We start from the raw sequence: 57671 nt of genomic DNA on the forward strand, positions 1-57671 counted from the left end.
CAAGGAGGAGATCTTCGAGCTCTACGTGAACAAGATCTTCCTCGGCAACCGCGCCTACGGCATTGCGGCGGCGGCGGAGGTTTACTACGACAAGACGCTGGACGAGCTCACCCTGGCCCAGAAGGCGATGATTGCCGGCCTGCCCAAGGCGCCTTCCTCGTTCAACCCCCTGGTCAACCCCGAGCGCTCGCTGATCCGTCGCAACTGGATTCTCTATCGCATGCGCCATCTCGGCAATATCGACCAGGCGACTTACGAAGCCGCCGTACAGGAACCGGTCACCGCACGCCGCCATGTCGCCCAGGTCGACGTGGATGCCGACTACGTCTCCGAGATGGCGCGGCAGTATGCCATCGAGCGCTTCGGCGATGCCGCCTATACCGGCGGTTACCGTATCCACACCACCCTGGACAGCGAGCTGCAGCCCCATGCACGCAATGCGCTGGCCAACGGCCTGATCGATTACGACACCCGCCACGGCTGGCGCGGTCCGGAAGAGACCGACATCCCACCCAGCCTTGCCGAGGCCCAGGCGCGTACCGAACGTCGCGGCCTGGAAGAGGAGTTGTCCGAATCACCTGAAGTGCTGGAAACCGCCCGACAGGCCGCCGAGCGCAGCCAGACGGAGGTGGAAGGGGTAGATGGCGATGTCAGCAACTGGCTGAGGGTGCTGGAACGCACGCCCGGGTTCGGCCCCCTGCAGCCCGCCATCGTGGTGTCGAGCGAAGGCCGACAGATGCAGGTCATGACCCGTGGCGGCGAGCTGCATACCATGGAATGGGACGGCCTGAACTGGGCGCGCGCCTATCGCAGCCCGCGGGCACGCGGCCCGGAACCCGGCTCGGCTTCCGAGATCGCCAATACCGGCGACCTTGTCCGAATCCTGCGGCGGGGCGACGACAGCCTGCGCCTCTCCCAGCGGCCCGATGCAGAAGGCTCGATCGTCGTGATGGAACCCGACACCGGCGCCATCCTGGCCCTGCAGGGCGGCTTCAGCTTCAATGCCAGCAAGTTCAACCGCGCCGTGCAGGCCCAGCGGCAGTCCGGTTCCATCTTCAAGCCCTTCGTCTTCCTCGCCGCCCTGGATACCGGCCTCATGACCGCCTCCAGCGTGGTCAACGACGCTCCCGTGGTGATGCATGACGGCAGTAGCCTGTGGCGTCCGGTCAACGCCAGCGGCGACTTCCTCGGCCCGACCCGACTGCGTGTCGCCCTGGCCCGCTCGCGCAACCTGGTCACCATTCGAATCCTGCAAACCCTGGGGCTGGATGCCACCATCGAGTACCTGGAAGGCTTCGGCTTCGCTTCCAGCCGACTTCCGCGTGGGCTTTCCCTCGCATTGGGCAGCGCCGACCTGACACCGCTGGAAATGACCAACGCCTATGCGGTTCTGGCCAATGGCGGGTACCAGGTCTCGCCCTGGTTCATCGAGCGCGTCACCCGTGGCAACGACGATGAACTCATCGAGGAAGCGAGACCGAACATCGTCTGTCGTGATTGCAGCGAAGGTCAGACCGAAGTGGAGATCGACGGCAGGGTCTATGGTGTTGCCCCTCAGGTCGCCGACCCCACAGCGGTCTATATCCTGCGCGACATGCTGCGTGACGTGATCGAAAGCGGCACCGCCCGCTCTGCCCTGTCGCTGAACCGCACCGACGTGGTCGGCAAGACCGGCACCACCAACGGCTTCCGTGACGGCTGGTTTGCCGGTTACAACAGCGACATGGTCTCCACCGTCTGGATCGGCAAGGACAACAACGAGACCATTGCCGAATATGGTGGCGTCGTCGCCCTGCCGATCTGGATCGACTTCATGCAAAACGCGCTGGAAGGCCGTCCCGAAGCCAAACCCGACACGCCGGCGCAGCTGGTGCGCGCCCGGGTCGATGACCGCACCGGAAGGCGCCTGGCCGATGGCCAGTCTGGCGGCATCAGCGAGATATTCCACCCCGACTACCTGCCGGACATGGAGCCACGTCGCATCGAGCAGGAGGTCGAGCAAAGCAGCGGCTCCCAGGGCACCGGTAGCTACGAAGCGATCTTCTAGATGCCATCATGCTGGCGGCAAGGATGCCGCCCCTGCGTCTTGCCAACCGTGTCCACCGCACCTGCGCGGCCCAGCCACTCGGCAACACAGGTCAGTTTACCTATGCAACATGTTACAACGCCATTGTGGCTCGCCATCGGCCTGCTGCTGCCAGCAACAGGCCAGGCAGCCAGCGTCTTCTATGCTCCCCCACCCCCTGGCGAAGATGCACCAACCTTCAGCGGAGAAGCCGAGCTTGGCTATACCCACCTGTCCGGCAACACTGACAGTCAGACGCTCATTGGCAAGAGCCGCCTGACCTGGCTGACCGGGAACTGGACACATACCGTGCGCGGCGAGGTACGGAACGTGACCCGCGAAGGCGATACCAGCGCCGAGCAATACCTGCTATCGGGGCGTGAGCGCTACGACTTCAGCGGATCGCACTACCTGTTTGGCTTCGCACGCTGGGAAAAGGATCGCTTCAGTGGTTATGAGCAGCAGTCCACTGCCATTGGCGGCTACGGGCGAGACGTCATCGACACCGAGCGCCACCGCCTATCGCTCGAAACGGGGCCGGGTTACCGCCATGACCGCATCGATGACGAAGAGAACCAGGGGCTGGGAGTGATCTATGGCGCACTTGACTACCACTGGACGCTTTCTCGTTTCGCCAGCCTCCGCCAGGAGATGTCGGTCGAGGCCACCGACGAGAATACGACCGCGCGCTCCCTCTCCTCGGTCACTGCCCGCCTGAACTCTCGCCTGTCGATGCGATTCTCCTATGAGATACGGCACAACTCCGACCCGCCCATGGCTGCGGATTCCCACACCGACCGCACCACCAACGTGACCCTGCTTTACACCTGGTAAGCTGCCTCCTGGCCGATACGGGAAGTGGAGCTGCCCTCATGAACGGGCCATGAGCCTCCCCGTAACGCATCGCGCCGGCCCAAGGGCCGGCGCGGTCATCCAGGCTCAGCCGTTTTTGGTCAACCGCCGTAGACATCATCCACGGTCTTCAGCGGATAGTGGGCGGGATAGGGGCGCCGTGCCACGCCTGAGTCCACCGCCGCCTGGGCCACCGCGGACGTGACCCGCTCCAGCAGGCGCACGTCCACCGGCGTGGGAATGATGTACTCAGGGCCGAATTCCATGTGATCACGCTCATAGGCATCCAGTACCGCCTGAGGCACCGGCTCGCGAGCCAGGTCCTTCAGGGCATGCACGGCCGCCACTTTCATCTCTTCGCTGATGCGCGTCGCCCGGACGTCCAGCGCCCCACGGAAGATGAACGGGAAACCCAGCACGTTGTTGACCTGGTTGGGGTAGTCCGAACGTCCCGTCGCCATGATGACGTCCGGGCGAGTCTCCCGCGCCAGCTCGGGGTTGATCTCGGGATCCGGATTGGTACAGGCAAACACCACCGGATTCGGCGCCATCTTGCGAATATGATCGGCCGTCATCAGGTTCGGGCCGGAAAGGCCGATGAAGACATCCGCGCCATCGATGGCATCGTCCAGAGTACGCTTGTCCGTTTCCACGGCGAACATTGCCTTGTAGGGATTGAGGCCTTCGCGCCCGGCATGGATCACACCACGACGATCGAGCATCACCAGGTTCTCGGAACGGGCGCCACATGAGACCAACAGCTTCATGCAGGCAATGGCTGCCGCACCGGCACCCAGGCAGACGATCCTGGCCTCTTCCAGCCGCTTGCCGGCAATCTCCAGAGCGTTGAGCATCCCGGCAGCCGTCACGATGGCGGTACCATGTTGATCGTCGTGGAAGACGGGAATGCTGCATTGCTCGATCAGAGCCTGCTCGATCTCGAAGCACTCCGGGGCCTTGATGTCCTCGAGGTTGATGCCGCCCCAGGTATCGGCAATACGTGCCACGGTGTCGATGAAGGCCTGCGGGCTCTCTGCATTCACCTCGATGTCCACCGCATTGATGCCGGCGAAACACTTGAACAGTACGCCCTTGCCTTCCATGACCGGCTTGCTGGCCAGCGGGCCCAGATTGCCCAGGCCAAGAATGGCACTGCCATCGGAAATGACGGCCACCAGATTGCCCTTGCCGGTATAGCGATAGGCGTTTTCCGGATCACGGGCGATTTCGCGAACCGGCTCGGCAACGCCCGGGCTGTAGGCAAGAGAGAGATCACGAGCGGTAGCAGTGGGCTTGGTCAGTTCCACCGAGAGCTTTCCGGGGATGGGCTTGGCGTGATAGTCCAGCGCTGCCTGCTTCTTCGCGTCTGTCATGCTGAAATCCGGTATCAATGTGAAAAGAAGAACCAGCGTATAGAAAAACCTTCCATTTCTCAATGCCGGACCGGTTCACGCATTTTCAGCACCTGTTCATGAACAATCACAGCCATTTGCTGTAACTTATGCCTATGGCGCCAGCCATAAGCGATTACTTATGGCTGGCCATGGGCAAAAAGAAACCCGCGCGATGGCGGGCTTCCCTGTTGGCCGAAGCCACAAGCGTAGGGCGGGTATCAACCACGCTTGACGGCAGCACCGAACCGCTTGTTGAAGCGTTCGACGCGACCACCAGTGGTCGCCTGCTTCTGCTTGCCGGTGTAGAACGGGTGGCACTGGGAGCAGACATCCAGTGACAGGTCGTGGCCGGCCGTGGAACCGACTTCGAAGGTCGCGCCACAGGAACAGCTGGCACTGACCATCTTGTAATCCGGGTGGATACCTTGTTTCATCTTGAGCCTCACGAATCGGTATGCCGCCACCTGATCCATTGCCAGGCACCGCATACGGGTTATCTGTCGTCGTTCATGCTAACCGGTTGCCGCCAAGACACGCCAGGCGCCACAGCGGCGGAACATTCTACCAGAGCCGACGCCGGAGGCCAATTGCCCGACTCATCTCGCTCTCCTCCCCCCCGGGTGCTGCGCGTGGCCGTTCCCACACCGCTGCGACGCCTGTTCGATTATCGCCCATGTCGCGAGGCACCTCCCGGTGGCTGGCAGCCTGGAATCCGTGTCCGGGTGCCTTTCGGTCGCCGCCAGATGGTCGCTATCGTCATGGAGTGCCGAGACGACAGCGACCTTGCCCTGGCCGACCTGAAACCCGTGGATGCCTGGCTGGATGCCGCTCCGCTGCCGGAAGACTGGTTCTGGCTGTGCCGCTTTACGGCACGCTACTACCAGCATCCACTGGGCGACACCCTGCACCAGGCCTTGCCCGTGCTGCTGCGCCAGGGCCGTTCACTGGCAGGCCGGATCAGGGAGCAGTGGCTGGTCACGCCCAGTGGACAGGCCGTCGATGCCGCGCGCCTGAAGCGAGCCCCTCGCCAGGCCGAGTTACTGACGATGCTGCGCCAGCACCCCCATGGCCTGCCGACCCAGGCGGTCCTGGCCCAGTCTTTCACCCGCGAACAGCTACAGTCACTGGTCGGCAAGGGCCTGGTCGAGCGGCAAGAGGCGCCGCTGACCGCTGCCGGCCTGCCTGCCTCGGGGAACCTGTTGGCCGAACCGGCGCTACCGCTGAACCGGGAGCAGGCGGCGGCCCTCGCCGCGATCCACGAGCGTCTGGACGCCTTCCATCCCTGCCTGCTCCATGGGGTCACCGGCAGCGGCAAGACCGAAGTCTACCTGCAACTGATCGAGGCCGTTGTCGACCGGGGCCGCCAGGCACTGCTGCTGGTGCCTGAAATCGGCCTCACCCCCCAGACCCTGGCCCGCTTTCGCCAACGTTTCAGGGTACCGGTAGTCGCGCTGCACTCCGGACTCACCGACAATGAGCGGCTGGATGCCTGGGAGGCGGTTGCCAGCGGGCGAGCCCCCATCGTCATCGGTACCCGTTCGGCGATCTTCACCCCGCTGGCCCGGCCCGGGGTGATCATCGTCGACGAGGAGCACGATGGCTCCTTCAAGCAGCACGAGGGATTGCGCTACCACGCTCGGGATCTGGCCGTGGCCAGGGCTCACCACCACGGCATTCCCCTGGTACTGGGCAGTGCCACGCCTTCGCTTGAGAGCCTGCATCACGCCAGCCGTGGCGACTACCGCCACCTGAGGCTGACCCGGCGTGCCAGCCGGCACGCCCCGGCACGGCTGGAGCTGGTCGACCTGCGTGGCCGGCCTCGCCAGGGCGGACTGATCCCGCCGGTCATCGAGGCGATCCGCGAGACCCTGGATGCCGGCCACCAGGTACTGGTCTTCATCAATCGGCGTGGCTTCGCCCCGACGCTGGCCTGCCACGCCTGCGGCTGGCTCGCCGACTGCGATCACTGTGACGCACGCATGACCCTGCACCGCCAGCCACCCATGCTGGCCTGTCACCATTGCGACAAACGCCGCCCGGTGCCGGATGCCTGCCCGGCGTGCGGCAGTGCCGACCTTCGCCCACTGGGCAGCGGCACCGAGCGCACCGAGGAAACCCTGGCGGCCCTGTTTCCCCAGGTGCCGGTACATCGCATCGACCGGGACAGCACACGCCGGCGCGATGCCTTCGAAACGGTACTCAACGATGTCCGCCGGGGAGGGCCCTGCCTGCTGGTGGGGACACAGATGCTGGCCAAGGGACATCACCTGCCCCATGTGACGCTGGTCGTGGTGGTCAATGCCGACTCCGGGCTCTACGCCAGCGATTTTCGCGCCCTGGAGCATAGCGCCCAGTTGCTGGTACAGGTCGCCGGACGCGCCGGACGGTCATCCCATCCGGGCCGCGTGCTGGTCCAGACGCTGCATGACGACGACCCGCACCTGCGCCTGCTGGCACAGCAAGGCTACGACGCCCTGGCCGAGCATTTACTGGCCGAGCGCCGCGCCGCGGGACTGCCCCCGTTTCGTTTTCTCGCCCTGCTGCGCCTGGAAAGCCCCCGGGAGGAGGCGGCCCTCGCCCTGGCTGCCGGTGCCGCCTCAGCGCTACGAGAGTGGTTGAAGGAGCGCGAACTGCGTGTAGACTGCCTGGGCCCGGTGCCGGCTCCCATGGAGAGACGCCAGAACCGCTACCATCTGCAGTTGATGCTGGCCAGCGACCGCCGCAGTCAGCTGCATGAAGCCTGCTCGCGTCTCACTACCTGGATGGAGGCGACACCCGGGGCCCGGCGGGCCCGCTGGTCGCTGGATATCGACCCCCAGACGCTCGGCTGAACGTCCCGGCCTTTAAAGCCGGGTCACAATTGCCGATAATGGGCGATCATGCCCCGAATCGGGCGAGTTTCATGCCTGCGTCCGCCCGCGAGTCGCACTGTCATCCTTAACCCGATGCGGGCCCGGCGCTACAGGACACCAAGGTTTCATGAAAGACACCATCATCACTCTGCTCGAAGGCGCCCTCGATACTCTCAAGCAACAGGGCATGCTGCCTGTCGACACGACACCCGTCATCAAGGTCGATCCCACCCGGGACAAGGCCCACGGCGACTACGCCACCAACCTGGCCCTGATGCTGGCCAAACCGGCCGGCAGAAAACCCCGCGAGCTGGCCGAGGCACTCGTCGCGGCACTGCCCGAAAGCGATGCCGTGCAGCAGGTCGAGATCGCCGGGCCCGGCTTCATCAACTTCTTCGCCTCTACCGATGCGGCCGCCCGGATCGTGCGCCAGGTACTCGACGCCGGTGACACCTTCGGCCGCAGCCTGAAGGGCAAGGGGCGGAAGGTGCAGGTGGAGTTCGTCTCCGCCAACCCCACCGGACCGCTGCACGTCGGCCACGGCCGCGGTGCGGCCATCGGCGACTGCATCGCCCGGCTGCTCGAAGCCACCGGCCATGACGTCACCCGGGAGTTCTACTACAACGATGCCGGCGCCCAGATCGGTAACCTGGCGCTCTCGGTGCAGGCCCGGGCCAAGGGTATCGAGCCTGACAGTGGCGCCTGGCCCGCCGACGGCTACCGGGGCGACTACATCATCGAAGTGGCCAAGGATTACCTGGCCGGCGAGACGGTTCACGCCGATGACCGTCACGTCACCGCCAAGGCGGACCCCGACGACCTGGATGCGATCCGCGATTTCGCCGTCGCCTGGCTGCGCCGCGAGCAGGACCTCGACCTCAAGGCCTTCGGCGTATCGTTCGACGTCTACTTCCTCGAGTCCTCGCTCTACCAAGAAGGCAAGGTCGAGGAAGCGATGCAGCGCCTGATCGCCAACGGCCATACCTATGAAGAGAATGGCGCCCTGTGGCTGCGCACCACCAGCTTCGGTGACGACAAGGATCGGGTGATGCGCAAGTCGGACGGCAGCTATACCTATTTCCTGCCCGACGTGGCCTACCACCTGAACAAGTGGCAGCGCGGCTTCGCCACGGTGATCAACGAGCAGGGCGCAGACCACCACTCCACCGTGACCCGGGTACGGGCCGGCCTGCAGGCACTGGAGGCGGGTATTCCCAAGGGATGGCCCGACTACGTGCTGCATCAGATGGTGATGGTGACCCGCTCGGGCGTCGAGGTGAAGCTTTCCAAGCGCGCCGGCAGCTACGTCACGGTGCGCGACCTGATCGACGAAGTGGGCCGCGATGCGACCCGTTTCTTCCTGGCGGCTCGCCGGGCGGATTCCCAGTTGACTTTCGATATCGACCTGGCCCGTTCGCAGTCCAACGACAACCCGGTCTACTACGTGCAGTATGCCCATGCCCGGATCTGCAGCGTGCTGCGCAAGGCCGAGGCCGAGTCCCTGCACTTCGACCACGACCTGGCCATGGTCAGCCTGGCACAGCTGAAGGCGGAACAGGAAAAGGCCGTCATGAACCGGCTGGCGCGCTTCCCCGACGTCGTCGATCACGCCGCGGTGTCCCGTGAGCCCCAGCAGGTCGCCCAATATCTGCTGGACCTGGCCGCCGAGTTCCACTCCTGCTACAACGCTGTCAAGGTAATGGTCGAGGACGACGAACTGCGTAACGCCCGTTTGGCCCTGGGCCTGGCCACTCGTCAGGTATTGCGCAACGGCCTCGATCTCATGGGTGTCAGCGCTCCGGAGGAGATGTAAGCCATGGCCGCCCGTCGTTCCCCACCGAAGAAGCGTGGCGCCACGTCCAGCCGGCGCGCTCCACGCCGCCGCGAAGGCTTTCGCCTGCCCGGATGGGTATGGGGCATCGGTGGCCTGGTGGCGGGCTTCCTGCTGGCCCAGCACCAGCATGGCACGGCGCCCTGGCAGGAGGGGCATGACTCACTGCTGGCGTCCCTGATGCCGCGCACGCCCACCACGGTGACGGAAACACCGACGCCAAGGGTAGAGCCCAGCGAGCCTCGCATGCCGACCTTCGAGTTCTATACCCTGCTGCCCGAGGAGGTGGTCGCCCCGAGGGAGGTCGCTTCCACGGCCTCGCCCCCGGAGGTCAACGCCATCCCGGCAACCCGACTCGAAGAGAGCGCCACCGCTGACGAAGCGGTGAATGACGACCCGATCGCCCAGGTGATCGCCGCCAACCTGGAAGAGGATGCAATATCTGCGACAACCGAGACTCAGGCGAGCGAGGCAGCGGCACCCGCCGGGACCCGCTACATGTTGCAGGCGGCCTCCTTCCGCCAGTCGTCGGATGCCGAACAGCTCCAGCAGCGCCTGCGCAACCTCAGCCTGATGGCGCAGGTCAGCCAGGTGCAGTCCGCCGATGGCGATACCTGGCACCGGGTCATGGTGGGGCCTTATGACGACACGCGCGAACTCAATCGCGCCGAGGACCTGATGACCACCCAGGGCATCAAGCCGCTTCGCCATCGGGCCAGCGATTGAGGATACCGCTCGCCACCGGTTGAATTCGGCTCGCTCCGCCCGCACTTCCCTTGAACGCTCACTAACGGCGCCCGGCCTGGCCGCGGCGCCGAAAGTCATCGGGAGCCCGAAGCTCCCCGTTACGGAGTCTCCTCCATGACCACGATCGTTTCCGTGCGCCGCGGTGACCAGGTCGCCCTGGCTGGCGATGGCCAGGTATCGCTGGGCAATACCGTGATGAAAGGCAACGCCAGCAAGGTGCGGCGCCTCTATCGCGGCCAGGTGCTGGCAGGCTTCGCCGGCGGCACCGCCGACGCCTTTACCCTTTTCGAGCGATTCGAAGCGCAGTTGGAGAAGTACCAGGGCAACCTGGTCAAGGCCGCCGTGGAACTGGCCAAGGACTGGCGCACCGACCGCGCCCTGCGTCGCCTGGAAGCCCTGCTCGCCGTGGCCGACAAGGATGCTTCGCTGATCATTACCGGCAATGGCGACGTGGTGGAACCCGAGCGGGGTATCATCGCCATCGGCTCCGGCGGCAACTTCGCCCTGGCCGCCGCTCGCGCCCTGCTCGAGAACACCGATCTCGACGCCCGCGAGATCACCGAGAAAGCGCTCGAGATCGCTGGTGACATCTGTGTGTTCACCAACCATCACGTTACCCTCGAAGAGCTGTCTTCCAAGGAACACTAAGGCCGCCACAATGACCCAGATGACACCCCGCGAGATCGTCCACGCGCTGGACCAGTACATCATCGGCCAACAGGACGCCAAGCGCGCCGTTGCCATTGCCCTGCGCAACCGCTGGCGGCGCATGCAGCTCGACGGCGACCTGCGTCACGAGGTCACCCCCAAGAACATCCTGATGATCGGTCCCACCGGCGTGGGCAAGACCGAGATCGCCCGCCGCCTGGCCAAGCTGGCCCGGGCACCCTTCATCAAGGTCGAAGCCACCAAGTTCACCGAGGTGGGCTATGTGGGACGCGACGTCGAGTCGATCATCCGCGACCTGACCGAGGCAGCCATCAAGCTGGTACGCGAGCAGGCCAAGGACGAAGTGCGTCACCGCGCCGAGGATGCCGCCGAAGACCGGATTCTCGACGCCCTGCTGCCGCCCCCCCGGGGCCAGGAGGAGAGCGCCCGCAGCGACAGCTCGACGCGCCAGATCTTTCGCAAGAAGCTGCGCGAGGGTCAGCTCGACGACAAGGAGATCGACATCGAGGTCACGCCCCATGGACCTGGCATCGACATCATGACCCCGCCGGGCATGGAAGAGATGACCAGTCAGCTGCAGAGTCTCTTTTCCAACATGGGGCGACAGAAGACCGAGACTCGTCGCGTGGCGGTGAAGGATGCCTTCGCCCTGCTGCGTGACGAGGAGGCCGGCAAGCTGGTCAACGAAGAGGAGATCAAGCATCGCGCCATCGATGCGGTGGAGCAGAACGGCATCGTCTTCCTCGACGAGATCGACAAGGTGACCAAGGGCAGCGGCCAATCCAGCGGTGGCGAGGTCTCTCGCGAGGGCGTGCAGCGCGACCTGCTGCCGTTGATCGAGGGCTCCACGGTTTCCACCAAGTACGGCATGGTCAAGTCCGACCATATCCTGTTCATCGCCTCCGGCGCTTTCCACCTGTCGCGTCCGTCGGACCTGATCCCCGAGCTGCAGGGACGCCTGCCGATCCGCGTGGAGCTCGAGGCGCTGACACCGGACGACTTCAAGCGCATCCTCACCGAACCCTCCGCCGCCCTGACCAAGCAGTACAAGGCGCTGCTGGCCACCGAAGGGCTGGATATCAGCTTCACCGAGGATGGCATCGAGCGTATCGCCGAGATCGCCTGGAAGGTCAACGAGGGTACCGAGAACATCGGCGCGCGCCGCCTGCATACCGTGATGGAGCGCCTGCTGGAGGAGGCATCGTTCAAGGGAGCCGACATCGGCACGCCACTGGAAATCGATGCCGCCTACGTGGATTCCCAGCTTGGCGAACTGGCCATGGACGAGGACCTGTCGCGGTATATTCTTTAATCGAGGGCTGCACCTCGGTTCGCCAGTACCGCAGCAGCGGAGGCCTACATGAGCGCGGCGCCTGTCGCCGGACAGCCGCGCTTCACCAACGCAAGCGGAGTCCTGCATGACTGCCCCCATCCCCAGCAAGATCCACTACCACAAGAAGGCCCGCGAGCTGGAGCTCACCTACGCCGACGGTGGGAGCCACCGCCTGCCGGTGGAGTACCTGCGGGTCTATTCCCCCTCCGCCGAGGTGCGCGGCCATGGCCGGGACACCGCCGTGCTGCAGGTGGGCAAGAAGGACGTCGGTCTGAAGAACGTCGAGCCGGTTGGCCGCTATGCCGTCAAGCTCGCCTTCGACGACGGCCACGACAGCGGCCTCTTCAGCTGGGAGTATCTCTACGAGCTGATCGAGAATCGCGACGCCTACTGGGCCGACTACCTGAGGCGCCTGGAAGAGGCGGGCGCCTCGCGGGAGCCCTTGGGCATCGAGATCAAGCAGCTCTGACGGCGATGGCGGTCGATTGCCTGACGGGTCATTCGAACCTGCCGACCGTCACCTGTGCGGGTCCGGCCAGCCGCAGCGCCTCTCCCGTCCCGGTCTTGAAATGACCGACCAGCGCATGCATGTCGGCGGCCCGCTCGTCGAGCGACTTGCTGGCACTGGTGGCCTCCTGTACCAGGCGTGCGTTCTGATGGGTGACCTGGTCGAGCTGAGCGATCGCCTGGTTGATCTGTTCGATACCGGCCGACTGTTCCTGAGTGGCCTGGGCGATCTCGGTGACATGGTTGGTCACGCTTGTCAGGCTCTCCATGATCTCCTTGAGGTGCTCACTGGTCGACGCCACCAGGCCGGCTCCCTCTTCGACCCGCCTGACACTGTCGGCGACCAGCCCCCGTATCTGGGCGGCTTCTTCCGCACTTCGACTGGCCAGCTTGCGCACCTCCGATGCCACCACGGCGAACCCTCGGCCCTGCTCGCCAGCCCGCGCGGCCTCCACCGAGGCGTTGAGCGCCAGCAGATTGGTCTGGAAAGCGATGTCATCGATGACGGTGATGATCGAGGTGATGCGTTCGCTCGACTGTCGAATGCCTGACATCGCCGCATCGGTGCGTGCCGCCACGTCACCGGCCAGGCGTGCCCGATGGCTGACGTCGCCGCTGGCTTCCCTCGCCTGATGCGCATAGTCCGCCGTCTGACGAACGGTGGTGGTGATCTGCCCGAGGCTCGAGGCGGTCTCGGCGAGTGACGCCGACTGTTCCTCGGTTCGCTGTGACAGGTCCCCGTTGCCGGCGGCGATCTGGCGACTGCTGACGGCCACCTTTTCGGCGCCGTCACGTATCTGCGCCACGATGCCCTCGAAGGTCTCCATCATGCGATTGAACGCCTTCGCCGCCCGGCCGATCTCGTCGTCACGATCCAGCTCGATCCGCCGGGAGAGATCGGCGCCGGCCCCCGCGTCGCCGCCGATCGCTTCCATCTGGCTGCGCATCTGCCCCAGCGGCCCCAGTACACGTACCAGGGTTCGCCAGCCGAAGATCGCCAGTACCAACACGACGGCCAGCGTCACCACGACCTGCAGGATCTGTCCCGCGCTGGCCAGCTCCTCCGCCCGACTCGCCGCGCCATCGGCCTGGGCCACGCTGAATGCCTCGACTTCGCCCAGCAGCATGCGCATCGCGACCATGGCCTCCTCGACGGCCTCCAATGCCTGCTGTTGCCGTAGCTGCAGGTCAATCTGCTGCTGGCGCAGACCATAAACCGCGTTCTCCCCACTCACCATCAGTTCATCGAGACGGCCGATGATGTCACGCAGCGATTCGGCCAGGGCGATCTGCTCACTATTGGCCTGCGGCGAAGCCGCGATGGCGGCCAGCGACTGGCGGGCCAGGTTGATCTGCTGAGTGATCTGGTTGTAGCGCAGGTTGACCAGGGCGTCGGCGCTCTCGACCTGGGTGAGCTGGCGTCCCAGATCCGCCAGCATGGCGACCGCCGTACGGACTTCGCCACCGATCTGGGCGATATCGGTGCGCACTCCCACGGCCTGCTCGAGTAGTGCGGTCGGCAGGGTGGTCATGCCATCCTCCTGCCACGCCTCGACCTGATCACGCAGCTGGATCTCTTTGCGCACGTTGCTCAGCATGGCCCGCCCTGACATGTTCTCGGCGCTGTCCATGACCTCCCCGATGTGCGACTGCATCGCCATGATGCGCCCGTTCATGGCCTCGGCGAGCAGGATGTCCTCCCTCCGGGCCCGCTCCAGCGCGCCGTCGGCGTCCAGCAATGCCTGGTAGCGCGCATCGAGGACTGCCAAGCGCTCGGCCTGGGCGTCATCGTCGCCAGCCTGCAGCGCATCGCGCTCCGCCTGGAAGCGGTCGGCGAGCTGCGCCTGCGGAGTAACGCGCTGCAGCGCCTCATCGCTGTGGGCGACAAGCAGGTTGGCATGGCGCTGGCCGAACTGTCCCATCGTGTCGACCATGCCGCGACTGGCGGCCTGTAGCGGCAGCACGTCGTTGATGATGAAGCGCTGCGAGTCGACCAGCCGCTGATTGCTCATCAGCCCCGTGGCGGCCAGCACGACCGCGCCGAGCACGGCCGTCATGAACAACCCGACCAGCATGGCGCGCAGACTAAGGACTTTCTTCATGTCAGTACCTTTGATGTACATGACCGGGAAGCTGGCAATGGCGGCTACCTGGCCTGGCAAGGAAGATGGGCAGCGTCAGCGCAGCAGGTTTTCCCAGTCCACCGGCTCGAACCGCCCACCGTCGATCCGCGTCGGCCAGACCCCATCGCTGGCCTGGTGGTCTCCCGTCCCCAGCCTGAGAGGTTCACCCAGGCCCAGGTCGACCTCGCCCAGCCCCAGCAGAGCGTCGATGACACCTTCCCGGTCGGGATCGGGGCCGGCGGCTTCCAGTCCCTTGACGAACAGCGCCGCCGCCAGATACCCCTCCAGCGAAACGAAATTCGGCTCGGCGCCGCGGGCATGCCGTTCGAGTGCGGCCTGATAGGCCGTCACCGCCGGCAGGTCCGCGTCGATCGGCGGCACCACCTGGGTGATGATGACGCCATCGGCCATGTCATCGAGTTCGTCGAGCAGCGCCTGGCTGCCGACAAATGAGACATTGAGGAACAGCACATCGGGAAGATCCCGCCGGGCTTCGCGGATGAAATCGGCCGCTGGGCCATAGGTACCGACGATGATGATGGCTCTGGGCGCCACCGGCGCCTGCAGGATGGTGGCCAGCCCTTGATGGATATTGCGGGAGTTGCGAGAGTAGCGGCCGTGGGGAAGAGACTCGGCATCGTCGAATCCATGGGCCTTCAACGCGCTGATGCCGCCCGCGTAGCCGGCATCGCCATACCCGTCGTTCTGGGTGAAGAACGCCAGCTCCTCGGGCCGGATGCCCGCTTCCAGCAATCCTTCGACCATGGCCGCCGTTTCCTGCACGTAGCTGGCTCGATAGTTGATGACGTAGCGGTCCGGCGGCGCCAGGCGCAGCCCGCCGGCTCCCGTGAAGGCGCCGTACAGCAGGGTCTGGTGGCGGTTGTGCAGTGGAAGGGTGACGATCGCCGTGGGGGTTCCCACGTTACCGATCGAGGCCAGGATTTCCTCTTCCTCGATCAGGCCCCGCGTCTCGGGTGCGGAGCGCAGCGGCTCGTAGCGATCATCCCTGACCAGCAGTTCCAGCTGACGACCATGGACCCCGCCGCCGGCGTTGATCTCGGCAAAGTGCGCCTCGATACCCTCACGCATGCCCTCTCCCAGGGAAGACGCCGGACCGCTCAGCGGGGCCACCAGCCCCAGCTTCAGGCCAGCCGACGACACGGCCGGCAGCATGAGCCCGCAGGCTCCCAGCAACAACAAGCGTCGCAGCGAATGTATCGCGCTTCTGGTGCGCATTCTCGGCTCCTGGTCCAGGCGGCAAGGTGAACGTGTCCCGCGCAACGAGACATCGGCCGCAGCGTCCAGGACTTAAGACGAGACCGCCCCCTGTGACAATATGCCGCAGCACGGGGGAGGCGGACACCCGTCAAGACAAGTAGGTCAAGGGAAGGCTACAATGGCGCCCATTCGAGGCCGAAAGCCCCCTCGGCCTCCTCTCACCGCAGCGATTCGGGAGCCCTTTCGCATGAGCCCCAGGGACAAGCACACCACCCATTTCGGCTATCAGGAAGTGCCGGTCGATGAGAAGGCCTCACGCGTGGCCGATGTCTTCCATTCCGTGGCGGCCCGCTACGACGTCATGAACGACCTGATGTCCTTTGGCATTCACCGTCTCTGGAAGCGCTTGACCATCGAACGCTGCGGTGTGCGCCCCGGCCATAGCGTGCTCGATATCGCCGGGGGAACCGGCGACCTGACCCTGAAATTCTCCCGCATGGTAGGTTCGCGTGGCCGCGTGGTATTGGCCGACATCAACGAGTCGATGCTGCGGGTCGGCCGCGACAAGCTGCTCGACAACGGGGTGGGTGGCAACGTGGAGTACGTTCAGGCCAATGCCGAATGCCTGCCGTTCCCCGATAACAGCTTCGACTGCATCACCATTGCCTTCGGCCTGCGCAACGTCACCGACAAGGATGCCGCCCTGCGCTCCATGACCCGTGTGCTGAAGCCCGGCGGCCGGCTCCTGGTACTGGAGTTTTCCAAGCCCACCAATTCCGTACTGTCCCGGGCCTATGACGAGTACTCCTTCCGGCTGCTGCCGAGAATGGGTGAACTGGTCGCCAATGATGGCGACAGCTATCGCTACCTCGCCGAGTCGATCCGCATGCACCCCGACCAGGAAACGCTCAAGGCAATGATGGAAGCCGCCGGCCTGGAGCGGGTCGAGTACACCAACCTCACCGGGGGCATCGTCGCCCTGCACCGCGGTATCAAATTGTAATGCTGGTGCTGGCTGGTATCGAGCGTATGCTCAACGTCCTGCTCGCCCGCGACCCCGCCGCGCCCGCGCGGCTGGCACGGCTTGCCGGCCACCGGCTTCTTTTCAGGCTGGAGCGGCCCGAGCTGATGGTGGCGGTACATTTCCACCCGGATGGCCTCTACCTGCTGTGCCCGGAAGATCCCGCCGAGGAAGCCTTTGACGCCATCGCCGAGCTCAATGTCGAGGTACTCGGCAGGCTGCTGGGAGGCGAATCCATCGAACGGCTGATGTTCCAGGGCAAGCTCGCGGTACGCGGCCGCATCCACCTGCTCGAGGAAACCCGTGACCTGCTGCTCGACCTGGACCTGGACTGGGAAACGGAGCTGGCACGCTGGCTGGGCGATATTCCGGCGCACGGCCTGACCGAAGGGCTGCGCCGGTTCGCTCGCTGGGGGTTGCGCGCCCGTGAAGAGATGACGGCCGATATCGCCGAATACGTCTTCGAGGAAGCGCGACTGGTGCCCGGTAAGCGGCAATTCGAAAATCTGCGGGACCACCTGACCGAACTGGAAATGACCACCGACCGCCTGGAAGCCCGTCTGAAGAGGCTGCGTCGTCAACTGGAACGCGAGGCCTCGTCGTGATGAGCCTTCGGCTACTGCGCATCATCTGGGTGATCACCCGTTACCGCCTCGACACTCTGTTGCCGATGGAACGGCTGCCCTGGTTCCTCAGGCTGATGTTCTTTCTCTCTCCCCTTCGACTCGTGCCGGTTGGCAAACGCTCACGAGGGGAGCGTCTGCGCCTGGCGCTGGAAGCCCTCGGCCCCATCTTCGTCAAGTTCGGCCAGTTGCTTTCCACCCGGCGCGACCTGCTGCCCGAGGAAGTCGCCGATGAGCTCAGGCGACTGCAGGATCAGGTGCCCCCCTTCCCCGGACGCGAGGCACGTGAACTGGTGGAAGAAGAGCTAGGCATGCCACTCGACATCGCCTTCGCCCACTTCGAACCCGAGCCCCTGGCGTCGGCCTCCATCGCCCAGGTGCATGCCGCCCGACTCCATACCGGCGAAGAGGTGGTTGCCAAGATCATTCGTCCCGGGATCGAGCCGATCATGCGCCAGGACATGGCGCTGATGTACCGGGTAGCCGGTGTGCTGGCCAGGATTCCCGAAGCTCGCCGGCTGCGCCCGGTGGAAGTCGTCCGCGACTATGAAGCGACACTGTTCGATGAGCTGGACCTGCACAAGGAAGCGGCCAATACCTCGCAGCTCAAGCGCAACTTCAAGGATTCTCCCCTGCTCTATGTGCCTGCCATCCACTGGTCCCACACCCGCCGTCGGGTCATGGTACAGGAGCGCATCTACGGCGTCCCGGTGGCGGACATCACCACCCTGAGAGCTCAGGGCACCGATCTCAAGCGACTGGCCGAGCGGGGCGTGGAGATCTTCTTCACCCAGGTGTTTCGCGACAATTTCTTCCACGCCGACATGCATCCGGGCAATATCTTCGTCGCCCGCGGGGAGCCCCACGATCCCCAGTACATTGCCATCGACTGCGGCATCGTCGGCAGCTTGACCCGCGAGGACCAGGACTACCTGGCACGCAACCTGCTCGCCTTCTTCCATCAGGACTACTATGAAGTCGCGGCCCTGCACATCGAATCTGGCTGGGTCGGCGAGAACACCCGGGCCAACGAGTTCGCCGCCGCCATCCGAACCGTGTGCGAGCCGATTCTCGAAAAGCCGCTGAAGGACATTTCCTTCGGCCAGGTGCTGCTGGGTCTCTTCCAGACCGCACGACGCTTCAACATGGAAGTCCAGCCACAGCTGGTCCTGCTGCAGAAAACCCTGCTCAATATCGAGGGGCTGGGCCGGCAGCTCTACCCGGACCTGGACCTCTGGACCACCGCCAAGCCCTATCTCGAGCGCTGGATGAAGGAGCGGGCCGGCGCTTCCGGCTTCTGGGAGTCGCTGAAACGACAGGCACCGGACCTCTCGCGCCAGCTACCCGAACTGCCGTCCCTCGCCCACCAGGCAATGAGCCGAATCGAACACGAACACCGCCAGCGCCAGCGCCAGGCCATCGCCATGGACGGCATACGTCAGCAGTTGACCCAGAGCCGCCGCAACGGGCGCCGGTTGCGACTGGGGCTGATCCTGGTGGTACTGGCACTTGCCTGGCAGCCTTTGACCCAGTGGGCCGGCGACCAGCCCTGGGCCATACTGGCCGCTGCCGGTCTCGGCTTGCTACTGCTGGTCTGGCAATGAACTTGACCCTCCGCAATCGGAAACGCTTTCATGAGTGATATCCTCGATGAGCTCTTCGACGTCCTGGCCCGGCGCCGCAATGCCGATCCAGCCGATTCCTACGTGGCCACCTTGCATCACGAGGGGCTGAACAAGATACTCGAGAAAGTCGGTGAAGAAGCGACCGAGACGGTGCTGGCAGCCAAGGATGCCGAAGCGGGTGGCGAGGCACAACGCAAAGCACTGGTCGCCGAGACCGCCGACCTGTGGTTTCATAGTCTGGTGATGCTATCGCACCTCGGGCTCGATCATCAGGCTGTGCTCGACGAACTGGCCCGCCGCTTCGGCATTTCGGGGCACGAAGAGAAGGCGACAAGGTCCAAGTGACACGGTTCAATCATCCGCCCTTGGTACCTTGCATCTGGTGATTGACATGCAGTGACTGGTTCTTCCGGATAGGCCGGAAACCCGACTCAGAGGAAACTCTTCATGTTAGGTGGTATCAGTATCTGGCAACTGCTGATCGTACTCGGGATCATCATCCTGATCTTCGGCACCAAGAAGCTGCGAAACGTCGGCACCGACCTGGGTGGCGCAGTCAAGGGCTTCAAGCAGGCCGTGAGCGAGGAAGAGAAGGACGACAAGGACAAGGCACAGGCCAAGGTCGCTCATGACGAGCAGTCCAATACCTATGACGTTCGGGCCGAGGAGAAGGCAGCGGACAAGGTCGAGGACCCGGAAGAGCGCAAATAAGCCCCTATGTTTGATATCGGCTTTCTCGAACTCCTGATCATCGGGATCGTGGCTCTACTGGTGCTCGGCCCGGAGCGCCTGCCCAAGGCGGCGCGCACCGCTGGGCTATGGATTGGCAAGATCAAGCGTACCGTTTCTGGCATGCAGCGGGAAATCAGCTCTCAGCTAGAGGCGGAGGAACTCCGCCAGAAGCTCAAGGAGCAGCAGTCGAAGCTCGACGAGAGCCTCGACCGGGCCAAGCGTGACGTGGAAAGTATTGCCGAACCCGTATCGCCCTCCCTGCGCCGGAAGAAGCCCGGCGAAAGCGAGACGTCCCAGGCGCAGGCTGGTGACGAACCCCCGCGCCAGCCGGCATCCTCTCGTCTCGATGATGCCCTGGCCAACGCCCGGGAAGCTCCCGAGAAGACGCCTGATAAACCGTCCTCCACCCCTGACGACAAGAAGGATGCCGCTTCACGATGAGCGACTCCGGTGACAAGCAGGATCTCGGCCAGGCCCCCTTGATCGAACACCTCATCGAACTGCGTTCACGGTTGCTGCGCGCAGTGGTCGCGATCCTGGTGATCTTTCTCGGACTCTACCCCTTTGCCAACGAGATCTACACCTTCGTGGCCCAGCCGCTGATGGGGATGTTGCCGGAAGGCTCGCAGATGATCGCCACCGAGGTCGCCTCGCCCTTCCTGGCCCCCTTCAAACTGACGCTGGTGGTGGCCGTATTCGTGGCCATTCCCTACGTGCTGCACCAGGCGTGGGCTTTCGTGGCCCCTGGGCTCTACGATAACGAGAAGACACTGGCCCTGCCGATCCTGGCGTCCAGTGTCGGGCTGTTCTATGCCGGGGCTGCCTTCGCCTATTATGCGGTCTTTCCGCTGCTGTTCCAGTTCTTCACCCAGACCGGGCCGGAGAACGTGGCGGTGATGACCGACATCAACCAGTATCTCAACTTCGTCCTCAAGCTCTTCTTCGCTTTCGGCGTGGCCTTCGAGATACCCATCGCCACCTTCCTGCTGATCGTCACCGGTGCCACCACGGTGGAGAGCCTGTCGAAGAAGCGACCCTATGTCATCCTGGGCTGCTTCGTGGTCGGCATGCTGCTGACGCCACCCGACGTCATTTCCCAGACCCTGCTGGCCGTACCCATGTACCTGCTTTACGAGGTGGGCATCCTGTTCGGCCGCTTGGTGCGTCGACGCCGCAAGGCGGCCGCATCCGACGAGCAACCTGGTGAACGCGACGAGCCGTAGGCGGACAGAAGCCGCATCCCACCAGAGCGACGGACCAGAACGACAAGGCCCCCATCCGGTATCGCGCCGGACAGGGGCCTTCTCCATGCAAGGCGGACGGCTAGAGGTCCATGAGCTCATGGATACGATCAACCAGCTTGAAGATCCCCGTAGCGGCTTCGCTGATACGCGAAGCCAGCATGTAGGCTGGCGTGGTGACGACACGATTCTCGAAATCGACCACGATGTCCTCGACGCTGCAGCTGCGATGCAGCCCCCCCATGGAACTGATGGCACCGGAAACGCCCGGATCATGGCCAATGGTCACGGCGATCCCCGGGCCCAGCAGCCTTGGTACGAGAGCCGGTGTGATACACATCAGTCCGATCGGCTTGCGCACCTCATGGAAGGAAGCCAGCGCCTCCGCCAGCCCGTCGAGGAGCTCCATCTCGCTCCCTGCCTCGGCAAAGTTCGACAGGTTCTTGGCGGCGCCGAACCCACCGGGAAGGATCACCGCATCGAACTCACCGGCATCGAGATCTTCCAGGGAGCCGATGTCCCCCCGAGCCAGCCGCGCCGACTCCACCAGCACATTACGTGACTCGCCCTCGGCGACTTCACCGCTACGATGATCGATAACATGGTGCTGCTCGATATCCGGCGCGAAGCAGCGATAGCCGATACCCAACTGGTCCAACCGCAGCAGGGTCAGGGTGGTCTCATAGATCTCCGAGCCATCCTGGACGCCGCAGCCAGACAGGATGACCGCCACCTGTTTGCTCATGCCTTTCTCCTTGAATGAAGGGCTCTGCCGTGAATCCTGAAGCCAACACTTTAGAGAGTCATCCCGGGTGCGACAAGGCGCAGCTTCCGGCACGCGGCCACGCTGATATACTCAACGATATCGACAAGGGGCCCCATGATGGCCCCACAGCCGGAGAAGAGCCTTGAGTTTCATGACCACTCGCCAGTTTCCCGCCACCCGCATGCGGCGCATGCGGCGCGATGACTTCTCGCGCCGGCTGATGCGTGAATCCACCCTGACACCCTCCGACCTGATCTGGCCGGTATTCGTGCTCGATGGCGAACAGCGTCGTGAAGCCATTCCCTCCATGCCTGGCGTGGAGCGCCTGTCGCTGGATCTGCTGATCGAGGAAGCCCGTGAAGCCCGTGACCTGGGCATTCCCGCCCTTGCCCTGTTTCCGGTAGTGGATCAAGCGCTCAAGAGTGAGCTGGCCGAAGAGGCCTACAGCTCCAGCGGCCTGGTTCAGCGCAGCGTGCGGGCCCTGAAGGAGGCCATCCCTGAGCTCGGCATCATCACCGATGTGGCACTGGATCCCTACACCAGCCATGGCCAGGACGGAATCATCGACGACAGCGGCTACGTGCTGAACGATCGCACCGTGGAAACCCTGCTCAAGCAGGCGCTGTCCCATGCCGAGGCCGGCGCCGACGTGGTGGCGCCCTCGGACATGATGGATGGTCGCATCGGTGAAATTCGCCAGGTGCTGGAGCAGGAACACCTGCACAACGTGCGGATCATGGCCTACAGCGCCAAGTATGCCTCTCACTACTACGGCCCCTTTCGTGACGCCGTAGGCTCCGCTGCCAACCTGGGCAAGGCCGACAAGCGCACCTACCAGATGGACCCGGCCAACGGTGACGAAGCCCTGCATGAAGTGGCCCTGGATCTCGCCGAAGGGGCCGACATGGTGATGGTCAAGCCGGGCATGCCCTATCTGGACGTGGTACGCCGCATCAAGGACGAACTCAAGGTACCCACCTACGCCTATCAGGTAAGCGGCGAGTACGCCATGCACATGGCCGCCTTCGATAACGGCTGGCTGTCACCCGATGAGGTCATTCTCGAGTCGCTGATGTGCTTCAAACGCGCCGGTGCCGACGGCATCCTCACCTACTTCGCCAAGCGTGCGGCCCGCCTGCTCGCCCAGTAATGGAGTGGCAGGATAAAGGGCTAGCTACGCTTGAAAGCGGCCAGATCGTGCGGGTCGAAGCCTTCGACCCGCTCAGGCAGGCCTCTCTCCTCGCGCAGCAGCCGTATCCGCTGTCGTTCGGCGATGCGCTCGGAATCGTCATCCAGGGTACGGCCGTTGAGTTCGGCGAGCTGGACCATGCCCTGGTGATAGAAGGCCATCAGGTTCAGCGCCACGCTGTTGCCCTGCTCCATCTCGCGACGCAGGGTGGCAAGATAGCCACTGACCCGGGACAGATGATGCTTGAGTTGCCAGACATAGCGCATCTCGGTCATCCAGGGCCGCTCACGCAGCACGGCGAAGGTCAGGCTGGTGACAATCAGGCCCAGCAGCACACCAATCGCATTGAGCCAAAGGCTCGATCCGAAGGTGGCGGTCAGCAGTTGGGAGAACACCAGCCCGAAGACGATCAACTGGCCGGCCATGGCAACGCTGATGAGGCGCGCCTTGCGACGATAGGAATTCGGATCATGGTGCTCAAAGGTAAACGGCATGGCGGGGCTCCTGTTGCGGCGAGAATGCCGGGATTATCCCGACATCCTCCGCTCAGGTACAGTCGCCGTCCCGGTCATGATCAACGCAAACGCTCGGCGGCCTCCAGCAGCATCGCCTCGGTGCTTTCCCACCCCAGGCAGGCATCGGTCACCGACACGCCGTAGCGAAGCGCACCGGCATCGAGGTCCTGACGCCCCTCCTCCAGGTGGCTCTCCAGCATCAGGCCCATCAGGCTGCGCTCGCCGGCCAGGCGCTGCGCCAGCACGTCGCGCAGCACCTCGCCCTGGCGCCGATGGTCCTTGCAGGCATTGGCATGACTGCAATCGACCATCAGGCGGGGCGTCAGCCTGGCGGCTTCCAGGGCATGACGACAGGCACGGACCGAACCGGCATCGTGATTGGGCCCGTCATGGCCACCACGCAATACCACATGGGTGTGCGGGTTGCCCATCGTCTCCCGCATCATCGGACGCCCGTCGGCATCCATGCCGAAATGCTGGTGGGGGTGCCCCGCTGCTCGCATGGCGTCCAGGGCCACCTTGATATCGCCACCGGTGCCGTTCTTGAAGCCAACGGCGGTCTCCAGGCCACTGGCCAGTTCGCGATGAAGCTGGGACTCCGTGGTCCGGGCCCCAATGGCCACCCAGGCCAGCAGGTCGTCCAGATAGGGCGCCAGCATCGGTTGCAGCAGTTCGGTGGCAACCGGCAGGCCGAGCGAGACGATCTCGCGCATCAAATGCCGTGACAGATGCAGGCCGCGGGCCATATTGCCGCCGCCGTCGAGATCGGGGTCATAGGCGAGGCCTTTCCAGCCTATCGTGGTACGCGGCTTCTCGACGTAGACACGCATCACCGGCAGCAGGCGGTCGGAGACTCTCGGGGCCAGCTCCGCCAGGCGCTGGGCATACTCCAGTGCCGCCAACGGGTCATGTATCGAGCAGGGGCCTACCACCACCAGCAGGCGGTCGTCGCGACCCTGAACGATATCCTGGACGGCTTGCCGCTGGGTCCGGAGGAGTTCCGCCAGAAACGGCGAGAGGGGCAGGCGGCGGCGCAACTCACCAGGCGTGGGAAGCGACGCGCCGGCGCCACTCGCGTCGGCTGTCGCGTCAAGATCGGCATGGCCGTCGACGGGTAGTCGCTCGGCAAGGGAAGTATGGGCATTCATGGCAGTCAACTCCGTGAGATTGGCAAACATCGTGTCGTGTCAATGCCACCGGTTGTCTCACGGTCGGAGGTGGCGCACTGAGCCGACCGCGCAACGCTAAATCGCCAGCCATATCCCCAGCCATGATAGTCCTGACGGTTCGGGGTATAGGCGGCAAAAGCGTCAAAGCGTGCGGTCATGGTGCGTCTCCTCTATCTGGATGTGCTGCGTTTGGTTCGCTGCGTACGTTGCAAAATGGGGGGCCGCGCAGACGCAAAACCCCCGATCGGGTTGCCGACCGGGGGTTCTAGGGGGAGGCAACCCGGTTAGGGTGTGCCTTCGTGGCGGTATCCTCGACTCAGGACCCGGCCACCGGCACACCGGCGCTAAACCAGTACCAATACTCTCCCCCGAAACGCTCAGAGACCGCTTCTCCGCCAGGCCCGGCCACGCACGACACCGCCGCAGCCTGCGGGGCACGTCGGTCGAAGCGGTTGGCAAGGCGGTCCGGCATCATGAGCGTCTCCTGATTGCGTATGGGAACATCGTGCCGTGTCCCGGATCGCTTGGCAAGAGCCAAACGCCAGTTCAGCCCACAACGGCCCGTGTGACGCCAATGATCAGTGGCAGGCAATTGATCGCCAGTACCACCAGTCCAGGCACCAGCCAGAGCAGGCTGCTTTCGTCATGGTAGTGCGGGGTTGCGGCCATCTGTATCGCTCCTTTCCGGCAAGGGATGTCCAACCGTGGACGTCTTCCGTGAACGCTGTGTCATGCCTTCCAGTCTAGCAGAGTATCGAGGTGGCCTCGCCCATGGGGCCGTCAGCGCAGATGGCGGCCGCCATCGACCGGCAGGGTGATGCCGGTGACGTAGCGGTTGTCGAGCAGGTAGCGCAGGCTCTGATAGATCACCCCCGGCCCCGGCACCATGCCCATCGCCGACTTGGCCCTGGCCTGCTCGGCATAGGCTTCGCCATCACCCTCGCCCAGCATGATCAATGCCGGTGCGATGGCATTGACCTGAACCGTGGGCGCCAGCATGGCGGCAAACGAAAGGGTCAGACTCTCCAGACCCGCCTTGGTGGCGGCATAGGCGGCGTGTTTCCTCGAGCCCTTCTGTACCACGTAGTCGGTGACATGAACGATATCGCGCTGGGGCTCGCCGCAGGCCTCCAGCAGGTCACGGCAGTGCAGGTTGATCAGGTAGGGCGCCTGCATGTGGACCCGAAACAGCCGTTCGAAGGTCGCGCCGGCCTGCTCGTCGGCCGAGTCCGGCGCCCAGTCGCTGGCGTTGTGCACGATCGCCCTGAGGGACGGCGTTGCCGACTTCAGGCGGGAAATGAAATCCAGGATACCGGCCTCGGTGGCAAAATCCGCCTGGAGGGTGACAATGCCCCGTTCACGCAGGGCAGCGAGCTCGGGGCGCTCACGGCGGTAGCTGATGATCACCGGGTGCCCGTCTTCCACCAGGCGCTCCGCGCAGTGACGGCCAAGCCGCTGCGCCCCGCCGGTGATGAGTATGGGAGAAGCGCTCACTGGACGCTTCCCTGCTTCAGGCTGCCCACTACCGGCACCAGAGGCGAGCGTGGCGCGTAGGCAAAGACGTCGGAGAATACCCGCGACGGAGAGAGTCCCAGCGAGGCCAGCACATCGACACAGGCATAGACCATGCCCGGCGAGCCGGACAGGTAGACATCATGCCCACTCACGTCATCGAGGGTGGCCGCCAAGGCCTGATCGATACGGCCGCGATGGGGGATGACACGCACGCCATCGACAGGCAGTTCCGGCTCCCTTTCGGTCACCAGGTGGAAGTGGACGTTGTCATATCCCCCGGCCCACTCCCGGGGCAAGTTTTCCAGATAGAGGTCACGACGCTCCCGCGCCGCCCACCACAGGTCGATAGGCCGCTCGGGCCACTCGTGCAGCGAGGCTTCGACAATGGCCTTCATCTGGGAGAAGCCCGTGCCGGCAGCCAGCAGCAGCAGCGGGCGGCGGCTTTCAGGATCGAGCACACAGTCACCGCCGGGCAGGTGAACGGTCAGGTGGTGGGCCACCTGCATGAGCTTGCGCAACCGGGCGGAGTTCTCACGCTCCGGCCAGTGCTGGATATGCAGCTCGAGGGTGCCATCGCCGGTATGGGCGTTGGCAATGGAAAACGGTACCCAGGTATCATCGTCGAGCTTCAGTTCCAGGTACTGGCCTGGCGCGTGAGCCATGGCCTCGGCACGCCCCTCCAGTCGGACTCGAAAGACGTCGGGAGTCATGTCCTCCACTACCGTCACCTGGCAGGTCAGGATCCTTGCCGTCATGAATACCTCTTGGTCATCAGGTTTGGGGGGGCAGCTCGATACCCAACTCGTTCCAGCGTTCGCTGACACGGGTCTTGACGGCCTCGTCCATGACGATAGGCGTACCCCACTCTCGATCTGTCTCGCCGGGCCATTTGGTGGTGGCGTCCAGTCCCATCTTGGAGCCCAGCCCCGCTACCGGCGAGGCGAAATCCAGATAATCGATGGGCGTATTTTCCACCATGACGGTGTCCCGGGCGGGGTCCATGCGGGTGGTGATCGCCCAGATCACGTCCTTCCAGTCGCGGGCACTCACGTCGTCGTCGAGCACCACCACGAACTTGGTATACATGAACTGGCGCAGGAAGCTCCAGACGCCCATCATCACCCGCTTGGCGTGGCCCGGGTACTGCTTCTTCATGGTCACTATCGCCATGCGGTAGGAACAGCCTTCGGGGGGCAGGTAGAAATCGGTGATTTCCGGAAACTGCTTCTGCAGGATCGGCACGAAGACTTCGTTGAGCGCCACCCCCAGAATCGCCGGCTCGTCCGGAGGGCGCCCGGTATAGGTCGAGTGATAGATGGCGTCGCGTCGCATGGTCATGCGCGTCACCGTGAATACCGGGAAATGATCGATCTCGTTGTAGTAGCCGGTGTGATCGCCGTAGGGGCCTTCCGGCGCCATGTCATCCGGATGGATGAAACCTTCCAGGATGATCTCCGCCGATGCCGGGACCTCGAGATCGGCGTGGCCACACTTGACCAACTCGGTACGCGAGCCTCTCAGAAGCCCCGCAAACGCGTATTCGGAGAGCGAATCCGGTACCGGCGTCACCGCCCCCAGGATAGTGGCCGGATCGGCCCCCAATGCCACCGCCACCGGGAAGGGCTCGCCGGGATGCGCCTTCTGGAACTCCTGGAAATCCAGTGCCCCGCCACGGTGCGACAGCCAGCGCATGATCAAGCGATTCCTGCCCAGCTTCTGCTGCCGGTAGATGCCCAGGTTCTGGCGAGACTTGTGCGGCCCCTTGGTCACCACCAGGGCCCAGGTTACCAGCGGTGCCACGTCGCCGGGCCAGCAGTGCTGGATCGGCAGGCGATCGAGGTTCACCTCGTCGCCTTCATGGACGAGCTCCTGCACTGGAGCCGAGCGCACCGTCTTCGGCCCCATGCTCATCACCTGCTTGAAGATCGGCAGCTTTTCCCAGGCGTCGCGAAACCCCTTGGGGGGATCGGGCTCCTTGAGGAAGGCAAGCAGTTTGCCGACTTCGCGCAGCGCCTCCACGCTGTCCTGCCCCATGCCCAGGGCAACCCGCCTCGGTGTCCCGAAGAGGTTGCCAAGCAACGGCATGTCATGGCCCTTGACGTTCTCGAACAGCAGGGCCGGCCCACCGGCACGCAGCGTGCGATCACAGATCTCGGTGATTTCCAGGTAGGGGTCGACCTCGGCGGTCACCCGCTGCAGCTCGCCCTGCGCCTCCAGCACGGCGATAAAATCCCGCAGATCCTTGTATTTCATGGACTAATCCTATCCCATTTCCCGAACGACGAAAGGGGCAGCATAGCATGCCGCCCCTTTCTTCTTCGCCCAGCGAGGCCATTTGCAGCCCTACCAGTTCTTGAGCCGCGGCTTTCCCGGTGCCGCTCACCTTGATCTAGCAACCGAAGCGCAGAGCACCTGCCATCGGAGCGTAATGAGCGAAGCGGAGACAAGGCGAATCCGAGCGAGGCCGCGGAGTGTACGAGTAGTACATGAGCAGGCGAGCAAGGATTCAACGCAGTATCCGCAAGCGCAATAGCTCCGATCAGCGTCTCTTCATGGCTTCGAAGAATTCCAGGTTGGTCTTGGTATCCTTCAGGCGATCGATGAGGAACTCGGTGGCCGCGGTGTCTTCCATGGGGTTGAGCAGCTTGCGCAGGATCCACATGCGCTGCATCTCGTCCTCGGAGGCGATCAGGTCCTCGCGGCGGGTACCGGAACGTCGGATGTTGATCGCCGGGTAGACGCGGCGCTCGGCGAGCTTGCGGTCGAGGTGGGCCTCCATGTTGCCGGTGCCCTTGAACTCCTCGAAGATCACCTCGTCCATCTTGGAGCCGGTGTCGACCAACGCCGTGGCGATGATGGTCAGGCTGCCGCCTTCCTCGATGTTGCGCGCCGCGCCGAAGAAGCGCTTGGGCTTCTCCAGGGCGTGGGCATCGACACCACCGGTCAGCACCTTGCCGGAGCTGGGCACCACCGTGTTGTAGGCACGGGCCAGGCGGGTAATGGAGTCGAGCAGGATGACCACATCCTTCTTGTGTTCCACGAGGCGCTTGGTCTTCTCGATCACCATCTCGGCGACCTGGACGTGGCGTGCCGGGGGCTCGTCGAAGGTCGAAGCCACCACTTCACCACGCACGGTTCGCGACATCTCGGTCACTTCTTCCGGGCGCTCATCGATCAACAATACGATGAGATGACATTCCGGATTGTTGCGGGTGATCGAGGTCGCGATGTTCTGCAGCATCAGCGTCTTGCCCGCCTTGGGCGGCGAGACGATCAGGCCACGCTGGCCCTTGCCGATGGGTGCCACCAGATCGATGATCCGCGCGGTGAGATCCTCGGTGGAACCGTTGCCGATCTCCATGCGCAGCCGCTCCGTGGGGAACAGCGGCGTGAGGTTCTCGAACAGGATCTTGTGCTTGGCGTTTTCCGGCTTGTCGAAGTTGATCTGGCTGACCTTGAGCAGCGCGAAGTAGCGCTCCCCTTCCTTCGGCGGACGAATCTTGCCGGAAATCGAATCACCCTTGCGCAGGTTGAAACGGCGGATCTGCGACGGCGAGACATAGATGTCATCGGGGCCGGCCAGGTAGGAACTATCGGCGCTGCGCAGGAAGCCGAAGCCATCCTGCAGGATTTCGAGCACACCATCGCCATAGATATCCTCACCGCTCTTGGCGTGTTTCTTGAGGATGGCGAAAATGATGTCCTGCTTGCGCGAGCGGGCCAGGTTGTCGATGCCCATTTCGCGGGCGATCTCCAGGAGTTCCGGTACGGGCTTTTGCTTGAGTTCGGTAAGATTCATCGGTGTGTTCGGAAGTTGCTCATATCAGCGTGGCGGCACGGCGCCGTGTATGACGAGAGAAAAGAACGGTACGCCGCTTGGATGCGTTCAGAGCCCGGGGGCAGCCACTCGCAGGTGATGACCGGCACATCACGACCTCTGTACAGCAGGGGTCGTCGGAACGGTATCGTGTTCGAGGGAGCAGCGCTATTGTCGTCTGGACGGTTATCGCCTGGTACGTCTTACCTACTACAGTTTACTCCCTGTGCAACCTGCCTGATTTTCTACCAGTGCCATCAGGACTGCATGCACATGGCCAGGGACGACAAAAGGGGCTGTCTGACGACTTGATGTTGACCGCGACGCGGTCGGAAAGCATTCGGAACAGGCGAACGCCCCGATGTTAGTCAAGGGCGGCGACGAACGCAAGCCCATTAACCGATACCCCTTCCAATTGACACGACGGGGGAGTCGCCGCACCCTTGGGTCAACCGCTTTCAGGACAACGCGATGCCCCAGCCCATGGACCGGCCCCGACAGGAAGTTTCCCCCGCCCGCACCTCGGCTTCGCAGCGGTTGGCTGCGATCGATCTGGGTTCGAACAGCTTCCACCTCCTTGTGGCCGACTATCAGGCGGACCGGCTGCAGGTCGTGTCGCGACTTGGAGAAAAGGTGCAGCTGGCCGCCGGCCTGGACGACGCCGACCTGTTGAGCGAAGACGCCATGCAGCGTGCTCTACGCTGCCTGTCCCGTTTCACCCCGTTGCTGGATGATATCGCGCCTGACCGCCTGCGGGTCGTAGGCACCAGTGCGCTGCGTACAGCCCGCAACAGCCGAGCCTTCGTCGAGCGGGCCGAGGCCCTGCTCGGCTGTCCCATCGACATCATCAGCGGCCACGAGGAGGCGCGCCTGATCTATCAGGGTGCTGCGCATGCCCTGCCCGAGGACGGCAGGCGACTGGTGGTGGATATCGGCGGCGGCTCCACCGAGTTCGCCATCGGCGAGCATTTCGAGCCGCTGAAGCTGGAAAGCCTCGACATCGGCTGCGTGACGTTTACCAGGCGCCATTTCGCCAATGGCAGGCTCTGCGAAGACAGCATGCGCCGAGCCGAGCGGGCGGCCCTGTCCGCGCTCGACACCATCCGTCGCCCCTATCGTGACCTGGGCTGGACCGATCCGGTCGGTTCCAGCGGCACCATCAAGGCCGTCGCGTCGGTCATCGCGGCAAGCAGCCAGGCCGCTGGAGGTGGGGTGACTCGCCAAGGGCTCTTCGAGCTTCGTCGGCACCTCGTCACCCTGGGGCATCTCGACAATATCTCCATGCCTGGCCTCAAGCTCGACAGGGCCCGAATATTTCCCGCTGGCGTGGCCATCCTCGGCGCCATCTTCGAAGCGCTCGATCTCAGCGTGATGCGCTATACCGACGGAGCCCTGCGGGAAGGCGTGCTGCACGACATGCTGAAGCGCCAGGGCTAGGCCGCTGCGCGCTGCGGCGAGTCGCCACCACTCATGGGCGGCCCTCCCAGCCCTCCGTCACGGCCAGCCAGCGCCCTTCTCCGGGCATGAGCACCGCCACCACCCCTTCGCCATGCCAGGCCAGCAGCAGCCGCTCCCGGGCCCAGGGAGGAAGGTCGTGCTCCTGCAACAGTCGCTTGATATCCCGCGAGCCACGCCCCGGCAGTCGAATCCGCTCGCCGCCTCGGCGTCCGACAAGGCACAACCAGGCCGGCTCGCCATCCTGCCGCAACAGCGTAACCGCAAGCCGACCCAGGGGCGTGGTCAGGGGCGTGACCCCATCCCAACCGGCTTGCCATGAGGCGGGTAACGACGGGGCGGGGGCCAGCAGGTAGAGGTGACTGCGCCATAGGCGTGCTTCGCCACCTGTCCAGCCGACAGACACCCGGGCGTCCTGCCGTGCCGTGAGCTGGTCCAGAAGGGTCGCAAGACGGGCCTCGGGGGGAGTGGTCAGCCCAAGGCGACCGCAGGCATGACGGATCAACAAGCGCCGTCGTCGGCTCGACAACGCCAGCAGCTCCGGTGCCGGCACACGCCCGGGGTCGCCTCCCAGGCGTTCGAGATCCATTTCCGCCAGTTCAGTCAGCAGTGCATCCGCCTCGCCGACGTGCCGGGCGGATCGCGCCAGGGCCTCACTGGCATGGGGCCAGCGTGACCGCAGCAGCGGCATGACGCTTCGCCGGATGAAGTTGCGATCCAGTGTCTCGTCCTCGTTGGAGGGGTCCTCGACCCAGACGAGATCGTGCCGGGCAGCCTCGAGTTCGATCGCGGCTCGGGAGGCTCCCAGAAGCGGGCGTACCAGCGCCCACCCTTGCCGGTCGCGACGCTCCGGCATGGCGGCCAGCCCGCGCGCACCGCTGCCACGCAGCGCGGCGAGCAGGAAGGTCTCGGCCTGGTCGTCACGATGCTGGGCGAGCCAGAGAGTCTCGCCGGGCGAAACCCGTCGGGCAAAGGCCGCATAGCGTGCCTCACGGGCCGCGCCTTCCAGCCCCAGCCCCAGGTGTCGGTCGACGCTCACCGCGTCGACGTACAACGGGACCCCGAGGCGGGAACAGAGACGACGGCAGTGGCGCTCGAAATCGTCGGCGGCGGCCTGAAGGCCATGGTGGACATGGAGAGCATGGAAGGGTCGGGAGTGCCGACGGCAGGCCCTGGCCGCCAGGGTCAGCAACAGCGACGAGTCGAGCCCGCCGGAGAGCCCCACCCAGACGACACGCCCCGGCGGGGTCTGGGCCAGGGCATCGTCGATCAGGGCTTGCAGGGACTCAGCCATGGCACACTCCACAAAGCACCCGGGGCCGATTCGAGCGACGGCCAGGCCAGGCGGAGAAGACCGAGAAAACGCAGTCTACACAGGATTAAATGAGCATTTCGAGGTCGTCTCCAACGACGCATGACCGCGCGCGGAAAAGCCCGTCAAGCAGGGGCTCCATAGCTCATCAGCCTCCCATACCGCCGCTCGAGCAGGGCCTCGGTATCCATGGCCCCGAGGCGGTCCAGGCTGGCCAGCAGGGCTTCCTTGATACGCTCGGCGGTAGACAGCGGATGACGGTGCGCGCCACCCAGCGGCTCCTCGATGAGGGTGTCGACGAAGCCCAGCTCCTTCAGTCGTTCCGCCGTGATGCCCATGGCCTGGGCAGCATCGGAGGCCTTCTCGGCGCTCTTCCACAGAATCGAGGCACAGCCTTCCGGAGAGATGACCGAATAGGTGGAATACTGCAGCATGGTCAGCTCGTCGCAGACGCCGATGGCCAATGCGCCGCCGGAGCCGCCCTCTCCCACCACGGTGGCGAGGATCGGCGTCCTCAGGCGCGACATCACCGCCAGGTTGTAGGCAATGGCCTCCGACTGGCCACGCTCCTCGGCATCGATGCCCGGATAGGCGCCCGGCGTATCGATGAAGGTCAGAACCGGCATATTGAAGCGCTCGGCCATCTCCATCAGGCGGCACGCCTTGCGGTAGCCCTCGGGACGCGGCATGCCGAAGTTACGGCGCACCTTTTCCTTTACCTCACGGCCCTTCTGGTGACCGATGACCATGACCGGGCGGTCATCCAGCCGTGCCACCCCACCCACGATGGCCGGGTCGTCGGCAAAGCGGCGATCGCCATGCAGCTCGTCGAAATCGGTGAAGATGTGCTCGAGATAATCCAGCGTGTAGGGGCGCTGGGGATGGCGCGACAGCTGGGAGACCTGCCAGGGGCTCAGCCCCCGGAAGATGGACTCGGTGAGCTTGCGGCTCTTCTCTTCGAGGCGCGCGATCTCGTCGCTGAGGTTGAGCTGGCTATCGTTGCCGACCAGGCGCAGCTCTTCGATCTTGGCCTGGAGTTCGGCAATGGGTTGTTCGAAATCGAGATAGTTGGGATTCATAGTGGCTGGGCCGCCTTGTCATTGCTGTCGCCGGGGCATGATGAACGCTGTTCGTCCCGGAAGCCATAAAATCGAGTGTCGGGCATTATCGCACCCTCAACGCACGGCGCAAGGCAGGACTCGAGGTGTTATCGCTGCGGCCTGCCCCCGGCGCGGTTAGATCCTAGACCTTGCCCAGCACCGCTCGGCAGCCATTTCAAGCCGATTTTTAACGCCGTATGACCGAGCACAGGCACTTCTCGCAGAACTAGCGGTACTTCAGCCGCACCCCATCCTGCCCCTCCACCTCACGCAGCGCGATCAGCAGCTCGTCGCTGGGAGCCACCTTCCACTGCTCGGCCAGTTCCAGCCAGCCGGTGGCCTCGTCGTTGCGGTAGCGCAGGCGCACCGGCAAACCCTCGGCATCGCGGTACGGCGCCAGGCTGTCATGCAGGCTATCCGCCAGGCGACCGTTGACCCTGGAGCCGTCCAGCGACAGCTCCACGGCTTCGCCATAGCGGGCGCGTGCCGCCACCATGGGGGTGATGTCCTTGCCCCGCAGGCGCAGTCCGCCAGAGTAATCGTCGCTGGATACCTCGCCCTCGACGATCAGCACCTGCTCGGTGTCCAGCTTGCCGCGCAAGGTCTCGAAGAGTTCGCCGAACAGAGACGCCTCGATGCGCCCGGTACGGTCGTCCAACGTCAGGAAGGCCATGGTGTCGCCACGCTTGGACTTCATGGTGCGCACCCCGACCACCAGGCCGGCGACCCGCTGCGGCTCGCGAGAAGGCTTGAGGTCGCTGATACGCGTCGAGACGAAGCGCTTGAGTTCCTGCTCGTACTCGTCGATGGGATGCCCGGTCAGGTAGAGTCCCAGCGTCTCCTTCTCACCCGCCAGGCGCTCCTTGTCGGTCCAGTCGCGAGCCTGTTGGTAAGCCTCGTAGGGATCGGCTTCCGCTTCATCGGCGAAGGCCTCGCCGAACATGTCGATGATCCCCAGGTTCTGATTGGCCTGTGTCTGGGCGGCCGCCTTGAGCGCATCCTCCATGGCCGCGGTGAGAACGGCCCGGCTCGGCCCCAGGGTATCCAGGGCCCCGGAGCGGATCAGCGCTTCCAGGGTGCGCTTGTTCATACGCTTCGGGTCGACCCGACGGCAGAAATCGAACAGGTCCGTGAAGGGGCCCCCGGCATCGCGAGCCTCGACGATGGCGCCGATCGGCCCTTCGCCCACACCGCGAATGGCGCCCAGGCCGTAGACCACCCGTGCATCGACATCGACGGTGAACTTGTACCCGCCCACGTTGACGTCCGGCGGGGTCACGGTAAGCCCCAGATTACGGCACTCCTCGATCAACGGCACCACCTTGTCGAGGTTGTCCATCTCGGTGGAGATGACCGCCGCCATGAATGGCCCGGGGTAGTGCGTCTTGAGCCACGCCGTCTGGTAGGAGACCAGGGCATAGGCCGCGGAGTGGGACTTGTTGAACCCGTAGCCGGCGAATTTTTCCACCAGATCGAAGATGTTGCCGGCCAGCTCCTTGTCGATGCCGTTTTCCGCGCAGCCGTCCATGAAACCAGCCCGCTGCTTGGCCATCTCCTCGGGTTTCTTCTTGCCCATGGCACGACGGAGCATATCGGCCTGACCCAGGCTGTAGCCCGCCATCACCTGGGCGATCTGCATCACCTGCTCCTGGTAAAGGATGATGCCGTAGGTCGGTTCCAGCACCGGCTTGAGCAGCTCATGCTGGTAGTCCGGATGCGGGTAGGCGAGCTCGGCACGGCCATGCTTGCGGTTGATGAAGTCGTCGACCATGCCCGACTGCAGGGGGCCGGGGCGGAACAGCGCCACCAGGGCGATCATGTCATCCAGCGAGTCGGGCAGCAGTCGCTTGATCAACTCCTTCATACCGCGGGACTCGAGCTGGAACACCGCCGTCGTCTCGGCACGCTTGAGCATCTCGAAGGTCGGGGCGTCATCCAACGGAATACTGTCGATATCCAGCGAACCTTCGCCTGCCGCCGCGCGCACCTTGTCGACCATCTCCAGCGCCCAGTCGATGATGGTCAAGGTACGCAGGCCCAGGAAGTCGAACTTGACCAGGCCGGCGTCCTCGATGTCGTTCTTGTCGAACTGCACCACCAGCCCCGAGCCGTCCTCGTCACACAGCAGCGGCGAAAAGTCGGTGAGCTTGGTCGGCGCGATCACCACGCCGCCGGCGTGCTTGCCGGTGCCGCGGGTGATGCCTTCGAGCTTGACTGCCATTTCCCAGATTTCCTGGGCTTCCTCGTCGTTCTCGATGAACGTCTTGAGTGCCGGCTCCTGCTCGATGGCCTTGGACAGCGTCATGCCCACTTCGAAGGGAATCAGCTTCGAAAGCTTGTCGCCCAGTGAATAGGGGCGGCCCTGGGCCCGGGCCACGTCGCGCACCACCGCCTTCGCCGCCATGGTGCCGAACGTGACGATCTGCGATACCGCATTGCGGCCGTAGCGGTCGGCCACGTACTCGATGACCCGGTCGCGTTTCTCCATGCAGAAGTCGACGTCGAAGTCGGGCATCGAGACCCGCTCCGGGTTGAGAAAACGCTCGAACAGCAGATCGTAGCCGATGGGGTCCAGGTCGGTGATCTTCTGCGCATAGGCCACCAGCGAGCCGGCACCGGAACCACGCCCCGGTCCCACCGGGACGTTGTTGTCCTTGGCCCACTGAATGAAGTCCATCACGATCAGGAAGTAGCCGGGGAACCCCATCTGGATGATGACGTTGAGCTCGAAGTCCAGGCGCTCCCGATAACGCGTCTCTATCTCGGCGAATTCGGCGCCACCTCGCGGGTAGCGCTCGGCGGGGAAGAGGAAGTCGAGGCGGTCGACGAGGCCATCATGGGACACCTTACGGAAGAACTCGTCCTGGGTCATGCCCTCGGGGATCTCGAACTCCGGCAGGAAAATCTCGCCAAGGCGTACCTCCACGTTGCAGCGCGCGGCGATCATCATGCTGTTCTCGAGCGCCTCGGGAACGTCCGAGAAGAGTTCATTCATCTCTTCCGGGCTCTTGAGGTACTGCTCCTCGGTGTAGCGATGTTCGCGCCTGGGATCGTCCAGCGCCTTGCCCTCGCCGATGGAAACCCGTGTCTCATGGGCCCAGAAGTCCTCTCGCTCGAGAAAGCGTACGTCATTGGTCGCCACGACCGGCGTCCCGCTCTCCACGGCCAGCGCAACCGAGAGATGAACGCACTCCTCTTCCAGCGGCCGGCCGGTACGTACCAGCTCCAGGTAGAAGCGTCCGGGGAAGGCGGCGTTCCACTCGTCGAGCAGTGCCCGCGCTTCGTCCCGGTGGTCGGAGAGCAGATAGCGGCCGACTTCCCCGTCGCGGCCGCCGGACAGCGCAATCAACCCTTCGCTCTGCTGGAGCACCCACGCCCTGTCGAGCAGCGCCCTGCCCTGCCGCTGGCCCTCCATCCAGCCGCGGGAAATCAGCTCGGTGAGGTTACGATAGCCGATGTCGTTCATGGCCAGCAGGGTCAGCCGGTAGGGGTGGCCCTCGTCCAGGGGGTTGGTCAGCCACAGGTCGGAACCGATGATCGGCTTGAGCCCGGCCCCCTGGGCGCCACGATAGAACTTGACCAGGCCGAAGAGATTGGCTTCATCGGTTACCGCCAGAGCCGGCATGCCCCGCTCCGCGGTGGCCTTGATCAGCGGCTTGAGACGCACCAGGCCGTCGACCAGGGAATACTCGGTGTGAACGCGAAGATGTACGAATGGCGTGGTCATGGCGGGCTCGGGCGTTGCTGGGCAAAGGAATCGGTGTGCAGCGTACCGCGCTGGCGCGGCTCACGACAGGGCCAATTGGCCTCTCACCGGACCGAAGGAGCGGCGATGCTCGGACAGGGGGCCGAGACGTTCCAGCGCCGCCAGGTGTTCCGGGGTCGGATAGCCCTTGTGCCGGGCGAATCCATAGGCGGGGTGCAGACCGTCCAGGGTGATCATCTGCGCATCCCGCGCCACCTTGGCCAGTATCGAGGCCGCCGCAATGGCGGGGTGGCGGGCATCGCCCTTGACCACCGCCTGGCCGGGAACATGATGCCCGGGCAGCCGATTACCGTCCACCAGCAGGTACTCGGCCATCACCGGGAGGCCGTCGATGGCCCGGCGCATCGCCAGGTGAGTGGCATGGTAGATATTGAGTTCGTCGATTTCCGCGACGGACGCCTCGGCGATCGCGAAGGCCAGGGCCTTCTCGCGGATCTCGACATCGAGCTGCTCGCGACGCCGCGCGGTGAGCTTCTTGGAATCGGCCAGGCCCTCGATCGGGCGCAGCGGGTCCAGAATCACCGCCGCCGCCACGACGGCACCGATCAGCGGACCACGCCCCACCTCATCGACTCCGGCCAGCAGGGTGCCCCGGTACTCGATCACCAGCGGAGGCATCTCGCATGGGTTCATCGCTCGCTCCTCTTGTCATCGACTACCTCTGACGTGGCGCTTTCCCCTAGGGTGTCGCGCTCCCCCGGCCCGGCTTTCGGCTGTCCCTCGGGCATTGACCCTGACGACACGCTCTCCGGCAATGGCCGGCCCTCGACCAGCGCCTCGATCGCCTCGGCGGCACGCCGGCTGGCATCTCGCTGGAGCCCCGCATGCATCCCGGCAAAGCGGGCCTCGAGAGAGGCGCGGCCCTCGGCATCGTCGAGCATCGCTCCCAGTCGCTCGGCAATCGCCGGTGCATTGGCCTCATCCTGGATCAACTCGGGTACCAGGGTCTCGCGAGCGATCAGGTTGGGCAGCGATATCCATTCCGACTTCACCAGGCGCTTGGCCAGCCAGTGGGTGGCGGGGGCCATCCGGTAGGCTACCAGCATGGAGCGGTGGCAGAACATCGCCTCCAGCGCCGCCGTGCCCGATGCCAGCAGCACGACATCCGCAGCCACCATGGCCTCCCGGGCCCGGCCATCGATCAGTGTGACGCTTCCTGCCAGCGCGGGGCGCTGTGACAAGAGAACGCACAGCTCCTCACGCCGCTGGGGTGTCGCTGCCGGAATGACGACCCTGAGGCCGGGGCGCGCCCGGCACAGCCGCTCGGCGGAGTCGAGGAAAGTGCTGCCGAGAAAGCGGATTTCATTGGCACGGGAGCCGGGCAGCAGCGCCAGCAGCGAGGTGGTCTCGTCACTCGCGCCTTCGAGGCCCAGCGCCGCCCGGGCGGCCTTGCGGTCGTTGACCAGGGGCAGCTCGTCGGCCAAGGGGTGGCCAACGAAGGCTACCGGCACCCGATGGCGGGTGTAGAAAGCGGCTTCGAAGGGCAGGAAGGTGAGCATGGCGTCCACGGACCGGGCAATCCCCTTGACCCTGCCCTGGCGCCAGGCCCAGACCGAAGGGCTGACATAGTGGGCCGTGGTGATGCCGGACTCTCGCAGTTGACGCTCTAGCCCCAGATTGAAGTCGGGTGCGTCGATCCCGATCATGATGTCGGGCTGCCAGGCCAGGGCATCGGCCTTCAGGGTACGACGCACGCGTATCAGTTCGGGAAGGTGCTTGATGACCTCCACCAGGCCCATTACCGAAAGGGTCTCCAGGGGAAAGCGGCTGTCGATGCCTTCCCCGATCATGCCCGGCCCGCCGATGCCGCGGAATTCCACCTCAGGATGGCGCTGCTTCAGGGCGCGCATCAGGCCGGCACCTAGCGTGTCGCCGGAGAGCTCGCCCGCGACGAGGTAGATACGCCTTATCCTCTTCATAACCGCGTCATGTCTTTGCCATGTCAGCGAATGATGCCCCGTTTCGAGACCTCGATCGACGCAACGAAGGCGTCGGTTTCGGGAAGCTGATGGCGGCTCCTGATCTCGGCCAGCGCCTGCTCCACGGTCAGTCCCTGTCGATAGACCAGCTTGTAGGAGTCGGTCAACGCCCTGATCGCTTCCTGAGAGAAGCCCCGGCGCTTGAGTCCCACCAGGTTGAGACCATGGATCTTGGCCGGGTTGCCGTTGATCATCACATAGGAAGGGGTGTCCTTGGTAATGATGGACCCTCCCCCCGCCATGGCATAGGCTCCAAAGTGACAGAACTGGTGGATCGCGGACAGCCCGCCCAGGATGGCGAAATCGCCCAGCGTGACGTGACCGGCAAGCGTTACCTGGTTGGCGAGAACACAGTCGCTGCCGATGATGCAGTCGTGTCCCACATGGACATAGGCCATGAACAGGTTGCGTGAGCCGATCGTGGTCTCGCCCCGGTCCTGTGAGGTGCCGCGGTGCAGGGTGGCTCCCTCACGAATGATATTGTCATCTCCCATCACCAGCCGCGTCGGTTCGCCGGCATATTTCTTGTCCTGGCAGTCTTCGCCCACGGAAGCGAACTGGAAGATGCGGGTGCGGGCTCCCAGCACGGTGGGGCCCTTGATCACCACATGGGGGCCAATACGACTACCGGGCCCGATCTCGACGTCGGGCCCGATCACGGAAAAAGGTCCGACCTCGACATCCTCGGCCAGACGCGCCCCGGGGTCGACGATGGCAGTGGTATGTATCAAGCAACCTTCCTCTCGGCACAGATGATGTCGGCCTCACAGGCCAGCTCACCGTCTACGGTAGCACGACAGGCGAACTTCCAGATGCCGCGTTTTTCACGTTCGACCCTGGCTTCCAGCATCAGACGGTCGCCTGGCATGACAGGGCGTTTGAAACGCACGTTGTCGCTGCCCACCAGGTAATAGACATAGCCATCGGCCGGTAGCTTGTTGACGGTCTTGAAACCCAGGATGCCGCATACCTGTGCCAAGGCCTCGAGTACCAGCACGCCGGGCATGATCGGGTGATGCGGAAAATGCCCGTTGAAGAACGGCTCGTTGATGCTGACATTCTTGTAGCCAACGATACGCTCGCCGAGCGCCAGCTCCATCACCCGGTCCACCAGCAGAAAGGGGTAGCGGTGCGGTAGATATTCACGAATCTCGTTGATGTCCATTACCATCGAAGCGACCTCTGAAATGAAATAGGGAAACCAACGGCGGAACGGCGACGATGCCGTGTTCAGCCTCCCGAACTACCCGCACAGGATGAGGAACCGCAGGCGAGGGATTATAGCGACGCCTGTCCAGGCCTCAACCCTCCTGGTCGCGCTTTTCGAGCCTGGCCAAGCGCCGGGCAATGTCGTCCAACTGCTTGAAGCGCACCGCATTCTTGCGCCATTGCGCATTCTGCATGGCACCCGTGCCCGATGAATAGATGCCCGGTTCATGAATCGAGTTGGTGACCAGGCTCATCCCGGTGACCTGCACGCCGTCACAGATGGTCAGATGACCGGATAGCCCCACGCCACCACCAAGCATGCAATTCCTGCCGACCTGGGTGGAGCCGGCGATACCGACACAGCCCGCCAAGGCACTGTGATCGCCGATACGCACGTTGTGAGCGATCTGCACCTGGCTGTCTATCTTGACGTCATTACCGATCACGGTGTCATCAAGCGCTCCGCGATCGATGCTCGAACAGCTGCCCACCTCGACGTCGTCGCCCATCACCACGCCACCCAACTGGGCAATCTTGTGCCAGCGGCCACCATCGTGGGCGAAACCGAAACCGTCGCCGCCGATCACGCAGCCACTATGCAGGATCGCTCGCTCTCCGATCACCACGCCATGACAGACGGTCACATTGGGATGCAAGCGGGACCCCGCCCCGATGCGGGAGCGGGAGCCGACCACGCATCCGGCGCCGACCACCACTTCGTCACCCAGTTCCACACCCGACTCGATCACCGCCTGGGGGCCGATCTCGACGCGCTCCCCCACCCGTGCGTCTTCGGCCACCACGGCCGACGGATGAATGCCGCCTGTCGGACGGGCCAGGAAGGGGTCGAAGAGCCGCGAGAGCTGGGCAAAGCCCAGATACGGGTTATCCAGCTCCAGATGATCCACCGGACACTCACCCGCGTGTTCGGGGTGCAGCAGCACCGCTCCTGCGCGGGTACTGGTCAGGTCCTTCAGATAGGAAAGATTCGCCAGAAAGGCGATCTGGTCGGGGCCGGCATCCCTCAGGGTCGCGAGCCCCGTCATGCGGCGCGTTCCGTCACCCACCAGCTTCGCGCCGAGCTGTTCGGCGAGAGCGGCGAGGGTGAATGTTGGGGGGGCAGGTTGCGTCATGAAGGCCTGATAGAAGCAGAGCGCGGCGGCATGCCACCGCGACAGGTCAGTTGAGAGAGTTGAGAATGTCGATGACTTCACCGGTCAGGTTGGGCAGGTCGACATCGGAATGCAGCACGCCCTGGGGCTCCACCAGCACCTGGATGCCGTGACGCTCAATGACCTGCTCAACCGCCTGCTCCAGTTTCGGTTCGGCTTCCTGCAGGAAAGCCTGCTCGGAGCGCATCTGCTCCTCCATGATTTCCTGGCGAAGCTGCTCGAAACGACTGCCTTTCTGCTGGAACTCCTGAACCATCGACTGGCGCTCGGCATCGGAGAAGCTGTCGCCCTGTTGCATGCGCTGCTGCATGCTCTGCAGCTCCTGGCCAAGGGACTGGGCCTCCTGTTGCTGACTGCTGAGGCGGCTCTCCAACTGCTCCATGGAGCGCTGTGCCGCATCGGAAGAGAGCAGCGCCTGGCGCCAGTCCAGCACGGCGACCTCGGCCGAGTAAGCGGGCGATACAAGGGCACCCAGCAGGCCAAACCCGAAAATGGCAATTATCTTACGCATCTTTCTTGTTCCTCGAACGATCGTCGATCAGAAAGTCTGACCCAGGGAGAACTGGAATACCTGGGTGTCGTCACCACTTGCATCGTTGAGCGGTTCGGCAATGCTGAAGGTCAGCGGGCCCACCGGGGTCAGCCAGGAGAGGCCAACGCCTATGCTGTAGCGCAGCTCGCCGAGATCGACGCCGGACGAGCAATTGGAGGGGCCATCACCTTCCACCACCGGGTAACAGTCGGTCAGGAAGGTGTTGCCTGCATCCAGGAAGAAACCGGTCTGGATGGAACGGTGGTCTTCGATGAACGGCATCGGGAACAACAGCTCGGCGCTGCCCTCGACCAGTATGTTACCCCCCAGGGTACGATCACGTCCCGCCTCACGCGGCGTGGTGCGTTCACCCAGGGTATTGGCGGTGAAACCTCGTACGGAGCCCAGCCCCCCGGCATAGAAGTTCTCGTAGAACGGGAAGGGGTCGTCACCGAAGCTATCGGCATAGCCCAGCGTCGAACCGAACTTCAATGCCCAGGATTGCTCCTCATTCAGCGGGAAGATGTGCTGGGCCCGGGCCCGCAGCTTGTAGTATTCAGCGTCGCTGCCCGGTGCCGCGGTCTCCAGGGAAAGCCGCTGATAGTTACCGGCGGTGGGCATGATGCCGCGGTTCAGGTTGTTGCGGGTCCAGCTGGCCGTGAGCTTGAGGCTCTGGGCGCTGTCACCCTGCTCGTCCACATAGCGAACGATCTCGGAGGCGGTATCGCGATAGGTCTTGACCGTCAGGTCCTCGATGCTGGCCCCGAAGTTGAGCCTCGAGAGTTCGCTGATCGGGTAGCCGAAGTTGATCCCCGCCCCATAGGCGTCGGTGGAATAGGTCGAGATATCGGAATCGGCATAGTCGGTTTCACGGTAGAAGACGTTGTAGCCCCGCGAAATGCCGTCCAGGGTCCAGTAGGGATCGGTGAAGCCGAAGTTGACGCTGGTGAAGGTGTCGCTGCGCTGGGCACCGATGTTCACGCGGTTGCCGGTGCCCAGGAAATTGTTCTGGGCCAGCGCCGCACCGTAGATGATCCCGGCACTCTGGGAGAAGCCGATGCTCGCCGAAACCGAGCCGGAGGGCTGCTCCTCGACGGTATAGGTCACATCCAGCTTGTCGGGTTCGCCGGCTACTGGCTGGGTCTCGACATCCACCTGACGGAAGAAGCCCAGGCGCTCCAGGCGGCGACGCGACTGGCTGATCGATTCGGTGGAGGCTGGCGCGCCTTCCATCTGGATCATCTCGCGGCGCAACACCTCGTCCTGGGTGCTGGTGTTGCCGAGGAAGTTGATGCGGCGGACGTAGGCGCGCTGGCCCGCGTCGACCGTGAAGGTCAGGTCCACGACACCGCTATCGGCAGCGGGCTCGGGAACGCCTTCGACCCGGGCGAAGGCAAAGCCTTCGGCGCCCAGGCGGGCACGCAGGGCTTCGGTGGAAGCGGTCACGTCACTGCGGGAGAATATCTGGCCGCTTTCCACCTGCAGCAGGTCGCGCGCCTCGCGCTCGCTGACTTGCATATCGCCGGAAAAGCGGATATCCCCCAGCCGGTACTGGCCTCCTTCGTCAACGTTCACCGTGACGAAGATCTGCGACTTGTCCGGGCTGATCGATACCTGCGTGGACGTGATCGCGAAGTTGACGTAACCGCGGTCAAGGTAGAAGGAACGCAGCCGCTCCAGATCCCCAGCCAAGGCCTCGCGGGAGTACTCGTCGTTCGAAAACCAGCCGAAGAAGCGCCCGGGACGGTCGTTCAGTTCGAAGACGTCGCGCAGTTCGCTGTCGTCGAAGTCACGGTTGCCGACGATGTTGATCTGGTGAATCTTGGCCACGGCACCTTCGTTGATGTCGATGTCGACCTGGACCCGGCCCTCGTCGATTTCACGCACGCTGGCGTCGATACGCGCACTGTAGCGCCCCTGGGCCTGGTAAACGCCTTCCAGCTCCCGTTGGATCTCTTCGAGGGTCGAGAGCTGCAGCACCTGGCCTTCGGACAGCCCGGCTTCGCGCAGACCCTCCCGCAGGTCATCGTCGGAGAGCTGTCGGTTACCGCTGATGTTGAGGCGTGAGATCGTCGGGCGCTCTACCACCTGGATGACCAGCACGTCACCATCCCGAGCCAGCTGGATGTCGTCAAAGAGACCGGTGGCGAAAAGGCTGCGCGCCGCCTCGGCGAGCTCGCGATCATCCACCCTGTCCCGAGCGCTGACGGGGAAGGCGTTGAAGACGGAGGCGGCGGATACCCGCTGCAGCCCCTCCACGCGAATGTCGGAAACTTCAAAAGGTTGGGCCAGTACCGTATTGGAACCGGCCAGCAGCAGAGCCGCCAGTCCGAGGGTCTTGATATTCATGCAGTCGCTTCGCTCGCGTTGATCCACCTGCCCGTCCAGACAGGCACCTTATACATTTGTGCGGGTGACTGACAAGGCTGGAGCCGGGCTCCACCTCCCTGTGTCCCCCCGGGCCGGGGGTAGAGTCGCTCGCTACCAGAGACGCATCAGATCGAAATACAGCGCCATCAGCATCAGCGTGGCGATCATCGCCAGGCCAATGCGCAGACCCAGCGCCTGGGTCCGCTCGGATACCGGTCGGCCGCGGACCGCTTCCACGAAATAATAAAGCAGGTGGCCACCGTCGAGTACCGGAATGGGCAGCAGGTTAAGCACCGCCAGACTGATCGACAGATAAGCCAGGAAACTGATGAAGCTTTCCAGACCGGTACGCGCCGTGTCACCAGCCACTTGGGCGATGGTAATGGGGCCAGACAAGTTTGAAGGCGAGATCAGCCCCACCAGCATCTTGCGGATAGCGCCCAGCGTCAATAGCGTCATGTCACTGGTACGCCCCACCGCTTGCCCCAGGGCCGCCACGGGGCCATAGCGAATCTCGCGCCGATACTCCTCCGGCCACTCCACCGCCTCGACACCCGCGCCAACGTAGCCGATGGCAACACCCGCCTCCAGCTCTCTTTCGCCAGGCACCAGAGCCAGGTCCAGCTGCTCGCCGTCGCGCGCCACTTCGAGTGAGAGCGTGTCACCGGGGCTTGCCCGAACCAGAGTGACGAAGTCCATCCAGTCATCCACGGGCATATCGTTCACGACAAGGATACGGTCGCCGGCCTGAAGCCCCGCCCGGGCGGCGGCCTCACCCTCGATGACCTGCCCCAGTACCGCAGGGAACGGCGGCTGCCAGGGGGTGATGCCCAGGGTGGCCAGCGGCTGCGGCGGGTCCTGGCGTACCAGGTAGTTCTCCACGGGGAGGCGATACTCGCGGGCATCATCGGCGGCATCGTCCCGGGCCTCCAGGGAAAGCTCACCACTCGCACCGATCGAGGCCACCAACCTCAGGTTGATGTCATCCCAGGAACGAACCGAGTCGCCCTGCACCGAGACGATCTCCTGGCCGCTGCGCAGGCCACTGCGATCGGCGGGCGAGTCGGCCGCCACGTCACCGACCACCGGAGCCACCGTGGTGGTGCCGGCCACGAACAGTGCCCAATAGGCCACTATCGCCAACAAAAAGTTGGCCAGCGGCCCGGCCGCCACGATGGCGATGCGCTGCCACACCGTCTTTCGGTTGAAGGCCTGGTCGCGCAGTTCGTCGGGCACCGGCGCTTCCCGCTCGTCGAGCATCTTGACGTAACCGCCCAGTGGAATGGCCGCCACGGCAAACTCCGTCCCGTGTCGATCGACACGGGACCAGAGCGGCTTGCCGAAGCCTACCGAGAAACGCAGCACTTTCACGCCACAGCGGCGCGCCACCCAGTAATGGCCGAACTCATGGAAGGTGATCAGCAGGCCCAGCACCACGATGACGGCCAGCACATTCTGGATCAGGCCCAAGTCAGTCTCCTTGCAAATAACGTCATGGCAGACGAAAGCCGGTGCCAGCTCAACGCCGATTCAGCCAGGCGATCGCCTCGTGGCGAGCGCGGGCGTCTGCCTCGAGAATGCTGCCGAGATCGCTGGCCGCCTCGACCGGCAGGGCATCGCGTGTGCGCGCCACCAGCTCTCCGATACCGGTGAACCCCAGCCTGCCGGTGAGGAAGGCATCGACGGCCACCTCGTTGGCAGCGTTGAGCACCACCGGGGCCGAGCCCTCGTCCGACATGGCCTCGCGGGCCAGGCGCAGACAGGGGAAGAGCTCTTCGTCCGGCGACTCGAACTCCAGGCGCGCCACCTGGAAAAGGTCCAGTGGCGCGACACCGGCGTCGATACGCTCCGGCCAGGCCAACCCGTAGGCGATCGGCGTGCGCATGTCAGGGTTACCCAGCTGAGCGAGCACGGAACCATCGCTGTAGGCGGCCATGGAGTGAACCACGCTCTGGGGGTGTACCACCACCTTCACCTGATCCGGCCGGGCATCGAACAGCCAGCACGCCTCGATCAGCTCCAGCCCCTTGTTCATCAGAGTGGCGCTGTCCACGGATATCTTGCGCCCCATGGACCAGTTCGGGTGGGCGCAGGCCTGCCCCGGCGTCACCGTGGCCAGTTCTTCCGCCGACCAGCCCCGGAAGGGCCCGCCGGAAGCCGTCAGAAGCAACTGCGTGATGCCGTGGCGCGACAGGCCACCACGATGTTCGGTAGGTAGACACTGGTAGATGGCATTGTGTTCGGAATCGATGGGCAACAAGGTGGCGCCGTGCCGCTCGACGGCATCCATGAACAGGGCACCGGACATGACCAGCGCCTCCTTGTTGGCCAATAGTACCCGCTTGCCGGCCTGCACTGCCGCCAGTGTCGGCAACAACCCGGCGGCCCCGACGATGGCCGCCATCACCACATCGACCTCGCTCGCCTCGGCGACCTCGACCAGCGCCTCGGTGCCGACACGCACCTCGATGGCAAGGCCGGCCTCAATGAGCCGACTCCGCAGCCAGCCGGCGTCGGCCTCGCTACCCAGCACGACGACCTCCGGCCGATGTCGCCGACACTGTGCCAGCAAGGCATCCCGGGAACGATGGGCGGTCAAGGCATGCACCCGGTAGCGCGACGGGTGCCGGGCTATCACATCCAGGGTACTGGTGCCGATCGAGCCGGTGGCCCCCAGAACCGTCACGGTCTGCTGATGGTGACAGTCCTCCATGTTCACAACACTCCGAAAGCGAGTAGCGCGAACAGCGGTACCGCAGCCGTCAGGCTATCGATACGATCCAGTACACCACCATGGCCGGGCAGGAGACGGCTGGAATCCTTGATGCCCCGGTAACGCTTGAGCATGCTTTCGAGCAGATCACCCAGCACCGATACCAGGGTCACCACGGCAGTCACGATGACCAGTACGATGCCGCCACCGACACCCAGGCCCTGCCAAACGGCAAAAATCAGCGCCAGCACCAGGGTGACCACCAACCCGCCTGCCACGCCCTCCCAGGACTTGCCGGGGCTGACCCGAGGTGCCAGCTTGCGCCGGCCATAGGCGCGCCCGGAGAAGTAGGCGCCGATATCGGCGCCCCAGACAAGCAGCAGCACGAACAGCAGCCAGATCGCACCGGCGTCTCGCAGCACATTGAAGCCGACCCAGGCCGGCAGCAGCACCCACACCCCCATCGCCAGACGCCACGGCACCGACTGCCACTGTTCGACCTTGGCGGGGTAGTGGACGATCCAATAGAGATTGGCCAGCCAGCCCGCCGCCGCCAACCATAGCGGCCAGACGGAGAAGGTGGCTCCGACCGCCCAGAGCAGCAGCAGCAGCACTGCCAGGCCACATACCAGCGCCAGGCGCCGGTTTGGCTCGGTCACGCCGGCGAGATTGGTCCACTCCCAGGCAGCCAGCAGCACGATAGCGGCCGTGAACAGGGCAAAGCCCCCCTCCTGCAGGCCGAACAGCCCGGCCAGCATCAGCGGTACCAGCCATGCCGCAGTGATGATCCGCTGTCTAAGCACCTTGAGCCTCGATCTGTTCGTCAGTCATACCGAAGCGGCGCTGCCGTCGGCGGAAATCATCAAGGGCCATGTCGAAGGCCCCGGCATCGAAGTCAGGCCATAGCAGCGGTGTGAAATAGAGCTCGGCATAGGCCATCTGCCATAGCAGGAAATTGGAAATACGCTGTTCGCCACTGGTGCGGATGCAGAGATCCACTGGCGCATCACCCGCCAGGCAGAGCTCGCCCTCCAGCGCCTTTTCGTCTATCTCGGCAGGATCGAGCTCACCCGTCGCGGCACGTTCGGCGAGGCGACGAGCGGCACCGGTAATGTCCCACTGGCCACCGTAATTGGCCGCCACGACCAGGTGCATGCGCGTGTTGTCGCGGGTCAGCGCTTCGGCCTTGACAATGTACTTCTGGATCGACGAGGAGAAGGCAGACCGGTCGCCGATCACCGACAGCCGGATACCGTTTTCGTGGAGCTTTTTCACTTCACGCTTCAAGGCGATCAGGAACAGCTCCATCAAGGCTCTCACCTCGGCCGGGGGGCGCCTCCAGTTCTCGCTGGAGAAGGCGAACAGGGTGAGCGTTTCCACGCCACGCTCGCCAGCGCGTCGAATGACCGCGCGCACGGCCTCGACGCCGGCACGATGCCCACGCACGCCGGAGAGCCCGCGAGCACGGGCCCAGCGATTGTTGCCGTCCATGATGATGGCCACGTGTCGCGGCATGCCATCACCGGAAGCATGCGGGGGGCAGGTGGAACCTGAGGTCTGCGCTGACGTCATGGTGTCTCGCAATGGGGATGGGCGGTATCGGGCGAACGGCTCGATGACAAGAACGTCGCCCGACGCTCCTCAGACCTGCATCAGGTCATGTTCCTTGGTTTCCAGCAGCTTATCGATCTCGGCAATATACTTGTCGGTCAGCTTCTGGATAGCGTCTTCACCCCGATGCTGCTCGTCCTCGGAGATCTCTTTCTCCTTGAGCAGCGACTTGAAGTCGCCATTGGCGTCGCGACGAACGTTGCGAACCGCCACGCGAGCGTGCTCGGCCTCGGCACGAGCCTGCTTGATGTAGCCCTTGCGCGTCTCCTCGGTGAGCATCGGCATGGGCACGCGGATCACGCTGCCGGCACTCGCCGGATTCAGCCCCAGATCGGAGGTCATGATGGCCTTCTCGATCTTGGGCACCATACCCTGCTCCCAGGGCACGACGCTGAGGGTACGGGCATCTTCCACGTTGACCGTGGCCACTTGGTTGAGTGGCACCTGGCTGCCGTAATAGTCCACGGTCACCGAGTCCAGGATGCTGGAGTGAGCACGCCCGGTACGAATCTTGTTGAAGTTGCCATGAAGGGCCTCGAGGCTCTTCTTCATTCGGCTTTCAGCATCTTTCTTGATGTCATCGATCACAGTGTCAACCTCTGTCTATCAGCGTGCCTTCCTTGCCACCCATCACCAGGTTCAGCAGGGCGCCCGGCTTGTTCATGTTAAAGACGCGAACCGGCATATTATGGTCCCGCACCAGGCAGATGGCGGTCAAATCCATGATGCCAAGCTTCTGATCGAGTGCATCGTCATAGCTCAGCTGGTCATACTTGATGGCATCGCCATGCTTCACCGGGTCCTTGTCGTAGACACCGTCCACCTTGGTGGCCTTGACCACGACATCGGCGTCGATCTCGATGCCGCGCAGGCAGGCCGCCGAATCGGTGGTAAAGAACGGGTTGCCGGTACCGGCGGAAAACAATACCACGTCTCCCGACGTCAGGTAGCGAATGGCGGTTCGCCGATCATAGTGCTCCACCACGCCGCTCATGGGAATCGCCGACATGACCCGCGAGCGGATATTGGAGCGCTCCAGGGCGTCACGCATGGCCAGGGCATTCATCACCGTGGCCAGCATACCCATGTGGTCGCCGGTCACGCGATCCATGCCGGCCTCGTTGAGCGCCGCACCGCGGAACAGGTTGCCTCCTCCGATGACGATGCCCACCTGCACCCCGATCCCCACCAGTTGACCGATCTCCAGCGCCATGCGATCGAGCACCTTGGGATCGATCCCGAAGTCATGCTCCCCCATCAGGGCTTCGCCGGAAAGCTTGAGCAGAATGCGCTTGTACTTCGATTTTTCGGAGCGGGACCTGGGCTTGGCCTCCAGATCGATGGGGGCGTCACTACGATCGGCATGGGGCATGGCGTCTCTCCTGGCATCAGCGGATGGGCAACTCAACAACATGCCGGCCGACTCACCGGCCGGATACGAGACGGCGTGCGCTCACGCGCACGCCGTTCTCGAACTGAAACATCTGACCTTAGCGACGGCCAGCCTGTTCCATCACTTCCTTGGCGAAGTCGACCTCTTCCTTCTCGATGCCCTCGCCCACTTCGAAGCGGGTAAAGCCAACCACCTCGCCACCGGCTGCCTTGACGTACTCGGCAACGGTCTGGTTCGGATCCTTGACGAAGGGCTGCTCGGTCAGGCTGTTCTCGGCCAGATACTTCTTGAGACGGCCTTCGACCATCTTCTCGGCGATCTGCTCGGGCTTGCCGGCCATGTCCGGCTGGGCCAGGATGATCGCCTTTTCCTTGTCGAGCTGTTCCTGCGGCATGTCGGCGGGAAGCGCCACGGCCGGATTGATGGCAGCCACGTGCATGGCGACATCCTTGGCCACCTCGGCGTTGCCACCCTTCAGCACGGTCAGCACGCCGATACGGCCGCCGTGAACGTACTCACCGACCAGGCCGCCTTCGCCAGCCTCGACGACAACGGCACGACGCACGGAAATGTTCTCGCCGATCTTCTGTACCAGCTGCTCGCGGGTAGTCTCGAGGTCGCCGGACATGACGGCGGCAACGTCTTCGCTCTTGGCGGCGAAGAAGGCTTCGACGATCTTGTCGGCGAAGGCCTTGAAGTTGTCGTCACGAGCGACGAAGTCGGTCTCGGAGTTGATTTCCACCGCTACGCCATAGCTACCGTCTTCGGCGACACGGGTCACCACGGCGCCTTCGGCGGCGGTGCGGCCGGCCTTCTTGGCGGCCTTGAGACCGGAGCTCTTGCGCAGGTTTTCGATGGCGACCTCGATGTCACCACCCGCTTCGGTGAGTGCTTTCTTGCACTCCATCATGCCGAGCCCGGTACGCTCGCGCAGTTCCTTGACCTGGGAGGCGCTGATCGCTGCCATGGTATTCACCTCTTGATAGTTGAACCCGTGAATGGGTTCGACCTGGGAATAAGGGCGCCGAACCCCTGGGGTCCGGTGGAGTCCTGCCCCGCCGTGGCGGGGTGAGAGGGCGGGCCGGCCCATGACGGCGCCGGCCCGCCCGAGCATGCGATGCCTGCTCGGGCGTATTGCCGTTACTCGGCGGTGGCGGCGGTATCGCCACCTTCGCCCTCGGTGACCTCGACGAACTCGTCGGGGCGACCTTCCTTCGCACGGCCACAGGCATCGGCAATCGCCTTGACGTAGATCTGGATGGCACGAATGGAGTCATCGTTGCCCGGGATCACGTAGTCGACGCCATCCGGGTTGGAGTTGGTATCCACCACACCGATGACCGGGATGCCCAGCTTGTTCGCTTCGTTGATCGCGATGCGCTCGTGATCGACGTCGATGACGAACAGGGCATCGGGCAGGCCGCCCATTTCCTTGATACCACCGATGGAACGCTCGAGCTTCTCCTGCTCGCGAGTCGCCATCAGGACCTCTTTCTTGGTCAGCTTCTCGAACGTGCCGTCCTCGCGCATGGTCTCGAGGTCGCGCAGACGCTTGATGGACTGGCGAATGGTCTTGTAGTTGGTCAACATGCCGCCAAGCCAGCGGTGGTTGACGAACGGATGGCCGACGCGATTGGCCTCTTCCTTGATGATCTTGCTTGCGCTGCGCTTGGTGCCAACGAACAGGATCTTGTTGTTGGACGCCGCCATCTTCTCGACCACGTCGATCACCTCATTGAGGGCCGGCAGGGTGTGTTCGAGGTTGATGATGTGGATCTTGTTGCGAGCACCGAAGATGTACTTGCCCATCTTCGGGTTCCAGTAACGGGTCTGGTGACCGAAGTGAGCGCCTGCCTTCAGCAGATCGCGCATATTGACATGTGCCATGGATGACTCCTGAAAATCGGGTTAGGCCTCCACGCACCCCATGGATCCGACTACCGAGCCGACGCTGCGATAGCACCCGGGACCATGTGCCGGTGCGTGTGTGTTTTTCAAGGCTATGTTGTCGAAGCGCGGTATGCGCCTCGTTATCGCGCCGCCGCTACCGTCGAGATTCGGCCGAGCCGGGGCTCTGTCGGAGGGTCGACGATTGCAGGAAAGCGCGCGGCTTTATACCATAGTTCGCCAGCGAGATGAAGTCGCCCGTTGCCCGATCCCGCCATTTCCCGGGCGCTGCAAACCCTCAGAACCGAGATTCCATGAACATTCCCATCAAGACGTCCGACGAGATCGAGAAGATGCGCGAAGCCGGCCGCCAGGCGGCCAGCGTGCTGGAAATGATCGCACCCCACGTGAAAGCCGGCGTGAGCACCGGAGAGCTGGACCGGCTGTGCCATGACTATATCGTCAACGAGCTGGGCTCGACCCCCGCGCCACTGGACTACCACGGCTTCCCGAAATCGATCTGCACCTCGATCAATCACGTGGTCTGCCATGGCATTCCCGATGACGCCAAGAAGCTCAAGAAAGGCGACGTCATGAACATCGACATCACCGTGAAGACCGCCGACGGTTACCACGGCGATTCCAGCGTGATGTTCATCGTCGGCGACAGCATCCAGGGCGAGCGCCTGTGCCGCGTCACCCAGGAATGCCTCTATCGGAGCATTGCCCTGGTGCGCCCCGGCGTGCGGCTTTCGGAACTGGCCCGGGCCATCCAGCAACACGCCGAGGCCAACGGCTACTCGGTGGTACGGGATTTCTGCGGTCATGGCATCGGCGCCACCTTCCATGAAGAGCCCCAGGTGCTGCATTATGACGGCTATGCCCCCGAGGCGGACGCCGTGCTGGCTGCCGGCATGTGTTTTACCATCGAGCCGATGATCAACGTGGGCGGCCACCAGACCAAGGTGCTGCGCGACGGCTGGACTGCCGTGACGCGGGACAAGAGCCTGTCCGCCCAGTGGGAACACACGCTGCTGGTCACCGAAACCGGCGTCGAGGTCCTGACTGCCCGCGGCGACGAAGACCTCTCCTTCCTCGACCACTGAGTCGATCGCCCATGCTACTGCACCACTACCGCTTCGCGCCTGACGAATCGCTGTTCGATGCCGAGACCTTCCGCAGCGAACTGGCAGGCAGCCGTTCGCCCATTGCCCCCTTCAAGGCGGCATTACGCGACATCCAGGCCCGGCTCGACGAGCGCTTCCGCGCCGGCGCCGACATTCGCGATCTGGTGCATGGCCGGGCCTGGTGCATCGACCAGTTGCTCGGTATCGCCTGGGCCCTCCAGAAATGGCCGGACGACGGCGTGGCACTGCTTGCCGTGGGCGGCTACGGCCGCGGCGAGCTGCACCCCCACTCCGACGTCGACCTGCTGCTCCTGCTCGAGCGCAATGACGACGGGCCCTACCGCGAGCCGTTGACCACCTTCGTGACCTTCCTGTGGGACATTGGCCTGGACATCGGCCACAGCGTGCGCTCGCTCGATGACTGCGCACGGGAGGCCGAAGCCGACATCACGGTGGTCACCAACCTGCTGGAATCGCGCATCCTGGCCGGCCCCGAGCCCCTGCGCGACGCCATGAAGATTCGGATTGCCCCGGAACGGATGTGGCCTGCGGACCGCTTCTTCGAGGCCAAGTGGCAGGAGCAGATTGCCCGCCACCACCGTTTCAACAATTCCGAGTACCACCTGGAGCCCAACATCAAGAGCTCCCCTGGCGGGCTGCGGGATATCCAGATGATCGGCTGGGTGGCCAAGCGTCACTTCGGCACCCAGCGTTACGAGGATATCGTCGCCAATGGCTTCATGAACGATGCCGAGCTGCGCATCCTGAGCCAGGGGCAGGCCTTCCTCTGGCAGGTGCGCTACGCCCTGCACATGCTGACCAACCGTGCCGAGGATCGCCTGCAGTTCGACCACCAGCGCACCATCGCCGAGCTGTTCGGCTTTCACGATACCCCGGAGCGCCTCGCCGTCGAGCAGTTCATGAAGCGCTACTATCGCCATGTCACGGCGCTGGCCGGGCTCAACGACATGCTGCTGCAGCACTTCGATGAAGCCATCCTGCGCAAGGCCGAGACACTGGAAACGGTGCCGCTCAACGAGCGCTTCGAGATCGAGGGCGGCTACATCCAGGCTCGGTCGCGCTCCGTCTTTCGTGAACATCCATCCGCCCTGCTCGAGCTCTTCCTGCTGATGGCGGAACACCCCGAGATCGAGGGAGTGCGCGCCGACACCATCCGCCTGATTCGCGACCACCGCCATCAGATCGACGATCTCTACCGCGACGATGCCCGTCACCGGCGCCTGTTCATGGCCCTGCTGCGCTCCGGCGGTAACGTGGCGCGGCAGCTGCGACGCATGAATCGCTATGGGGTTCTGGGCAAGTACCTGCCGGAATTCGGCCAGGCCGTCGGCCTGATGCAGCACGATCTCTTCCATATCTATACCGTGGATGCCCATACCCTGCGTCTGCTGAAATTCATCCAGCGCTTCCGTGAACCCGACGCCGACGAAGAGTTTCCCGTGGCGGCAGCGGTGATGCATCAGCTACCCAAGCTGGAGCTGCTGTGGATCGCCGGGCTCTATCACGACATCGGCAAGGGACGCGGCGGCGACCACTCGATCCTGGGCGCCCGGGACGTGGAGCGCTTCGCCAAGCATCATGGCCTGACGCTGCGCGATACACGCCTGGTCAGTTGGCTGGTGGAACACCACCTGCTGATGTCGATGGTGGCCCAGAAACGCGACATCACCGACCCGGACGTGATCCGCGACTTCGCCCGGGTGATGGGTGACGAGACTCGCCTGGACTATCTCTATGTCCTGACGGTGGCCGACATCAACGCCACCAATCCCTCCCTGTGGAACGGCTGGCGTGCGTCATTGCTACGCCAGCTTCACGCCGAGACCAAGCGCGCCCTGCGCCGTGGCCTGGACAACCCTCTGGATCGCGAGGACTGGGTGCGGGAGACACGCAACGAGGCCCGCTCATTGCTGGCCACGGTAGGCGCCGAACTGCCCCGCGTCGATCGCCTGTGGGAATCCCTGGGCGAGGACTTCTTCCTGCAGTACGCCCCCAGCGAGATCGTCTGGCAGACCATGGGCATCCTGGCCCATGGTGACTCCCAGTTGCCGCTGATCCTGATCAGCGCACCCACCGACGACATGACGGACGGCGGCAACAAGGTGTTCATCCACACCCGCTCGGTCGATGACCTCTTCGCCGCCACCGCCGCCGCCATGGAACAGCTGGGACTGTCGATCCACGACGCCCGCATCGCCACGTCCAGCAATGACTGGACACTCAACACCTTCATCGTGCTGGACAGTCGTGGCCAGGCGATTCGCGATGCCGAGCGCATCGAGGCGATCCGCCGCCACCTGGTGGAAGAACTGGACGACCCGGATGACTACCCCAAGATCGTCACGCGCCATACACCGCGCCAACTGCGCCATTTCCGGGTGCCCACGGAGGTGCTCATCGAACAGGACCCGGCCAACGAGCGTACCCTGCTCGAGCTGACAGCTCCCGACCGTCCGGGCCTGCTGGCCCGGGTGGGGCGCATCTTCATGGAGCAGGATATCGCTCTGACGGCGGCCAAGATCGCGACCCTGGGCGAGCGGGTGGAGGACGTCTTCTTCATTACCGACAAGGCAGGCCTGCCGCTCACCGACCCCGAGCGCCAGCAGCGCCTGCGCGAACGGCTGATCGAGGTGCTGGACGTCTCGGGCTGAGCGCAACATCCCACAGGTTTGAGGCCGGCCGGGGGGTTCCCTATAATCGGCGGTCTGCCCGCACTCGTGCCGCACCGTGCTCGTGCGCCATTTCGGCCCTACAACGCAATAATCGACGCCGGACCACGGCGCCCTGGACACCGATGAATCCCGATCTCGACGCCCTGAAGCCCTACCCCTTCGAGAAGCTCGCCGCCCTCAAGACCGGCGTGACGCCTCCCGCAGGGCTGGATCACGTGCCGCTGACCATCGGCGAACCCCAACACGCCCCCTTCGCCGCGGCGCTGGACACGCTGCAGGCCCATCTGCACGACATGGCGCGCTACCCGGCCACCGCCGGCATCCTCGAACTGCGCAGCGCCATCGCAGAATGGGCGACCCGGCGCTTCAGCCTGGCCGCAGGCCTGGACCCGAACACCCAGGTGCTGCCCGTCAATGGCACCCGGGAAGCGATCTTCGCCTTCGTCCAGGCGGCATTGGACCGCACCCGCCCGGCACGGGTGGCGATGCCCAACCCCTTCTACCAGATCTATGAAGGCGCTACCCTGCTGGCAGGCGGCCTCCCGCTCTATCTCGATTGTCGTGCCGGGACCGGCTTTCGCCCGGACGTCGACGCCGTGCCGGCGTCGACCTGGCGCGATGTACAAATCGTCTTCCTCTGTTCGCCGGGAAACCCCACCGGGGCGGTGACACCGCTTGTCGAGTTCCAGAAACTGATTCGGCTGGCCGATGAGCACGACTTCATCATCGCCTCCGACGAGTGCTATTCGGAGCTCTACCTGGACGAGGGCGCCCCGCCGCCGGGGCTGCTCGAGGCCTGTGCAACGCTGGGTCGTCACGACTATCGTCGCTGCCTGGCGTTCCACTCGCTCTCCAAGCGCTCCAACCTGCCGGGGCTGCGTTCCGGCTTCGTGGCCGGCGACGCCGACCTGATCGCCCCGTTCAAGCGCTACCGCACCTACCACGGCTGCGCCATGTCGCTGCCGCTGCAGCACGCCTCGATCACGGCCTGGAACGACGAGGCACACGTGCGCGCCAACCGCGACGCCTATCGCCAGAAGTTCGCCGCCGTTACCGAGATACTGGCCCCCGTGATGGGCTTTCCCGCGCCGGAAGCGGGCTTCTATCTGTGGCCGGCGGTACCGGGCGGCGATGACGCGGCCTTTACCCAGGCGCTCTATGCCGAGGAACACGTCAGCGTACTGCCGGGGTCCTATATGGGACGCCCCGCTCCCGACGAACCGGGCCGTTCCGCTACAGGTGGCGACAACCCCGGTGCGGGCCGCGTGCGCCTGGCGCTGGTGGCCGAACTGGACGCCACGGTGGAGGCAGCAAGACGCATACGCCGTTTCATCGAAAGGAGCGCATCATGCTGACCCTGTACGTGATCAAGAGCTGTGATACCTGCCGCCTTGCGCGCAAGGCGCTGGACGGCAAGGGCATCCCCTACCATATCCATGACCTGCGCGAGGACGGCCTCTCTACCGCGCTGCTCGAGCACCTTCTCGAGCGTTTGCCGGTGCTGACCCTGCTCAACAAGCGCAGCACCACCTGGCGCAACCTCGATGA

Annotated in this window: 52 protein-coding genes (2 of these 52 cut by a window edge); 21 read left to right on the top strand and 31 right to left on the bottom strand. The window is 64.2% G+C overall.

Annotation, left to right across the window (positions count from 1 at the left end; translation table 11 throughout):
• On the top strand, positions 1-2047 hold the 3' portion of the coding sequence (locus C1H69_RS07180) for a penicillin-binding protein 1A (protein WP_102652723.1). The gene continues 479 nt to the left of window position 1, outside the view; the window shows 2047 of its 2526 coding nt (coding positions 480-2526); the start codon falls outside the window, past its left edge; its stop codon occupies positions 2045-2047.
• A gap of 102 nt (positions 2048-2149) precedes the next feature.
• Entirely contained in the window at positions 2150-2899 is a 750-nt protein-coding gene (locus C1H69_RS07185) for a DUF481 domain-containing protein (protein WP_102652724.1), read from the top strand.
• 119 nt (positions 2900-3018) lie between these two features.
• Here C1H69_RS07185 and C1H69_RS07190 read toward each other — a convergent pair whose 3' ends face one another.
• Positions 3019-4290, bottom strand: coding sequence for a malic enzyme-like NAD(P)-binding protein (locus C1H69_RS07190; RefSeq protein ID WP_102652725.1), 1272 nt, complete (start codon positions 4288-4290; stop codon positions 3019-3021).
• Between the two features lie 239 nt (positions 4291-4529).
• Positions 4530-4745 carry a 50S ribosomal protein L31 gene (gene rpmE, locus C1H69_RS07195; protein WP_102652848.1) on the bottom strand — a complete coding sequence of 72 codons (216 nt, stop codon included), beginning with the start codon at positions 4743-4745 and terminating at the stop codon, positions 4530-4532.
• Positions 4746-4898: 153 nt separating this feature from the next.
• On the opposite strand from rpmE, the gene C1H69_RS07200 reads away from it, so the two are divergent.
• The 6 genes from C1H69_RS07200 (at position 4899) to C1H69_RS07225 (ending at position 12212) form a co-directional block, all read left to right on the top strand.
• Positions 4899-7142 (top strand): primosomal protein N', encoded by a 2244-nt coding sequence (locus C1H69_RS07200; protein WP_240609857.1) that lies wholly within the window; start codon positions 4899-4901, stop codon positions 7140-7142.
• A gap of 148 nt (positions 7143-7290) precedes the next feature.
• A complete protein-coding gene (gene argS, locus C1H69_RS07205; RefSeq protein WP_102652727.1) occupies positions 7291-8976 on the top strand; it encodes an arginine--tRNA ligase in 1686 nt (561 codons plus the stop codon).
• A gap of 3 nt (positions 8977-8979) precedes the next feature.
• Positions 8980-9720 (top strand): SPOR domain-containing protein, encoded by a 741-nt coding sequence (locus tag C1H69_RS07210; RefSeq protein ID WP_102652728.1) that lies wholly within the window; start codon positions 8980-8982, stop codon positions 9718-9720.
• A gap of 135 nt (positions 9721-9855) precedes the next feature.
• Positions 9856-10389 carry an ATP-dependent protease subunit HslV gene (gene hslV, locus C1H69_RS07215; protein ID WP_102652729.1) on the top strand — a complete coding sequence of 178 codons (534 nt, stop codon included), beginning with the start codon at positions 9856-9858 and terminating at the stop codon, positions 10387-10389.
• 10 nt (positions 10390-10399) lie between these two features.
• Entirely contained in the window at positions 10400-11722 is a 1323-nt protein-coding gene (hslU, locus tag C1H69_RS07220) for an ATP-dependent protease ATPase subunit HslU (RefSeq protein ID WP_102652730.1), read from the top strand.
• Positions 11723-11828: 106 nt separating this feature from the next.
• On the top strand, positions 11829-12212 hold the full coding sequence (locus tag C1H69_RS07225) for a gamma-butyrobetaine hydroxylase family protein (protein WP_102652731.1): 384 nt from the start codon (positions 11829-11831) through the stop codon (positions 12210-12212).
• 28 nt (positions 12213-12240) lie between these two features.
• On the opposite strand, the gene C1H69_RS07230 is transcribed toward C1H69_RS07225, so the two are convergent.
• A complete protein-coding gene (locus C1H69_RS07230) occupies positions 12241-14352 on the bottom strand; it encodes a methyl-accepting chemotaxis protein (protein ID WP_102652732.1) in 2112 nt (703 codons plus the stop codon).
• A 75-nt stretch (positions 14353-14427) separates the two neighbouring features.
• Positions 14428-15609: an ABC transporter substrate-binding protein gene (locus C1H69_RS07235; protein ID WP_102652733.1), complete on the bottom strand. Its 1182-nt coding sequence runs from the start codon at positions 15607-15609 to the stop codon at positions 14428-14430.
• Positions 15610-15838: 229 nt separating this feature from the next.
• Between C1H69_RS07235 and ubiE the strand changes: the two genes are divergently transcribed.
• From ubiE to tatC, 7 genes are all read left to right on the top strand, one after another.
• Positions 15839-16594 (top strand): bifunctional demethylmenaquinone methyltransferase/2-methoxy-6-polyprenyl-1,4-benzoquinol methylase UbiE, encoded by a 756-nt coding sequence (gene ubiE / locus C1H69_RS07240; RefSeq protein ID WP_102652734.1) that lies wholly within the window; start codon positions 15839-15841, stop codon positions 16592-16594.
• Complete coding sequence (locus C1H69_RS07245; RefSeq protein WP_102652735.1) at positions 16594-17217, top strand: ubiquinone biosynthesis accessory factor UbiJ; 624 nt, start codon at positions 16594-16596, stop codon at positions 17215-17217. Before ubiE ends, C1H69_RS07245 begins: the two co-directional genes overlap by 1 nt.
• Positions 17217-18839 carry a ubiquinone biosynthesis regulatory protein kinase UbiB gene (gene ubiB, locus C1H69_RS07250; protein WP_102652736.1) on the top strand — a complete coding sequence of 541 codons (1623 nt, stop codon included), beginning with the start codon at positions 17217-17219 and terminating at the stop codon, positions 18837-18839. Before C1H69_RS07245 ends, ubiB begins: the two co-directional genes overlap by 1 nt.
• Before the next feature lie 30 nt (positions 18840-18869).
• On the top strand, positions 18870-19205 hold the full coding sequence (locus C1H69_RS07255; RefSeq protein WP_102652737.1) for a phosphoribosyl-ATP diphosphatase: 336 nt from the start codon (positions 18870-18872) through the stop codon (positions 19203-19205).
• Between the two features lie 102 nt (positions 19206-19307).
• A complete protein-coding gene (gene tatA / locus C1H69_RS07260) occupies positions 19308-19571 on the top strand; it encodes a Sec-independent protein translocase subunit TatA (protein ID WP_102652738.1) in 264 nt (87 codons plus the stop codon).
• Between the two features lie 6 nt (positions 19572-19577).
• Complete coding sequence (gene tatB, locus C1H69_RS07265; protein WP_102652739.1) at positions 19578-20033, top strand: Sec-independent protein translocase protein TatB; 456 nt, start codon at positions 19578-19580, stop codon at positions 20031-20033.
• A complete protein-coding gene (tatC, locus tag C1H69_RS07270) occupies positions 20030-20815 on the top strand; it encodes a twin-arginine translocase subunit TatC (RefSeq protein WP_102652740.1) in 786 nt (261 codons plus the stop codon). Before tatB ends, tatC begins: the two co-directional genes overlap by 4 nt.
• Before the next feature lie 100 nt (positions 20816-20915).
• Here the strand turns inward: tatC and elbB are convergent, their stop codons facing one another.
• Positions 20916-21578: an isoprenoid biosynthesis glyoxalase ElbB gene (gene elbB / locus C1H69_RS07275; protein WP_102652741.1), complete on the bottom strand. Its 663-nt coding sequence runs from the start codon at positions 21576-21578 to the stop codon at positions 20916-20918.
• A gap of 172 nt (positions 21579-21750) precedes the next feature.
• Between elbB and hemB the strand changes: the two genes are divergently transcribed.
• Entirely contained in the window at positions 21751-22749 is a 999-nt protein-coding gene (gene hemB, locus C1H69_RS07280) for a porphobilinogen synthase (RefSeq protein ID WP_422666890.1), read from the top strand.
• Between the two features lie 20 nt (positions 22750-22769).
• Here hemB and C1H69_RS07285 read toward each other — a convergent pair whose 3' ends face one another.
• The 8 genes from C1H69_RS07285 to rho form a co-directional block, all read right to left on the bottom strand.
• Positions 22770-23282, bottom strand: coding sequence for a DUF3087 family protein (locus C1H69_RS07285; protein ID WP_102652743.1), 513 nt, complete (start codon positions 23280-23282; stop codon positions 22770-22772).
• Positions 23283-23362: 80 nt separating this feature from the next.
• Positions 23363-24451 (bottom strand): 3-deoxy-7-phosphoheptulonate synthase, encoded by a 1089-nt coding sequence (locus tag C1H69_RS07290; RefSeq protein ID WP_240609860.1) that lies wholly within the window; start codon positions 24449-24451, stop codon positions 23363-23365.
• Positions 24452-24788: 337 nt separating this feature from the next.
• Positions 24789-24944: a hypothetical protein gene (locus C1H69_RS23790; protein ID WP_205738432.1), complete on the bottom strand. Its 156-nt coding sequence runs from the start codon at positions 24942-24944 to the stop codon at positions 24789-24791.
• Positions 24945-25018: 74 nt separating this feature from the next.
• Positions 25019-25141 (bottom strand): hypothetical protein, encoded by a 123-nt coding sequence (locus C1H69_RS24385; protein ID WP_276308752.1) that lies wholly within the window; start codon positions 25139-25141, stop codon positions 25019-25021.
• A gap of 111 nt (positions 25142-25252) precedes the next feature.
• A complete protein-coding gene (gene folM, locus C1H69_RS07295) occupies positions 25253-25966 on the bottom strand; it encodes a dihydromonapterin reductase (RefSeq protein WP_102652745.1) in 714 nt (237 codons plus the stop codon).
• A complete protein-coding gene (locus C1H69_RS07300) occupies positions 25963-26742 on the bottom strand; it encodes an NAD(P)H-flavin reductase (RefSeq protein ID WP_102652746.1) in 780 nt (259 codons plus the stop codon). Before C1H69_RS07300 ends, folM begins: the two co-directional genes overlap by 4 nt.
• Before the next feature lie 16 nt (positions 26743-26758).
• Complete coding sequence (gene ubiD / locus C1H69_RS07305; protein ID WP_102652747.1) at positions 26759-28240, bottom strand: 4-hydroxy-3-polyprenylbenzoate decarboxylase; 1482 nt, start codon at positions 28238-28240, stop codon at positions 26759-26761.
• Between the two features lie 286 nt (positions 28241-28526).
• The gene (gene rho / locus C1H69_RS07310; protein WP_102652748.1) at positions 28527-29786 is read right to left on the bottom strand and encodes a transcription termination factor Rho; all 1260 of its coding nucleotides are present in this window, start codon (positions 29784-29786) and stop codon (positions 28527-28529) included.
• Positions 29787-30275: 489 nt separating this feature from the next.
• Here rho and C1H69_RS07315 point away from each other — a divergent pair, with 489 nt between their 5' ends.
• Positions 30276-31241, top strand: a complete 966-nt coding sequence (locus C1H69_RS07315) for a Ppx/GppA family phosphatase (protein ID WP_102652749.1) — start codon at positions 30276-30278, stop codon at positions 31239-31241.
• A gap of 31 nt (positions 31242-31272) precedes the next feature.
• Here the strand turns inward: C1H69_RS07315 and tilS are convergent, their stop codons facing one another.
• From tilS to rpsB, 18 genes are all read right to left on the bottom strand, one after another.
• A complete protein-coding gene (tilS, locus tag C1H69_RS07320) occupies positions 31273-32553 on the bottom strand; it encodes a tRNA lysidine(34) synthetase TilS (RefSeq protein ID WP_102652750.1) in 1281 nt (426 codons plus the stop codon).
• 143 nt (positions 32554-32696) lie between these two features.
• Positions 32697-33650, bottom strand: coding sequence for an acetyl-CoA carboxylase carboxyl transferase subunit alpha (accA, locus tag C1H69_RS07325; protein WP_102652751.1), 954 nt, complete (start codon positions 33648-33650; stop codon positions 32697-32699).
• Positions 33651-33897: 247 nt separating this feature from the next.
• Positions 33898-37398, bottom strand: coding sequence for a DNA polymerase III subunit alpha (gene dnaE / locus C1H69_RS07330; RefSeq protein WP_102652752.1), 3501 nt, complete (start codon positions 37396-37398; stop codon positions 33898-33900).
• Positions 37399-37458: 60 nt separating this feature from the next.
• Positions 37459-38070 (bottom strand): ribonuclease HII, encoded by a 612-nt coding sequence (rnhB, locus tag C1H69_RS07335; protein ID WP_102652753.1) that lies wholly within the window; start codon positions 38068-38070, stop codon positions 37459-37461.
• Positions 38067-39356, bottom strand: coding sequence for a lipid-A-disaccharide synthase (lpxB, locus tag C1H69_RS07340; protein ID WP_102652754.1), 1290 nt, complete (start codon positions 39354-39356; stop codon positions 38067-38069). The genes rnhB and lpxB overlap by 4 nt, the downstream gene beginning before the upstream one ends.
• A 23-nt stretch (positions 39357-39379) precedes the next feature.
• Positions 39380-40147 carry an acyl-ACP--UDP-N-acetylglucosamine O-acyltransferase gene (gene lpxA / locus C1H69_RS07345; RefSeq protein ID WP_102652755.1) on the bottom strand — a complete coding sequence of 256 codons (768 nt, stop codon included), beginning with the start codon at positions 40145-40147 and terminating at the stop codon, positions 39380-39382.
• Positions 40144-40587, bottom strand: a complete 444-nt coding sequence (gene fabZ, locus C1H69_RS07350) for a 3-hydroxyacyl-ACP dehydratase FabZ (protein WP_102652756.1) — start codon at positions 40585-40587, stop codon at positions 40144-40146. The genes lpxA and fabZ overlap by 4 nt, the downstream gene beginning before the upstream one ends.
• 130 nt (positions 40588-40717) lie before the next feature.
• Positions 40718-41758, bottom strand: a complete 1041-nt coding sequence (lpxD, locus tag C1H69_RS07355) for a UDP-3-O-(3-hydroxymyristoyl)glucosamine N-acyltransferase (protein WP_102652757.1) — start codon at positions 41756-41758, stop codon at positions 40718-40720.
• A gap of 46 nt (positions 41759-41804) precedes the next feature.
• Positions 41805-42308 carry an OmpH/Skp family outer membrane protein gene (locus tag C1H69_RS07360; RefSeq protein WP_102652758.1) on the bottom strand — a complete coding sequence of 168 codons (504 nt, stop codon included), beginning with the start codon at positions 42306-42308 and terminating at the stop codon, positions 41805-41807.
• A gap of 27 nt (positions 42309-42335) precedes the next feature.
• The gene (gene bamA, locus C1H69_RS07365; RefSeq protein WP_240609861.1) at positions 42336-44678 is read right to left on the bottom strand and encodes an outer membrane protein assembly factor BamA; all 2343 of its coding nucleotides are present in this window, start codon (positions 44676-44678) and stop codon (positions 42336-42338) included.
• Positions 44679-44810: 132 nt separating this feature from the next.
• A complete protein-coding gene (gene rseP, locus C1H69_RS07370) occupies positions 44811-46169 on the bottom strand; it encodes a sigma E protease regulator RseP (RefSeq protein ID WP_102652759.1) in 1359 nt (452 codons plus the stop codon).
• 49 nt (positions 46170-46218) lie between these two features.
• Positions 46219-47412, bottom strand: coding sequence for a 1-deoxy-D-xylulose-5-phosphate reductoisomerase (gene ispC, locus C1H69_RS07375; RefSeq protein ID WP_102652760.1), 1194 nt, complete (start codon positions 47410-47412; stop codon positions 46219-46221).
• A 2-nt stretch (positions 47413-47414) separates the two neighbouring features.
• Positions 47415-48215, bottom strand: coding sequence for a phosphatidate cytidylyltransferase (locus C1H69_RS07380; RefSeq protein ID WP_102652761.1), 801 nt, complete (start codon positions 48213-48215; stop codon positions 47415-47417).
• Positions 48208-48984, bottom strand: a complete 777-nt coding sequence (gene uppS / locus C1H69_RS07385) for a polyprenyl diphosphate synthase (protein ID WP_102652762.1) — start codon at positions 48982-48984, stop codon at positions 48208-48210. Before uppS ends, C1H69_RS07380 begins: the two co-directional genes overlap by 8 nt.
• Before the next feature lie 69 nt (positions 48985-49053).
• A complete protein-coding gene (frr, locus tag C1H69_RS07390) occupies positions 49054-49611 on the bottom strand; it encodes a ribosome recycling factor (RefSeq protein ID WP_102652763.1) in 558 nt (185 codons plus the stop codon).
• 4 nt (positions 49612-49615) lie between these two features.
• A complete protein-coding gene (gene pyrH / locus C1H69_RS07395; RefSeq protein ID WP_240609863.1) occupies positions 49616-50395 on the bottom strand; it encodes a UMP kinase in 780 nt (259 codons plus the stop codon).
• 118 nt (positions 50396-50513) lie between these two features.
• Positions 50514-51383 (bottom strand): translation elongation factor Ts, encoded by an 870-nt coding sequence (gene tsf / locus C1H69_RS07400; RefSeq protein ID WP_102652764.1) that lies wholly within the window; start codon positions 51381-51383, stop codon positions 50514-50516.
• A 173-nt stretch (positions 51384-51556) separates the two neighbouring features.
• Complete coding sequence (rpsB, locus tag C1H69_RS07405) at positions 51557-52303, bottom strand: 30S ribosomal protein S2 (protein ID WP_102652765.1); 747 nt, start codon at positions 52301-52303, stop codon at positions 51557-51559.
• A 314-nt stretch (positions 52304-52617) separates the two neighbouring features.
• Here rpsB and map point away from each other — a divergent pair, with 314 nt between their 5' ends.
• The 4 genes from map to C1H69_RS07425 form a co-directional block, all read left to right on the top strand.
• Complete coding sequence (map, locus tag C1H69_RS07410; RefSeq protein WP_102652766.1) at positions 52618-53409, top strand: type I methionyl aminopeptidase; 792 nt, start codon at positions 52618-52620, stop codon at positions 53407-53409.
• A gap of 11 nt (positions 53410-53420) precedes the next feature.
• On the top strand, positions 53421-56102 hold the full coding sequence (locus C1H69_RS07415; RefSeq protein WP_102652767.1) for a [protein-PII] uridylyltransferase: 2682 nt from the start codon (positions 53421-53423) through the stop codon (positions 56100-56102).
• 143 nt (positions 56103-56245) lie between these two features.
• Positions 56246-57478 carry a succinyldiaminopimelate transaminase gene (dapC, locus tag C1H69_RS07420; protein WP_102652768.1) on the top strand — a complete coding sequence of 411 codons (1233 nt, stop codon included), beginning with the start codon at positions 56246-56248 and terminating at the stop codon, positions 57476-57478.
• Positions 57472-57671, top strand: partial view of a Spx/MgsR family RNA polymerase-binding regulatory protein gene (locus C1H69_RS07425; RefSeq protein WP_102652769.1) — the 5' portion only. 145 nt of this gene lie beyond the right edge of the window; only the first 200 of its 345 coding nucleotides appear in the window; the start codon lies at positions 57472-57474; its stop codon lies off the right edge, out of view. Before dapC ends, C1H69_RS07425 begins: the two co-directional genes overlap by 7 nt.

Source organism: Billgrantia endophytica (assembly GCF_002879615.1).
GTDB classification, from domain to species: domain Bacteria; phylum Pseudomonadota; class Gammaproteobacteria; order Pseudomonadales; family Halomonadaceae; genus Halomonas; species Halomonas endophytica.

What these genes read in the sequence shown, in the direction of transcription:
- C1H69_RS07185 (WP_102652724.1), top strand. Translation starts at nt 2,150, where the DNA reads ATGCAACATGTTACAACGCCATTGTGGCTCGCCATCGGCCTGCTGCTG.
- C1H69_RS07190 (WP_102652725.1), bottom strand. Translation starts at nt 4,290, where the DNA reads ATGACAGACGCGAAGAAGCAGGCAGCGCTGGACTATCACGCCAAGCCC.
- rpmE (WP_102652848.1), bottom strand. Translation starts at nt 4,745, where the DNA reads ATGAAACAAGGTATCCACCCGGATTACAAGATGGTCAGTGCCAGCTGT.
- argS (WP_102652727.1), top strand. Translation starts at nt 7,291, where the DNA reads ATGAAAGACACCATCATCACTCTGCTCGAAGGCGCCCTCGATACTCTC.
- C1H69_RS07210 (WP_102652728.1), top strand. Translation starts at nt 8,980, where the DNA reads ATGGCCGCCCGTCGTTCCCCACCGAAGAAGCGTGGCGCCACGTCCAGC.
- hslV (WP_102652729.1), top strand. Translation starts at nt 9,856, where the DNA reads ATGACCACGATCGTTTCCGTGCGCCGCGGTGACCAGGTCGCCCTGGCT.
- hslU (WP_102652730.1), top strand. Translation starts at nt 10,400, where the DNA reads ATGACCCAGATGACACCCCGCGAGATCGTCCACGCGCTGGACCAGTAC.
- C1H69_RS07225 (WP_102652731.1), top strand. Translation starts at nt 11,829, where the DNA reads ATGACTGCCCCCATCCCCAGCAAGATCCACTACCACAAGAAGGCCCGC.
- C1H69_RS07230 (WP_102652732.1), bottom strand. Translation starts at nt 14,352, where the DNA reads ATGAAGAAAGTCCTTAGTCTGCGCGCCATGCTGGTCGGGTTGTTCATG.
- C1H69_RS07235 (WP_102652733.1), bottom strand. Translation starts at nt 15,609, where the DNA reads ATGCGCACCAGAAGCGCGATACATTCGCTGCGACGCTTGTTGTTGCTG.
- ubiE (WP_102652734.1), top strand. Translation starts at nt 15,839, where the DNA reads ATGAGCCCCAGGGACAAGCACACCACCCATTTCGGCTATCAGGAAGTG.
- C1H69_RS07245 (WP_102652735.1), top strand. Translation starts at nt 16,594, where the DNA reads ATGCTGGTGCTGGCTGGTATCGAGCGTATGCTCAACGTCCTGCTCGCC.
- ubiB (WP_102652736.1), top strand. Translation starts at nt 17,217, where the DNA reads ATGAGCCTTCGGCTACTGCGCATCATCTGGGTGATCACCCGTTACCGC.
- C1H69_RS07255 (WP_102652737.1), top strand. Translation starts at nt 18,870, where the DNA reads ATGAGTGATATCCTCGATGAGCTCTTCGACGTCCTGGCCCGGCGCCGC.
- tatA (WP_102652738.1), top strand. Translation starts at nt 19,308, where the DNA reads ATGTTAGGTGGTATCAGTATCTGGCAACTGCTGATCGTACTCGGGATC.
- tatB (WP_102652739.1), top strand. Translation starts at nt 19,578, where the DNA reads ATGTTTGATATCGGCTTTCTCGAACTCCTGATCATCGGGATCGTGGCT.
- tatC (WP_102652740.1), top strand. Translation starts at nt 20,030, where the DNA reads ATGAGCGACTCCGGTGACAAGCAGGATCTCGGCCAGGCCCCCTTGATC.
- elbB (WP_102652741.1), bottom strand. Translation starts at nt 21,578, where the DNA reads ATGAGCAAACAGGTGGCGGTCATCCTGTCTGGCTGCGGCGTCCAGGAT.
- hemB (WP_422666890.1), top strand. Translation starts at nt 21,751, where the DNA reads ATGACCACTCGCCAGTTTCCCGCCACCCGCATGCGGCGCATGCGGCGC.
- C1H69_RS07285 (WP_102652743.1), bottom strand. Translation starts at nt 23,282, where the DNA reads ATGCCGTTTACCTTTGAGCACCATGATCCGAATTCCTATCGTCGCAAG.
- C1H69_RS07290 (WP_240609860.1), bottom strand. Translation starts at nt 24,451, where the DNA reads ATGAATGCCCATACTTCCCTTGCCGAGCGACTACCCGTCGACGGCCAT.
- C1H69_RS23790 (WP_205738432.1), bottom strand. Translation starts at nt 24,944, where the DNA reads ATGCCGGACCGCCTTGCCAACCGCTTCGACCGACGTGCCCCGCAGGCT.
- C1H69_RS24385 (WP_276308752.1), bottom strand. Translation starts at nt 25,141, where the DNA reads ATGGCCGCAACCCCGCACTACCATGACGAAAGCAGCCTGCTCTGGCTG.
- C1H69_RS07300 (WP_102652746.1), bottom strand. Translation starts at nt 26,742, where the DNA reads ATGACGGCAAGGATCCTGACCTGCCAGGTGACGGTAGTGGAGGACATG.
- ubiD (WP_102652747.1), bottom strand. Translation starts at nt 28,240, where the DNA reads ATGAAATACAAGGATCTGCGGGATTTTATCGCCGTGCTGGAGGCGCAG.
- rho (WP_102652748.1), bottom strand. Translation starts at nt 29,786, where the DNA reads ATGAATCTTACCGAACTCAAGCAAAAGCCCGTACCGGAACTCCTGGAG.
- C1H69_RS07315 (WP_102652749.1), top strand. Translation starts at nt 30,276, where the DNA reads ATGCCCCAGCCCATGGACCGGCCCCGACAGGAAGTTTCCCCCGCCCGC.
- tilS (WP_102652750.1), bottom strand. Translation starts at nt 32,553, where the DNA reads ATGGCTGAGTCCCTGCAAGCCCTGATCGACGATGCCCTGGCCCAGACC.
- accA (WP_102652751.1), bottom strand. Translation starts at nt 33,650, where the DNA reads ATGAATCCCAACTATCTCGATTTCGAACAACCCATTGCCGAACTCCAG.
- dnaE (WP_102652752.1), bottom strand. Translation starts at nt 37,398, where the DNA reads ATGACCACGCCATTCGTACATCTTCGCGTTCACACCGAGTATTCCCTG.
- rnhB (WP_102652753.1), bottom strand. Translation starts at nt 38,070, where the DNA reads ATGAACCCATGCGAGATGCCTCCGCTGGTGATCGAGTACCGGGGCACC.
- lpxB (WP_102652754.1), bottom strand. Translation starts at nt 39,356, where the DNA reads ATGAAGAGGATAAGGCGTATCTACCTCGTCGCGGGCGAGCTCTCCGGC.
- fabZ (WP_102652756.1), bottom strand. Translation starts at nt 40,587, where the DNA reads ATGGTAATGGACATCAACGAGATTCGTGAATATCTACCGCACCGCTAC.
- lpxD (WP_102652757.1), bottom strand. Translation starts at nt 41,758, where the DNA reads ATGACGCAACCTGCCCCCCCAACATTCACCCTCGCCGCTCTCGCCGAA.
- C1H69_RS07360 (WP_102652758.1), bottom strand. Translation starts at nt 42,308, where the DNA reads ATGCGTAAGATAATTGCCATTTTCGGGTTTGGCCTGCTGGGTGCCCTT.
- bamA (WP_240609861.1), bottom strand. Translation starts at nt 44,678, where the DNA reads ATGAATATCAAGACCCTCGGACTGGCGGCTCTGCTGCTGGCCGGTTCC.
- ispC (WP_102652760.1), bottom strand. Translation starts at nt 47,412, where the DNA reads ATGGAGGACTGTCACCATCAGCAGACCGTGACGGTTCTGGGGGCCACC.
- uppS (WP_102652762.1), bottom strand. Translation starts at nt 48,984, where the DNA reads ATGACGTCAGCGCAGACCTCAGGTTCCACCTGCCCCCCGCATGCTTCC.
- pyrH (WP_240609863.1), bottom strand. Translation starts at nt 50,395, where the DNA reads ATGCCCCATGCCGATCGTAGTGACGCCCCCATCGATCTGGAGGCCAAG.
- tsf (WP_102652764.1), bottom strand. Translation starts at nt 51,383, where the DNA reads ATGGCAGCGATCAGCGCCTCCCAGGTCAAGGAACTGCGCGAGCGTACC.
- rpsB (WP_102652765.1), bottom strand. Translation starts at nt 52,303, where the DNA reads ATGGCACATGTCAATATGCGCGATCTGCTGAAGGCAGGCGCTCACTTC.
- map (WP_102652766.1), top strand. Translation starts at nt 52,618, where the DNA reads ATGAACATTCCCATCAAGACGTCCGACGAGATCGAGAAGATGCGCGAA.
- C1H69_RS07415 (WP_102652767.1), top strand. Translation starts at nt 53,421, where the DNA reads ATGCTACTGCACCACTACCGCTTCGCGCCTGACGAATCGCTGTTCGAT.
- dapC (WP_102652768.1), top strand. Translation starts at nt 56,246, where the DNA reads ATGAATCCCGATCTCGACGCCCTGAAGCCCTACCCCTTCGAGAAGCTC.